Origin of the sequence: Streptomyces sp. NPDC088766 (assembly GCF_044750845.1) — a bacterium.
Taxonomy (GTDB): Bacteria; Actinomycetota; Actinomycetes; order Streptomycetales; family Streptomycetaceae; genus Streptomyces.
This window is the reverse complement of the sequence record NZ_JBIVKQ010000001.1, coordinates 55,470-113,140: the sequence shown is the minus strand read 5'-3', so window position 1 is coordinate 113,140 and position 57,671 is coordinate 55,470. Positions and strand designations below refer to the sequence as shown.

General features: G+C 72.5%; 48 protein-coding genes (2 of these 48 cut by a window edge). 22 read left to right on the top strand and 26 right to left on the bottom strand.

Annotated features, from left to right (window positions below; translation table 11 throughout):
* The 3 genes from ACIP5W_RS00555 to ACIP5W_RS00545 all read left to right on the top strand — a co-directional run.
* On the top strand, positions 1-91 hold the 3' end of the coding sequence (locus ACIP5W_RS00555; RefSeq protein ID WP_401464500.1) for an ATP/GTP-binding protein. Its footprint begins 1,232 nt before the window's first position; only the last 91 of its 1,323 coding nucleotides appear in the window; its start codon lies off the left edge, out of view; the stop codon is at positions 89-91.
* Positions 45-677 (top strand): RloB family protein, encoded by a 633-nt coding sequence (locus ACIP5W_RS00550; protein WP_401464497.1) that lies wholly within the window; start codon positions 45-47, stop codon positions 675-677. The genes ACIP5W_RS00555 and ACIP5W_RS00550 overlap by 47 nt, the downstream gene beginning before the upstream one ends.
* A gap of 88 nt (positions 678-765) precedes the next feature.
* On the top strand, positions 766-1,173 hold the full coding sequence (locus tag ACIP5W_RS00545) for a hypothetical protein (RefSeq protein WP_401464494.1): 408 nt from the start codon (positions 766-768) through the stop codon (positions 1,171-1,173).
* 169 nt (positions 1,174-1,342) lie between these two features.
* On the opposite strand, the gene ACIP5W_RS00540 is transcribed toward ACIP5W_RS00545, so the two are convergent.
* The 3 genes from ACIP5W_RS00540 to ACIP5W_RS00530 form a co-directional block, all read right to left on the bottom strand.
* A complete protein-coding gene (locus ACIP5W_RS00540) occupies positions 1,343-1,945 on the bottom strand; it encodes a hypothetical protein (RefSeq protein WP_401464491.1) in 603 nt (200 codons plus the stop codon).
* 55 nt (positions 1,946-2,000) lie between these two features.
* Positions 2,001-4,868, bottom strand: a complete 2,868-nt coding sequence (locus ACIP5W_RS00535; RefSeq protein WP_401464488.1) for a putative dsRNA-binding protein — start codon at positions 4,866-4,868, stop codon at positions 2,001-2,003.
* A gap of 661 nt (positions 4,869-5,529) precedes the next feature.
* Entirely contained in the window at positions 5,530-5,736 is a 207-nt protein-coding gene (locus ACIP5W_RS00530; RefSeq protein ID WP_401464485.1) for a hypothetical protein, read from the bottom strand.
* A 135-nt stretch (positions 5,737-5,871) separates the two neighbouring features.
* On the opposite strand from ACIP5W_RS00530, the gene ACIP5W_RS00525 reads away from it, so the two are divergent.
* The 4 genes from ACIP5W_RS00525 (at position 5,872) to ACIP5W_RS00510 (ending at position 8,245) form a co-directional block, all read left to right on the top strand.
* The gene (locus tag ACIP5W_RS00525) at positions 5,872-6,210 is read left to right on the top strand and encodes a PadR family transcriptional regulator (RefSeq protein WP_401464482.1); all 339 of its coding nucleotides are present in this window, start codon (positions 5,872-5,874) and stop codon (positions 6,208-6,210) included.
* A 15-nt stretch (positions 6,211-6,225) separates the two neighbouring features.
* Positions 6,226-6,648: a hypothetical protein gene (locus tag ACIP5W_RS00520; protein WP_401464479.1), complete on the top strand. Its 423-nt coding sequence runs from the start codon at positions 6,226-6,228 to the stop codon at positions 6,646-6,648.
* A 250-nt stretch (positions 6,649-6,898) separates the two neighbouring features.
* Positions 6,899-7,759, top strand: coding sequence for a helix-turn-helix domain-containing protein (locus ACIP5W_RS00515; RefSeq protein ID WP_401464476.1), 861 nt, complete (start codon positions 6,899-6,901; stop codon positions 7,757-7,759).
* Between the two features lie 45 nt (positions 7,760-7,804).
* Positions 7,805-8,245, top strand: coding sequence for a hypothetical protein (locus ACIP5W_RS00510; protein ID WP_401464473.1), 441 nt, complete (start codon positions 7,805-7,807; stop codon positions 8,243-8,245).
* 267 nt (positions 8,246-8,512) lie between these two features.
* Here the strand turns inward: ACIP5W_RS00510 and ACIP5W_RS00505 are convergent, their stop codons facing one another.
* The gene (locus ACIP5W_RS00505; RefSeq protein ID WP_401464470.1) at positions 8,513-8,713 is read right to left on the bottom strand and encodes a DUF397 domain-containing protein; all 201 of its coding nucleotides are present in this window, start codon (positions 8,711-8,713) and stop codon (positions 8,513-8,515) included.
* A 456-nt stretch (positions 8,714-9,169) separates the two neighbouring features.
* On the opposite strand from ACIP5W_RS00505, the gene pglX reads away from it, so the two are divergent.
* Complete coding sequence (gene pglX / locus ACIP5W_RS00500; RefSeq protein ID WP_401464467.1) at positions 9,170-12,952, top strand: BREX-2 system adenine-specific DNA-methyltransferase PglX; 3,783 nt, start codon at positions 9,170-9,172, stop codon at positions 12,950-12,952.
* Between the two features lie 63 nt (positions 12,953-13,015).
* On the opposite strand, the gene ACIP5W_RS00495 is transcribed toward pglX, so the two are convergent.
* A complete protein-coding gene (locus tag ACIP5W_RS00495; RefSeq protein WP_401464464.1) occupies positions 13,016-13,222 on the bottom strand; it encodes a DUF397 domain-containing protein in 207 nt (68 codons plus the stop codon).
* On the bottom strand, positions 13,219-14,067 hold the full coding sequence (locus ACIP5W_RS00490) for a helix-turn-helix domain-containing protein (RefSeq protein WP_401464461.1): 849 nt from the start codon (positions 14,065-14,067) through the stop codon (positions 13,219-13,221). Before ACIP5W_RS00490 ends, ACIP5W_RS00495 begins: the two co-directional genes overlap by 4 nt.
* Positions 14,068-14,305: 238 nt before the next feature.
* On the opposite strand from ACIP5W_RS00490, the gene ACIP5W_RS00485 reads away from it, so the two are divergent.
* The 8 genes from ACIP5W_RS00485 to ACIP5W_RS00450 all read left to right on the top strand — a co-directional run bounded on the left by ACIP5W_RS00485 (position 14,306) and on the right by ACIP5W_RS00450 (position 28,847).
* Positions 14,306-15,376: a hypothetical protein gene (locus ACIP5W_RS00485; RefSeq protein ID WP_401464458.1), complete on the top strand. Its 1,071-nt coding sequence runs from the start codon at positions 14,306-14,308 to the stop codon at positions 15,374-15,376.
* Positions 15,377-15,672: 296 nt separating this feature from the next.
* Entirely contained in the window at positions 15,673-16,245 is a 573-nt protein-coding gene (locus ACIP5W_RS00480; RefSeq protein WP_401464455.1) for an ATP-binding protein, read from the top strand.
* Between the two features lie 189 nt (positions 16,246-16,434).
* Complete coding sequence (locus ACIP5W_RS00475; RefSeq protein WP_401464452.1) at positions 16,435-17,859, top strand: AAA family ATPase; 1,425 nt, start codon at positions 16,435-16,437, stop codon at positions 17,857-17,859.
* Entirely contained in the window at positions 17,856-18,482 is a 627-nt protein-coding gene (locus ACIP5W_RS00470; RefSeq protein ID WP_401464449.1) for a hypothetical protein, read from the top strand. Before ACIP5W_RS00475 ends, ACIP5W_RS00470 begins: the two co-directional genes overlap by 4 nt.
* Positions 18,483-18,737: 255 nt before the next feature.
* Positions 18,738-22,625, top strand: coding sequence for a hypothetical protein (locus ACIP5W_RS00465; RefSeq protein ID WP_401464446.1), 3,888 nt, complete (start codon positions 18,738-18,740; stop codon positions 22,623-22,625).
* Positions 22,625-25,360 (top strand): BREX-2 system phosphatase PglZ, encoded by a 2,736-nt coding sequence (pglZ, locus tag ACIP5W_RS00460; RefSeq protein ID WP_401464443.1) that lies wholly within the window; start codon positions 22,625-22,627, stop codon positions 25,358-25,360. The genes ACIP5W_RS00465 and pglZ overlap by 1 nt, the downstream gene beginning before the upstream one ends.
* Positions 25,357-26,700 carry a BREX system ATP-binding protein BrxD gene (gene brxD / locus ACIP5W_RS00455; RefSeq protein WP_401464440.1) on the top strand — a complete coding sequence of 448 codons (1,344 nt, stop codon included), beginning with the start codon at positions 25,357-25,359 and terminating at the stop codon, positions 26,698-26,700. Before pglZ ends, brxD begins: the two co-directional genes overlap by 4 nt.
* Positions 26,697-28,847 carry a DEAD/DEAH box helicase gene (locus ACIP5W_RS00450; protein ID WP_401464437.1) on the top strand — a complete coding sequence of 717 codons (2,151 nt, stop codon included), beginning with the start codon at positions 26,697-26,699 and terminating at the stop codon, positions 28,845-28,847. Before brxD ends, ACIP5W_RS00450 begins: the two co-directional genes overlap by 4 nt.
* 91 nt (positions 28,848-28,938) lie before the next feature.
* On the opposite strand, the gene groL is transcribed toward ACIP5W_RS00450, so the two are convergent.
* From groL to ACIP5W_RS00430, 4 genes are all read right to left on the bottom strand, one after another.
* Entirely contained in the window at positions 28,939-30,564 is a 1,626-nt protein-coding gene (groL, locus tag ACIP5W_RS00445) for a chaperonin GroEL (protein WP_401464434.1), read from the bottom strand.
* 112 nt (positions 30,565-30,676) lie between these two features.
* A complete protein-coding gene (gene groES / locus ACIP5W_RS00440) occupies positions 30,677-30,985 on the bottom strand; it encodes a co-chaperone GroES (protein ID WP_020132158.1) in 309 nt (102 codons plus the stop codon).
* 270 nt (positions 30,986-31,255) lie between these two features.
* Positions 31,256-32,083: a polysaccharide deacetylase family protein gene (locus ACIP5W_RS00435; protein ID WP_401464431.1), complete on the bottom strand. Its 828-nt coding sequence runs from the start codon at positions 32,081-32,083 to the stop codon at positions 31,256-31,258.
* 236 nt (positions 32,084-32,319) lie between these two features.
* On the bottom strand, positions 32,320-33,216 hold the full coding sequence (locus ACIP5W_RS00430; RefSeq protein ID WP_401464428.1) for a polysaccharide deacetylase family protein: 897 nt from the start codon (positions 33,214-33,216) through the stop codon (positions 32,320-32,322).
* 129 nt (positions 33,217-33,345) lie between these two features.
* Here ACIP5W_RS00430 and ACIP5W_RS00425 point away from each other — a divergent pair, with 129 nt between their 5' ends.
* Positions 33,346-34,524 carry a methyltransferase domain-containing protein gene (locus ACIP5W_RS00425; protein ID WP_401464425.1) on the top strand — a complete coding sequence of 393 codons (1,179 nt, stop codon included), beginning with the start codon at positions 33,346-33,348 and terminating at the stop codon, positions 34,522-34,524.
* Here ACIP5W_RS00425 and ACIP5W_RS00420 read toward each other — a convergent pair.
* The 5 genes from ACIP5W_RS00420 to ACIP5W_RS00400 form a co-directional block, all read right to left on the bottom strand.
* Positions 34,512-35,780, bottom strand: a complete 1,269-nt coding sequence (locus ACIP5W_RS00420; RefSeq protein WP_401464422.1) for an RNA polymerase sigma factor — start codon at positions 35,778-35,780, stop codon at positions 34,512-34,514. The genes ACIP5W_RS00425 and ACIP5W_RS00420 overlap by 13 nt on opposite strands.
* Positions 35,781-35,965: 185 nt before the next feature.
* Positions 35,966-36,322 carry a YciI family protein gene (locus ACIP5W_RS00415; RefSeq protein WP_401464419.1) on the bottom strand — a complete coding sequence of 119 codons (357 nt, stop codon included), beginning with the start codon at positions 36,320-36,322 and terminating at the stop codon, positions 35,966-35,968.
* A gap of 140 nt (positions 36,323-36,462) precedes the next feature.
* Positions 36,463-37,437, bottom strand: coding sequence for an LCP family protein (locus ACIP5W_RS00410; RefSeq protein WP_401465597.1), 975 nt, complete (start codon positions 37,435-37,437; stop codon positions 36,463-36,465).
* 231 nt (positions 37,438-37,668) lie between these two features.
* Entirely contained in the window at positions 37,669-39,066 is a 1,398-nt protein-coding gene (locus ACIP5W_RS00405) for an endo-1,4-beta-xylanase (RefSeq protein WP_401464416.1), read from the bottom strand.
* Positions 39,067-39,169: 103 nt separating this feature from the next.
* On the bottom strand, positions 39,170-40,243 hold the full coding sequence (locus ACIP5W_RS00400; protein ID WP_401464413.1) for a LacI family DNA-binding transcriptional regulator: 1,074 nt from the start codon (positions 40,241-40,243) through the stop codon (positions 39,170-39,172).
* Positions 40,244-40,383: 140 nt separating this feature from the next.
* Here ACIP5W_RS00400 and ACIP5W_RS00395 point away from each other — a divergent pair, with 140 nt between their 5' ends.
* On the top strand, positions 40,384-42,708 hold the full coding sequence (locus ACIP5W_RS00395) for a glycoside hydrolase family 3 N-terminal domain-containing protein (protein ID WP_401464410.1): 2,325 nt from the start codon (positions 40,384-40,386) through the stop codon (positions 42,706-42,708).
* 21 nt (positions 42,709-42,729) lie between these two features.
* On the opposite strand, the gene ACIP5W_RS00390 is transcribed toward ACIP5W_RS00395, so the two are convergent.
* Genes ACIP5W_RS00390 through tsaB form a run of 4 tightly spaced genes read right to left on the bottom strand, consistent with a single transcriptional unit; the run spans position 42,730 to position 45,254 of the window.
* Positions 42,730-42,987: a hypothetical protein gene (locus tag ACIP5W_RS00390; protein WP_382786754.1), complete on the bottom strand. Its 258-nt coding sequence runs from the start codon at positions 42,985-42,987 to the stop codon at positions 42,730-42,732.
* Positions 42,984-44,081: a tRNA (adenosine(37)-N6)-threonylcarbamoyltransferase complex transferase subunit TsaD gene (tsaD, locus tag ACIP5W_RS00385; protein ID WP_401464405.1), complete on the bottom strand. Its 1,098-nt coding sequence runs from the start codon at positions 44,079-44,081 to the stop codon at positions 42,984-42,986. The genes ACIP5W_RS00390 and tsaD overlap by 4 nt, the downstream gene beginning before the upstream one ends.
* The gene (gene rimI / locus ACIP5W_RS00380; RefSeq protein WP_401464402.1) at positions 44,074-44,604 is read right to left on the bottom strand and encodes a ribosomal protein S18-alanine N-acetyltransferase; all 531 of its coding nucleotides are present in this window, start codon (positions 44,602-44,604) and stop codon (positions 44,074-44,076) included. Before rimI ends, tsaD begins: the two co-directional genes overlap by 8 nt.
* Complete coding sequence (gene tsaB, locus ACIP5W_RS00375; RefSeq protein WP_401464399.1) at positions 44,601-45,254, bottom strand: tRNA (adenosine(37)-N6)-threonylcarbamoyltransferase complex dimerization subunit type 1 TsaB; 654 nt, start codon at positions 45,252-45,254, stop codon at positions 44,601-44,603. Before tsaB ends, rimI begins: the two co-directional genes overlap by 4 nt.
* A 109-nt stretch (positions 45,255-45,363) precedes the next feature.
* Between tsaB and ACIP5W_RS00370 the strand changes: the two genes are divergently transcribed.
* Positions 45,364-45,912 carry a hypothetical protein gene (locus tag ACIP5W_RS00370; protein WP_401464396.1) on the top strand — a complete coding sequence of 183 codons (549 nt, stop codon included), beginning with the start codon at positions 45,364-45,366 and terminating at the stop codon, positions 45,910-45,912.
* A gap of 35 nt (positions 45,913-45,947) precedes the next feature.
* On the opposite strand, the gene ACIP5W_RS00365 is transcribed toward ACIP5W_RS00370, so the two are convergent.
* The 6 genes from ACIP5W_RS00365 to ACIP5W_RS00340 form a co-directional block, all read right to left on the bottom strand.
* Positions 45,948-46,136, bottom strand: coding sequence for a hypothetical protein (locus ACIP5W_RS00365; protein WP_401464393.1), 189 nt, complete (start codon positions 46,134-46,136; stop codon positions 45,948-45,950).
* Between the two features lie 310 nt (positions 46,137-46,446).
* Positions 46,447-46,959 carry a tRNA (adenosine(37)-N6)-threonylcarbamoyltransferase complex ATPase subunit type 1 TsaE gene (tsaE, locus tag ACIP5W_RS00360; protein WP_401464390.1) on the bottom strand — a complete coding sequence of 171 codons (513 nt, stop codon included), beginning with the start codon at positions 46,957-46,959 and terminating at the stop codon, positions 46,447-46,449.
* Positions 46,925-48,178 (bottom strand): alpha/beta fold hydrolase, encoded by a 1,254-nt coding sequence (locus ACIP5W_RS00355; RefSeq protein WP_401464387.1) that lies wholly within the window; start codon positions 48,176-48,178, stop codon positions 46,925-46,927. The genes tsaE and ACIP5W_RS00355 overlap by 35 nt, the downstream gene beginning before the upstream one ends.
* Before the next feature lie 181 nt (positions 48,179-48,359).
* Complete coding sequence (gene alr / locus ACIP5W_RS00350; RefSeq protein WP_401464384.1) at positions 48,360-49,538, bottom strand: alanine racemase; 1,179 nt, start codon at positions 49,536-49,538, stop codon at positions 48,360-48,362.
* A 230-nt stretch (positions 49,539-49,768) separates the two neighbouring features.
* The gene (locus ACIP5W_RS00345) at positions 49,769-51,205 is read right to left on the bottom strand and encodes an NAD(P)H-hydrate dehydratase (protein ID WP_401464381.1); all 1,437 of its coding nucleotides are present in this window, start codon (positions 51,203-51,205) and stop codon (positions 49,769-49,771) included.
* 66 nt (positions 51,206-51,271) lie between these two features.
* On the bottom strand, positions 51,272-51,643 hold the full coding sequence (locus tag ACIP5W_RS00340) for a holo-ACP synthase (RefSeq protein WP_401464378.1): 372 nt from the start codon (positions 51,641-51,643) through the stop codon (positions 51,272-51,274).
* A gap of 202 nt (positions 51,644-51,845) precedes the next feature.
* Here ACIP5W_RS00340 and ACIP5W_RS00335 point away from each other — a divergent pair, with 202 nt between their 5' ends.
* Together ACIP5W_RS00335 and ACIP5W_RS00330 are read left to right on the top strand one after the other, a co-directional pair.
* Positions 51,846-52,805: a hypothetical protein gene (locus tag ACIP5W_RS00335; protein ID WP_401464375.1), complete on the top strand. Its 960-nt coding sequence runs from the start codon at positions 51,846-51,848 to the stop codon at positions 52,803-52,805.
* A 14-nt stretch (positions 52,806-52,819) separates the two neighbouring features.
* The gene (locus tag ACIP5W_RS00330; RefSeq protein WP_401464372.1) at positions 52,820-54,583 is read left to right on the top strand and encodes a M16 family metallopeptidase; all 1,764 of its coding nucleotides are present in this window, start codon (positions 52,820-52,822) and stop codon (positions 54,581-54,583) included.
* Positions 54,584-54,750: 167 nt separating this feature from the next.
* On the opposite strand, the gene glmS is transcribed toward ACIP5W_RS00330, so the two are convergent.
* Positions 54,751-56,598, bottom strand: a complete 1,848-nt coding sequence (gene glmS / locus ACIP5W_RS00325) for a glutamine--fructose-6-phosphate transaminase (isomerizing) (RefSeq protein WP_401464369.1) — start codon at positions 56,596-56,598, stop codon at positions 54,751-54,753.
* Between the two features lie 166 nt (positions 56,599-56,764).
* Between glmS and coaA the strand changes: the two genes are divergently transcribed.
* Positions 56,765-57,671, top strand: the 5' portion of a protein-coding gene (coaA, locus tag ACIP5W_RS00320; RefSeq protein ID WP_401464366.1) for a type I pantothenate kinase. 83 nt of this gene lie beyond the right edge of the window; 907 of the gene's 990 nt are visible here — the first part of the coding sequence; it begins with the start codon at positions 56,765-56,767; its stop codon lies off the right edge, out of view.

Sequence of the window (57,671 nt, the reverse complement as noted above, 5' to 3'; positions counted from 1 at the left end):
CGACGACGCGTTCACTCTGGCGATCGTCAGGCGGGGGGAGACGGGTGGCGAGGGATCCGAAGCAGGACGGCCGGAGGAGTCCACGGCGTGAGTCCACGCTGCGTCGCAGACCGGCGTACCGGGACGCACTGCCGACGATCCTGGTGGTATGCGGGGCTAGGAACACCGAACCGATGTACGTCAAGGGGCTTTTGAGGGCGATCGACAACCGTGCCGTCGATGTACGGGTCAAGGTCTGTCCGCAGGACCCGGTGTCCGTGGTCCGGCACGCGACCGGTGAACGCGCCCGGGCCCGTGATCATTACGACCACACGTGGTGCGTCCTCGACGTGGACGATTTCGCTCACCTGGACGAGGCGCTGCGGCTGGCCCGTGCCGAGCACGTCGACATCGCCCTGTCGAACCCGTGCTTCGAGCTGTGGCTGCTGCTCCACTTCCGTACCCACAGCGCCCCCGTCGACGGCTTCCGGCAGGCCGAGCGGCACCTCCTCCCCCACCACCACGGTTACAGCAAGGCCGCGGGCAGGTTCACCTTCGACCTCTACCGGGAGACGTGGCCGCAGGCCGTGGAACGGGCACGGGCACTGGCGAAGCCGGGCGAGGAGCACAAGAGGAACCCGTCGAGCGGGATGTGGCGACTGGTCCGTGAGATCGTCCCGGCACATCTGCAGAACTGACTTCCGCGCGAACGCGTCCGTTCTGGTGATCGCTCGTCGATCCATGGTCGGCCGAAGGGGGACAACAGTGATTGATCACAAAGATTTCATGCACGGCGCCGCACTGGTGGCGATCGCCGATTCCGAGAAGTTCACCGCGCTCAACCGTGCCAGCGTGAAGTACGGCCACTACGTGGTGAACCACGACCGGCACCTGTTCATCAAGTACAACGACGGCAACGGCCCCGGGGACTACTTCTTCACCTTCTCCGGCGAGGACAAGAGGAGAATCGGCTCCGAACCGGCGCCCCTGGTCTTCGCCGTTCTGGTCTGCGGCACCGAAGTAGTCACGGGGATCACCCGGGACGAGCTGTCACAGCTCATTTCCCTCACCGCTTCCACCTCCTCGACCGTGAAGGTCGCGGCTCACCAGGGCAGGCAGCTCAGGATCTCCGGGCCGAAGGGGCAGCTGCCGTTGATCTCCCGCGGGTCCTTCCCGGCTCGCATCCTGGCCTAGGCGTGGACGTTGTGCGGAGGAAACGTCACGCCGACAATCGAATGTTCGCTTGGCATGAGCGAATCACATGTCAGCATCTTGGTCCGAGGAGGTCTGGTCGGAGTCGAGGAATCACTCGTGCCCACGGCGTGCCGGTTGTGGAATCGGTCCGGCGCGGGCCGGTGGTGGTTCAGCCCACGGGTTCCAGCTTGTCGGGCCAGCCGGTGAGGGCGCCGGTGTCGCGGAGTCGGTACAGGTCGGCCATCAGCCGCCCCGGCGCGCTGCCGCTCCTCGGGGACCAGCCGAAGAAGACGGCTGCCTCGGCAACGGCCTGCTCGGCGCTGAGGGCACGCGGCCGGTCCTCGACGAGTCCCAGGAGTGCTCGCCGTCGCTCGGCCGGGGCGACGTGCTCGACCGGACGGCGGGCGAGACCGGGCAGTGGCCGGCGTGCCTGCGTGCAGGGCCGGTCGGGAACGTCGAGGAAGTCGTTCGCCTCCACGATGTCTCCGTCGTCGGTCAGCACGGCCTCGGCCGCGTCGACGAGGCGCTTCTTCGCCGCGGTCAGCCTGGGCTGGTAGAGCACCTCGCCGAGGTGGAGGCGGAGCACTTCCCGGTGGATCGGCCCCTCCCCCCGGACCAGCCTGCGTACGGCGTCCACCAGGGCGGGGTCCGGTGTCTTCCCCCGCCATGTCACGGACGCCGGGTCGAAGTCGGTGAAGTCGGCGGGCTGGTACGGGACCGCCCAGTCGCCGGGGTCGGAGTCGGTGGAGGGAGAGGGGGGACGAGGGGACATGGAGGATCGGTTCTCTCTTCCTTGTTCGGTCGGAGTTCGGTCGGACGGATCCGGGTCAGGCGGTTTCGGTCGGCCGTCCCGCGTCCCCCTCTCCGAGGTAGGCGTCGAGCCCCGCCGCTGCCAGAGCGGAAAGACCGCGCGGGTCAGGTCGACCGTGCAGCCGGAGCAGTACGTGGTCGTCGTCGACGAGGCAGTCGGTGTACGGCAGGGTGCGGGACAGGAGTTGGGCGAGGTCGTCGCAGGCGGCCCTGACGTCGACGCTGTGCAGTCCGATCCAGACGTGCAGCGTGCCGTCCTGGACGGTGAGTTCGACGTCGACCGGGGTACCGGCCGCTTCGGCCGCCTCGCCGCACCACTTCAGCGTCTCGTGCAGTGCGCCGAGCTGTACGCGCAGCGGCGTGAAGGCCTCCCGGCGCATCAGGTCGCGGACGGTGACGCCGGTGTCGGGTGCCTGGTCACGCCACCAGTCCTGGACGATGTCGCGGACGGACTTCTGCCAGGGCCCGGTGTCCAGGGCACGCCGCACGGCGCCGGCGGCGTGCCGCCGGAGGACGCTCGCGGTGTCCGTGCCCTGGTCGGCGGCCATGCGGCGGAGGAGGGAGCGAGGGCCGCGGCGGGTGTCGGCAACGGTCTGCCGGTACAGGTCGCGCAGGGGGTCGGGCACGGTCTCGCCGTCCGGGCCGAGCAGGGTGCGGACGCGTTCGGCCCAGGCCTGGAAGGCCTCGGTGTCCCCGGTGGCGAGGAGGTCCGTGCCGAGATCGCCCCTGCCGAGCATGCGGGCGCGCTGCCGTTCGTTCGTCTGCCCGAGGCCGTCGATCTGGGCGCGGAGGAGGTGACTCAGCAGGTCGCGTTCCTCGCCGGTGAGGGTGTCGAGGAGGTCGTCGGCCGGCGCGGTGAGGAGGTCCAGGACGTCCCGGGCGGTCGCGCGGTCGGCCTCGGTCTTGGAACAGGGCCCGTCCGGGGGCACGGCCCACCGGTGGACGCGGCCTCGCGCGTCGCGCAGCACGAGGGTCGACGTGTAGGTCTGGAGGTGGTCGGGGCCGGAGCGCTCGTGCTCGAAGGAAAGGGTCATCCCGAACGTGCTCGCCGTGTACGTCAGCACGGTGATCGGGTCGTGGTGGTGCTGGAGCCCGGTGAGCCAGTCGTCGAGGGCGGCGGGCCTGCGGTGCAGCAGCCGTGCCCCGTGGATGCGCCAGGCGACGGCCGTGACGGCCTGGGCGGCGTCGGCGACCATGGTCTCCCGTTGGAGGCCCGCCCCTCGGCCCGCCATGAGGCCTTGTGCGAGGGCGAGTTCGTCGCCGAGCCGGGCGGTGTCCTCGTTGGCGGGGGTGTGGACGCGGGAGTCGTCCTCGTCCGGTACGAGTCCGTGGGCCAGGACGCGACGGACTCGGGCGTGTGTGGCCAGGTGGTCGAGGATCACGGAGCCGTGGTGTGCGAGGAGCTGGTTGTCACGCTGGTGGACGGCGGCCGCGGCGGCCCGGTTCTCGTAGACGTGGGAGGAGTGGGTGAGGGCCTGGGCGAGCAGCCCGTCGACCCGGCCGCCGCCCAGGTCGAACATGGTCTTCAGATCGGCGAGGGCGTCCTTGTGCCGCAAGGACGGGGTCAGGTACGGCTGCGGCGCCGGGGCGGGCCGCGCGACGGCCATGTCCGCGGCCCGTCCGCCGCCGGACTTCCCGGCGCTCCGCGCGTGGGCGGTCAGCAGGGCACGGGCGGCGGCAGCCCGTGCCACCTTCTTGTTCGGGCCGGTTCCCCGGGCGGTGCGGCCGGTGCGGGTGCGGGCCGTGGCCAGGAAGGTCTTGCCGTGTTCGGGGCCCTCCTCGGTGAAGTCGTAGGTCAGGTCGTCCTTGGCGAAGACGATCTGTGCCTCGGTGGTGGGGTCCGCGCCGCCGATGTCGTCGGCGGGCCGGTCCAGGTCGGTGCAGACGGCCTCGACCAGCCGCTTCGCGATGTCGTGGGCGTCGAGGAGGCTCAGCACGCCGAGGATCTGGAAGGCGACGGCCTCCGCGACCGAGGGCGCGGGCCGCTGCGCCTCGCCCGCCCCCATGCGGACGAGACCGTGCTCGGCCGCCCACCGGCCGAGCGCGTGCCGGGAGGCCGTCCGGCGCCGGTTGTGTTCGGTGGACTGGACGCCGACCTTCTCGGGCCGGTGCGCCTCGGTGTACGCGTCGAGGAGGATCACGCCGGCCGTGCTGCGGCCCAGCCGGTCGAGCATGCCCAGCACGAAGGGGGTGACGGTCGTCTCGGCGAGTCCGCTCTCGTAGAGGTGGCTGCGGTGCGAGGCGGCGAGCCCGAGCCACGCGGTGGTCCCGGGTCCCGCGTCCCACCCTCCGACGGCCTGCGCCACCGCGGTGCGGACCGTGTCGCCGAAGGTGCCGACCAGCAGGGCGGGCGGCTCCGGCAGTGCCGGGTGGGTGACGTCCCGGCGTTCGAGTCGCCGGACGACGCGGACGTACGGCTCGACGGGCGCGGGCTGCGGCCGGGGGCTCGCGTGGGACCTGCGGGGCGGGGCCGGCCGGGCGGGTGCGGCCTTCCGGTGCGCCGGTCGGTGCGGTCGGCTGCCGGAGCGGGCGGCCTCCGGCTTCCGCCTGCGGGCGCGCCTGCCGTCGGGGGCCGTCCTGTCGTGGTCGAGCGTGACGCGGAGGTCGTCGGTGAGCCAGCGGGGCAGCCCGCCCAACGGCTCACCGCCGTCGAAGAACTCTCCGGCCAGGTCGACGCAGTACGACCACCGGTCCCACTCGGAGCGGGCCGCGTACCCCTGGCCGATCCTGCGCAGGGCGGCCCGCATCCGGGCGTAGGACACCTTCTGTCCGCCCAGGCTGTACGACGTGCGCTTGCGCGCGGCCTCGATGGCGAGCGCGATCCTGTGCACGGGTGTCGGCGGCGCGGTGTCCCGCAGCGCCACGATGCCGACCCAGCGGTTCATGTCCCTCCCCCGGCCGGGTGCGACGCGGCCCGGACCGCCGCGCGCGGCGTCAACGCGCTCCCCGGCGCGTCCGGGCGGGCCCTGCCCGGCCTTCTCCGTTCCCCTCCTCGTTCCCCCGCACCCCACCGGGCTCGGTGATCACGGCGGAACCCCCGGGCGAGCGTACGTCTCCATCGATCGGCTCGGGAGGGTTTCCGAGTGGTTTCCCGTCGGCCTCCTCCAAGACGGGGGGCCAACCCCGCACGGCACCGCATTGCTGACCATCACCGTCGTGACGGCCTGAGTCGACGGCCCGGCCCAGGCCTTCACCGCACAGGAGGCGGCGGGCCCGCACGGCCGAGCTCGTCCACCGGCGGACAGGACCGCGCCCGGTGTCCTGCATCCGCTGGACGGGCGGGCGGTGGAGGTGGTGGACCGGGCGACGGAGTGGGAGGTGCTGGACGGGTTGTTCGTGAAGGGGTTGCGGTCGGAGCCCGCGGCTGACTGAACCGAGGTCCTCCACCGACCGCGAGACACCCGCCGTTCCCGACGGCCTGCGGGAAGCGATCGAACCGGAGCAGCGTCATCGGCCCTTCGCCGGCCGTGTGCAGACGTGTGAGGGACCCCCGCTTTCGGCGGGGGTCCCTCACACGTTCGCGTCATGGGTGTCGCTGCGGCAGGTCTACAGCACGGGAGGCCATCCCCCCTGGGAGACTCCCAGACCGGCTACGACCGCGATCAGCCACAGCAGCAGCGCCAGGGAGACGTGGAGCTGCAGGTGCCGCCCCGCCTTGACGACCAGTCCGGAGCGGTCGAGCCGGAAGTCCCAGGCCGGCGGCTCTTCACCGGACCCACCGCCGCTGTCGTCGTGCAGCTCCTGTGCAGCCATGTCGCAGTCCTCTCCTCGTGTTCCCCACCACACGGTACATCACTACCTAGGTAGAGAAAAATCTAAGTAGATCTAGTCTCGCCGAAGGGAGTGCCCTCTATCTAACTATTGGACGAGTTAGGTAGAGTTAGCGGTATGAGTGGACTCCGCATGACCATGCAGACCCAGCAGGTCCTCAAGGAGCTGCTCCAGAACCCGACCCAGCCGCAGTACGGGCTGACAGTCGGCCAGGCGGTGGGACTGAGAAGTGGAACCATCCATCCCATCCTGGCCCGGTTGGAGCGAGCGGGAATACTGGAGAGCTCCTGGGAGGACCCCGACAAGCACGCCGCCGCCGACCCCCCACGCCCTCGGCGTCGGTACTACACCTTCACCAAGGACGGAGCCGAGCAGGCCCGACTGGCGCTGGCCCGCGCCTACAGCAGCAACAGCTCGACAGCGACCACCACCGCGGCCCATCCCGTCACGGACTGATCGGACTCCACATCCATGATCACCGCTCTCGCCGTCGTCCTCCTGTCGGCCTCGGCGACACTGCTCGCACTACTGGCGCTGCTCCTGAAGCGCGGGGGAAAGGCGTCGTCGGACATGGCGGACAAGCTGATCGGTTCACTGCCCTCGCCCTTGAGCGGCTTCTTCACCCGCGTGGGCAAACTGTTCGTCGGCCTTTCGGCGCTGCGCCGCACCGCCGCCCCCGGCCGGAGGGAGAACAGGGTCGGGGCCAGGATGCGTCTCGTCGGGGTGCTCCTGCCCAAGGACGACGCATGGCGCCTGGAAGAGATGATGGACCACCGGAACGCGCTGCGACGACAGAACGGGCGCGTGCCGGTGTTCCACCACCTGCGCCTCCTCCTGGGGGTGTGCACGATCCGATGGGAGACGTGGAGGGAACCCAAGCGTCGGATCGACTGACATCGAGGAGGACGGCAGGACGGCCGCACGGAACAGGGCCCCCACGGCGTGGGGGCCCTGTCTTTTCCGGCCGCCGACACGTCCGCCGGAGGAACCGGCGACAGTTCGGCTCCCGCTCCCCCGCCATTTCATGCTCATGTCATTCAGACAGTAGCTGATTGCGCTTGCCGTAATGAACGGAGCAGACTGCACTAGGCTGTCCGGGCATATCAGGTGAAGTCCGGGGTACGTGCACGCGGAAGGAGCGGCGATGACACCCTCTGTTGATCCCAGTCTCAATCGACGCAAGCTGCGCATCGCGCTGCGCAAGGCGCGGGAGGAAGCCGGCCTCACCCAGCGTGAGGCCGCCGAGCAAGTGGAGTGGTCCCTGTCCAAACTGATCCGGGTCGAGTCCGGCTCGGTCAGCATCTCGGTCAGCGACCTGCGCGCCCTGGCGCAGGTCTACGGGATCACCGGCCATGCGGTGATGGCGGAGCTGGAGGAGGCCGCGCGGGGCAGCAAGGGCCACAGTTGGTGGTCCAGCTACCACGACGCCCTCAACCCGCAGTTCGCGCAGTATCTGGGGTACGAGACCGCGGCGTCCCGTCTGCACACGTACCACCCCATCGTCGTGCCCGGCCATCTGCAGACCCGCGCCTACGCGGAGGCGCTGCTTGCGCCCCGCGGCCTGAGCGCCGACCAGATCAGGCGTGTGGTCGATCTCAGGATGGAGCGGCAGTCCCGGATGTTCGAGGGCACGGGGCGGCTCGACTCGGTGTTCGTCCTCGACGAGGCAGCGGTACGGCGGGAGATCGGCGGAAAGGAGGTCCTGGCGGAGCAGCTCCAGCAGTTGACGGACTTCGGCGCCCGGAGCGATGTGACCATCCGGGTGCTGCCTTTCACCGCCGGGGCCCACTACAGCACCTTCGGCAGCTTCGTCCTGCTCGGTTTCACCGACGACAAGGATCTGCTCTACCTGGAATACGCCACCGGCAGCATGACGGGCGGCGAGGACGAGACGCTGCTCCAGCAGTACCAGAGGTGCTACCAGGACCTCACACAGCTGGCACTCGACGAGTCCGAGTCGCTCGACATGATCGACCGCATCAAGCAGGACCTCGGCGTGGGCTGAGCCGTGGCGCCAACCGCCGGTGATGGTAACCAGGGGGAGGATCGAGTGGCCAGGTCAGCGTGGCAGCGCCTGCGCGAGCTGACGCGCACTTACGGACAGAGGACGGACCGGACCGGTCCCACCGGCGACGAACCCGAAGGCCGCGCCTCTCAGGAGACCGAGCCGGTGGGGAACGGCGCCGGGACGGGGGACCCCGACGAACGGCAGAAGTCCAACGGCGTCACCCTGGTGGGCATCGCCGTGGTGTTGGCGGCGCTCTTCATATCGAGCTTCCTGATGCTCGTGGGCCAGACCCGTCATGGCGAACTGCAACTTCCGTGGGGTGACATCCTCACCCTGGCTCTCGGCCTGGTGATTGCCATAGGTCTGGCCGCCCTCACCTGGTGGGTCGTCGGAGCACTGCGGCGGCGCAGGGCCGGCACTACCGGTGAGAGCCCGCGCGTGGGACGTACGGAAGACGATCAGAACTCGGTGGGGACGCCGTAAAGGGCTGGGTCCCGCGCCACAGTCCCGCGCTCATCGAGACGGCCACGAGGACGACCGCCCACAGGACTCTTTTGGCCAGCAGGCTGTCCACCAGGAGTGACGCCGCGGCAGCGGCCGTGGTCGCCACTGTTCCGACGACGAGCAGGAAGACCGCGGCACCGCCCGCACCGGTGGACCGGGAACGGCCCCCGCGCTCCCGACGCTGCTCTGCAGAACTCTCGGTGTCCATGACGGCCCCACACCTCCTGCCGACGGTCTGTAAGAAGGTCATGAGTCTCTCAGCTCCCCCTGTGACAGAGCCTGGAGAAAGCCCGCCCAGGTGACGGCGGCGAAGTGCACCACGGTTGTGACGGGCGTTTTGGAGTCGCGCACACGAACGTGCCCCGCTTGCACGGCTATCTCCACGCATTCCGTCTCGTTGCCGCAAGCGCTGCTCCTGCGCCATAAGGGTTCCCCCTCATGAACCACCGCAGTCCCCCCAGATCCCCGAGCTGCTCCAACAAACCCTTCGAGCGTAGTGGACGGTTGTGCACCGCTGCAGGCGAGTACCGATATCCACCGGACGAATCTTCGCGATACGTGTCCGGAAGGCTACGAAGAGCTACAACCTCTCCAGGTTAGAGGAACCTTCCCTCACCGGCCATACGAAATCCGGCCCCGTCACGGCACGGTCACCGGCGCGCCGACGCTCCGGGACGCGGAACGCGAGGATCTGCGGCAGGACGCGGGCGCCGAGCGCGGGATGTAGCGGCACCGCCGGCCCGCCCGCCGAGCGGGCCGGAACCGACGGCTTCCCGGTCGGGCGACGCCTGCGGCCGGTGGGGCCGGGCTGGCAGGATGGGACGGCGGGCCTTGGGGGGTTCGCCGGAAATGTGTGCGTCCGCGGTGATCGCGGGGCCGGCTAGTGGGATGTGAGGTGCGGCTGTGACCGTGACGGCTGAGGAGACGCAGGGGGCGGGGGCCTCGCTGGACCGGGCGCGGCTGCTGAAGGACCTCCAGGCGCAGGCGCGCCTGCTGGAGGACGATCTGCGGGAGCGGACCGAGGCCGAGCCGGAGTTCCGGGACGCACTGCGGGCCGAGTACGAGAAGGCCGTCGCGGCGGAGCGTACGGCGGCCATGTACGAGACCTGGCGTGACGAGCGGGTCGTGCAGATCGCCGCCGCGTGGGTGCTGGCGTGCGTGTTCGTGCGGTTCAGCGAGGACAACGGGCTGATCCCCGACGCGTGGCTGTCCGGGCCGGGCGAGCGGCTCGCGGAGGCGCAGGACCGGCACGACGCGTACTTCCGGGACAACCCGTCGAGGAACGACCGGGACTGGCTGGAGGAGTCGTTCACGGCGCTGGCCAAGTCCCATCGGACGGTGGAGGGGCTGTTCGACCGCGCGCACAACCCGCTGTACGAGGTGACGCCGTCCTACGAGGCCGCCACCGCGCTGCTCGCGTTCTGGCGGCGGCGGGGCGCGGACGGCGAGATCGTGCACGACTTCACGGACGAGGAGCTGGACACGCGTTTCCTGGGTGACCTGTACCAGGACCTGTCCGAGCACGCCCGCAAGACGTACGCGCTGCTCCAGACGCCGGTGTTCGTGGAGGAGTTCGTCCTCGACCTGACGCTGGAACCGGCGGTGGAGGAGTTCGGGCTGACGCCGGCGTGGAAGCACCGGCCCGCCGGGTGGGACGGCGAGGTGTTCCCCGACGGTCCCGGGGGCGCGGACGTGGTGCGGGGGCTGCGGTGCATCGACCCCGCGTGCGGCTCCGGGCACTTCCTGCTGGGCATGTTCGAACGGCTCCTGGAGAAGTGGCGGGCCGGCGAGCCGGGGACCGAGGCGTGGGTACTGGTGCGGCGGGCGCTGGAGTCGGTGCACGGGGCGGACAAGAACCCGTTCGCGGTGGCCATTGCTCGGTTCCGGTTGCTGGTGGCTGCGTTGAAGGCTTGCGGGGTGCGGGAGTTCAGGGCGGCGCCTGAGCTTCCTATTCGGGTAGCGGTGGCGGACTCGTTGCTGCACGGGCGGAACCGTGAGTCGGTGACGGAGACCCTCGACACCCTGTTCGCCGAGAATGAGCCCTTCTACTACCGGACGGAGGACGTGGAGGGGTACACCCACGAGGTGGACCTGCTCGGGCGCGGGACCTATCACGTGGTGGTGGGGAATCCGCCGTACATCACGGTCAAGGACAGCCAAGAGAGCCAGAACTACCGGAAAGCGTACTTCTCCTGTGCGGGAAAGTACGCCCTGTCGGTGCCGTTCGCGCAGCGGATCTTCGAACTTGCGGTCCGCGCCGAAGGGGACCGGAAGGACGGGGGGTTCACCGGGCAGATCACGTCGAACTCTTTCATGAAGCGGGAGTTCGGCAAGGTACTCATCGAGGCCTACTTCCACGGCGGCAGGGAGTTCAAGGATCCGGCTACGGGCCGGAAGCGGGACTTCGCGGGTGTCGCACTCACCCACGTCATCGACACGTCCGGCGCGTTCATTCCCGGACACGGGACACCGACGGTGATTCTCGCCGGGCGCAACCACCAGGCCCGACAGGCCGATCCGATCCGGGCCGTGCTCGGTGTTCGGGGCGAGCCGAACCAGCCGGAGGATGCGGCGAAGGGGCTGGTATGGGGGGCGATCACGGGGCAGGTGACTCGGCCGGGGAGTGAGTCGGAGTGGGTGACGTCCACCGATGCCGCACGGTCGACGTTCGCCGATTTTCCGTGGAGCCTGTCCGGCGGTGGAGCCTCGGAGGTCATGGCAGCATTGGGGGGTGGCACGTCTCCTTTGGGCAACCTACTCGACCGCGCCATCGGCTTCGCCAGTTTCCCGGGGCAGGACGAGGTGTTCTTCCTCTCCGAATCGTGGTTCAGGCAACGTCCGGATTCCGAACCGCTGAAACGTACCCTAGTCACTGGCGATGTCGTGCGTGACTGGGATATTGCCGCAAACGATCCGGCTCTAGTGCCGTACGACGCCTCTCAGAAACCTATTCCTTACGAGGTCGAATCCGGATGGGGGCGCCATCTGTGGACCATGCGAACGACTCTCGGTTCGACTACAGGCTTTGGCGGTCAGACCCGCGCCGAGTCGGATGAACCGTGGTGGACGTGGTACCGGTGGGTAACCGAACGGTACAGGACGCCGCTATCGATCACCTTCGGCGAGGTGGCCACGCACAACCACTTCGTGCTGGACCGGGGCGAGAAGGTCTTCAAGCAGACCGCACCAGTCATCAAGCTGCCCGCAGGGGCTAGCGAAGAGAAACACCTTGAACTGCTGGGTCTGTTGAACTCCTCAGCTGCTTGCTTCTGGATGAAGCAAGTGAGCCATGTCAAGGGCGGAAGTGGTATTGGGCGCGGTGTGCAGGACGAGGCGTGGGAGAACCGATACGCCTTTAACGGAACACGGCTCCAAGAACTCCCCCTCCCAAACCAGCTTCCCCTCGCCCTCGGCCGTGAACTCGACGCTCTCGCTCAAGAGTCGGCCAAGCACGTCCCTTCCGCCCTCATCAACAACGTCGTACCCACCCGCGAAGCCCTGGATGACTCTCGCCGTAGCCAGGAGCAGACCCGCGCCCGGATGATCGCCCTTCAGGAGGAGCTGGACTGGATCGTCTACGGCGCCTATGGACTGCTCACCACCGAGGAGGTCGCGCGGACCACCACCAACGAGGTGCCGAAAGTCGCCCTCGGACAAAGGGCCTTCGAGATCGTGCTCGCCCGAAAGGTAGCCGCCGGTGAGGCCGAGACCGCCTGGTTCGAGCGGCACGGGTCCACCCCCGTCACCGAGATCCCCAACCACTGGCCCGAGACCTACCGCAAGGTCATGCAGGCCCGCATCGATCTCATCGAGGCCAACAAGGACATCCGCCTCATCGAGCGCCCCGAGTACAAGCGCCGCTGGTCCACCGAGCCCTGGGAGAAGCGGGAGGCTGCCGCTCTCCGCGCCTGGCTGCTCGATGCCGCCGAGCGTGAGGACCTCTGGTTCGAGGAGCGGGACGGGTTCACCGTGCCCCGGCCGCTCACCGTCAACCAGCTTGCCGACGAGCTGCGGCATGACAAGGACGTCCAGGCCGTCGCCGAGCTGTACGGCGCCGATCACCTCGGCAAGCGGGACGCCTCCCTCGCCACCGTTCTCGCCGCCGTCATCGAGGCCGAGCACGTGCCCTACCTCGCCGCCCTCCGCTACAAGGACACCGGGATGCGCAAGCGGGCCCAGTGGGAGCAGGTCTGGGAGCAGCAGCGGGAAGAGGACCGGACCGGGCAGCGGCTCGACATCAAGGTGCCGCCGAAGTACACCAGCACGGACTTCCTCAAGAACTCCTACTGGTCGAACCGCGGCAAGCTCGACGTGCCCAAGGAGCGGTTCATCTCCTACCCCGGCGCCTCCCTGGAGTCCGACCCCTCCCTCCTTCTCGGCTGGGCCGGCTGGAACCACCGGGACCAGGCCGACGCCCTCGTCGGTCTCGTCCGCACCCGCGTGGAGGACGGCGGCTGGGACAAGAAGGACCCCTGGCTCGTACCGCTCCTCGCCGGGCTGCGCGAAGTGCTGCCCTGGGTGCACCAGTGGTACGGCGAGTACGACGAGGAGTGGGAGGGCAACCCCGCCGAGGAGTTCCAGGCCGCGCTCGAATCGGGCCGCGCGGACGCGGAGTTGTCCGAGACCGACCTCGTCAACTGGCGTCCCGAGAAGAAGACGCGCGGTCGGCAGAAGAAGAGTGAGTGACCCTGCCGAGCAGGCATGAGGGAGGGGCGGCCGGTTTCCGGCCGCCCCTCCCTCGCGTTCACCTCAGCCGCGCGCGGCCATCCGTACGAACGCGGCCCACTGGTCGGCGTCCACCGTGAGGAACCCGTCCCCAGGCCGCTTGGAGTCTCGGACGAGTACGGCCGTACCGGCGTCCGCGATCTCGACGCAGTCGCCACCGTTGCCCGCGCTGTAGCTGCTCTTGAACCAGCGCCGTTCAGCAGCGGCAGGCGCGGAACTGCCTGTGTTCATAGCTCTCCCAACAGCTTCTCGATGAAGGTCAGCGATTCCCGGGGAGTCAACGCGTCTGCCCGGAGGGCCCCGTACGTCGCTTCCAGCGGACTGACCTTCTTCGGCTCCGCGTACAGGGCGCTCACGTCCTGTACTTCCATGTAAGCCATCCTGCGCTGATTCTTCGAGTGGATCAATGTGAACGGCCCTGCAAGACCGGCGTGTTCCTCTCGTTCCATCGGCATGATCTGCATCGCGACGTTGCGCTGGTAGCCGTAGAGCAGAAGCTGTTCCAGCTGGCCGCGCCAGACCTCACGCCCACCAAGCGGCCGCCGTAACACATGCTCGTCGATGACGAAGCTCAGCAGTGGAGCCGGACGACGTCCGAACAGCTTCTGCCGTTCCATGCGTGCGGAAACGCCTTGCTCGATCGCCTCCTCGTCCAACAGCGGACGCCACATGCGGAACACCGCCCGTGCGTACTCCTCCGTCTGCAAGAGCCCCTTGATGGCCTGGTTGATGTAGGCGTGCAGCTCAACCGCCTCCGCCTCCAGTTCCGCGTACCGCCGGAAGAACCCCGGATACCGAGCCTTCGCCACCTCCTCCTTCATCGCCACCAGCACCCCCCGCGCCCCCACCGCCCGGTCCACCGCGTCGATCAGCTCCGGCTTCGGGATCCGCCGCCCCTGCTCCACCGCCGCGATCTGCGCCTCGCCGTACCCGACCCGCTCCCCCACCTGCGCCTGGGTGAGGCCCGCCGCCTCCCGCAGCAGCTTCATCTGGCGGCCGAAGCAGCGCAGGAACCCCACGTCCGCGTCCGACTCCGCGCCACCCGTTCCCGCGCCCGCGTCCGCGCCCCTGTCCATCCCGCCCTCGCTCCCTCGCGACTCCGGTGTCCGTGATCGCAGAGTAGGAGCCGCCCAGGTCAACGGGGCTTCGAACAAACAAAGTTGGTTCGTGTGGGTGAACGTCCCGCGAAAGCTTTCTTCACGCAACGCGTCCGCGCGCACACTTTCCGTGCGGTACCGTCAGCACAAATACGGCCCCCGCAACGGCTGCAACCGTTCGCGAGGGCCTGAACCACCAGTGGACAGGACCTCCACCGTGATTTACCGGCACCATATCGCGCCCCCGCGCGCCTTCACCCAGTTCTCCCACGACCTCATCCGGCATCCCCGGCTGTCGTCCGACGCCGTTCGACTCCTCACCTGGCAGCTCTCCCTCCCCGAGGGGGCGCGCGAGTCCCTCTCGCGCACCGCCGAACGCGCCAACATCGGCGCCTGCGCCTTCACCCGCGCCAAACGGCAGCTCAAGGACGAGGGCTTCGTGCACGAACGCCGCGTCCAGGGCCCCGGCGGCCACTGGGCCACCCAACAACTCGTGTCCAACGTCCCGTTGAGCCCCGCCGAAGCCGCCAAGCTCCTCGCCCGGATGCCCGTACCGCCGCCCTCCGCACCCGTGTCGCCGCAGGTCGATCCGAGTCCCCGTATTCCGACGGCCGGTGAGCGGACAGGTCGGCTCACCGACGGTCTTCCCTACGGCGACACTCATGTGGACACCCACAACCAGCCCCCCGAACCCCCCGAGGACGGACCCGATGCCCCCGCACCCGCCCAAGCCCCCGAAGCCGCGCAGGCCCCGCAAGCCGCGCAGGCCCCGCAGGCCCCGGTAGACGACGGGAACCACCGGCCCGCCACTCCCCCGGTCCCCCACCTCGAAGAGGCCCGCGCCCTCGTCTCCTCCTACCGCGGCCTCGACCCGGCCCTGCGCGGCATCCCCCGCGCCATGGACGCCGAGCTGACGGACCTCACCGCCCGCTGGCTCGCCGCCGGGCACCTGTCGACCGCCGTCCGCACGCACATCCTGCGCAACCTCCCCGACGGCGGCGCCCCCGTCCACCGCCCCGGCGGACTCCTGCGCTACCTGCTCGGCGAGATCCCACCCGTGGCCGGACCGGGCAACGCGCCCACCGCTCCGAGCCCCGCCGCCCCTCCCCCGACCGCCGAACAGCCCCGCCCCGACCGCCTGTCCGCCCGGCTGGCCGTCCTCCGGGAGTGCGAGGGCGACCACGTCCAGGCGACGCTGTTCCGGCCCACCGGCGACGAGACACGGTGCCGCCGCTGCCTCGGCTCCCCGGCCCCCGCGCGGATCCCGGCGTCCCGTCCCCGTCCCTGACCCGCGGTGCGCAGGACGGGACACCTGCGTGCCCGAGGGTCCTCGTGCGTGCTCCCGCACGATCCTTGGCGTGGAACCCGGCCCGAGGCCGCGGGACCGGTCCGGCCAGGCCCGACGGCCGGGCCGCCGCGCGAGCCACCGCCCACCGGTGGAACGGCTCCGACCACGCGGTACCGGGAAGACGGCCGACGCCCGCCCCGACAGACCCGACAGCGCCGCCCCGGCACCCCGACAGAGCACCACCGTGGGGGTGTCGTAGCTGGTGAACGGCGGTCGCGGCACGGGATCTTCGGGGCATGACCACATCCCCCCGCCGGGAGCGACCGGCCGCTCCCGCGCCTCCCCTCCTCACCGACCGGCCGGTCCTCGCCGACCAGTCGGTCCTCGCCCTCCGCTTCACCGCCTCACCGCGCGGCGCCCGGCTCGCCCGCAGGCTCGCCTCGCACCAGATGGACACCTGGGGGTGGAGCTACGGCACACCGGCCAACGACGCCGTCGAACTGGTCGTCGCCGAGCTGGCCGCCAACGCCGTCACCCACGGGCTGGTCCCCGGCCGGGACGCCGAGCTGCGGCTGAGCAGGGAGGACGGCGGAGGCGTACGCGTGGAGGTGAGCGACGCCCGGGGCGAGCGGCTGCCCGAGACGCGGAACGCCGGAACCGGGGAGGACGGCGGCCGAGGGCTCCTCCTCGTCGCCGCCCTCGCCGAGAAGTGGGGCACGGCCCCGCGGCCCGGCGCCGTCGGCAAGACGGTCTGGGCCGTGGTGCCCACCGAGCGCGGGACGAGAACGCACCCGTGGCCGGACGACCGTCGACGGCATGCCGCGGCAGACGAGCCGACCGCCATGGAGCAGGAACGGGGACCGATCTGACCCACGGCGCTCCCCGGAAGGACGACGCGACCCCTGATCACCCCCGAAAGGGACACCCGCCCCCCCCGGAGGACGCCGTCCTCACCACGGCAGGCACACGGCACCCGTGCGGCCCCCTCGGGGAACATATGCTGCTGAGGACCCTGATCCCACCGGGCCAGGGACCGGCCGCACCACCTGGGAGGACGGATGCTCACACGGCTCGAGGTCGACGGATTCAAGAACCTTCTGGGGCTGGCGGTCGAACTCGGTCCGTTCACCTGCATCGCGGGGGAGAACGGAACCGGCAAGTCCAACGTCTTCGACGCGATCCAGTTCCTGAGCCTGCTCGCCGACCGCTCGCTGATGGAGGCCACACAGGAGGTCCGGGGCACCCACGGCGAGCGGCACGGCGACGCACGCGACCTGTTCTGGAACGGTTACGACCACGGCACGCACCGCATGCGGTTCGCGGCGGAGATGCTGGTACCGCCGCAGCCGGTCGAGGACGACTTCGGGCGGCCGGCCGTACCGACGACGTCCTTCCTGCGCTACGAGCTGGAACTCGGCTACCAGCCACCCACCGGAGCCGAGAAGATCGGCAGGCTGTCACTGCTGCACGAGAGCCTGCGGCACATCAAGCAGGGTGACGCGCGGGCGCGGCTCCGTTTCCCGCACTCCAAGGCGCGGTTCCGTGACGCGGTGGTCACCGGACGGCGTTCCGGCGTCTCCTACATCTCCACCACGGTGGAGGGAACCGAATCCGTGATCCGCATCCACCAGGACGGGGGAAGCCGCGGCCAGCCGCGGCCCGCGGCGGCATCGCGAGCGCGGGCCACCGTCGTGTCGACGGTCAACACCAGTGACGATCCCACCATCCTGGCGGTACGCCGCGAGATGCAGTCCTGGCGGCGGCTCGCCCTCGAACCGTCCGCGCTGCGCAGCTCCGACAGCTACACCGGTTCCCGGTCGATGGGCCCCGACGGGCTGCATCTGCCCGGCGCGCTGTTCCGGATCGCCCTGCACACCTCACCGGACGACCCCGCCCAGGTCTACTCACGCGTGGCCGGCCGGCTGTCCGACCTGTCGGGCCTCCAGGTGCGCACACTCGACGTGCAGGAAGACGACGTACGAGAACTGCTCACCATCAGGCTGCACGAGATCAGCGGCATGGTGCTGCCCGCCCGCAGCCTCTCCGAGGGAACGCTGCGGTTCCTGGCCCTGTGCGTACTGCTGGAAGACCCCGAGATCCAGGGACTGGTGTGCATGGAGGAACCGGAGAACGGAATCCATCCGGCCAACCTCTCGGCGATGGTGGACCTGGTGCGGGATCTGGCGGTCGATCCGCAGGAGGCTCCGGGAGACGACAACCCGTTCCGCCAGGTCCTCATCAACACGCACTCCCCGGGAGTCGTCCAACTCGTCGACTCCCAGGACCTGCTGTTCGCCGACACCTCCGCCTTCCGGGCGGACACCGGACAGGTGACCCGGAGACTGAGACTGCGCCCGCTGGCCGGAACCTGGCGGACGGCCGACAGGACGGACGAATTCGTCACCAAGCTCGACATCCTGCCCTATCTGGAATCGCCACCGGACGCGCAGCTCACCCTCGACCTGGACGGACATGCCGCATGACCGCACGCGTCCTGTTCCTGAGCGAGGGCAGCAGCGACCAGGGCCTGGTGGCCCACGTGGAAGGGATCGCGGCGGACCTGGGAACGCAGGTGACGGTCAGTGCACCGGACCTGCGGTGGCTGCGGTCCTCGGTGGGGCACTCCGTCGCGGACAAACTGCGAACCGCCAGGGAACTCGGAGCCACCTACGATCTCGCGGTGGTCCAGCGCGACGCGGACCGTGGATCACCGGACATCCGCAAGGCGGAGATCGCGGAAGCCGTCAGCGAGACCTGGCCGGATCTCAGACACGTTCCCGTCGTACCGGTCCGCATGCTCGAAGCCTGGCTCCTCCTCGACGAGCAGGCCCTCCGCGAAGTGGCCGGCAACCCACGGGGACGGATACCGCTGGAGCTGCCGAAAGCGGCGGCCGTGGAACGCATCGCCGATCCGAAACAACGCCTCAAGGACACCCTGGCGAAGGCCAGCGGCTGCAAGGGCCGGCGTCTCGCGGAGTTGCAGCAGCGCTTCCCGCGGAACCGGCACAGACTGCTCGACCTGCTCGACCGCCACGGTTCGGTGAGCGAGGTCCCCTCGTGGCAGGCTTTCGTGGCGGATCTGTCCGCCGCGCTGCGCGGCCTGTGACCCGGGCCGCGTCCCGCCACCGCACACCGTGCCGGCGGGTCCGGCGGAAGCCCGGCCCCTCGCCGTCCCCCACGGCCCGCCTCCGGAAGGACCGGGCACGCTCCATGACCGGCCGGTGACTCCCCGGTCCCCGGACCCGCCCGAGCTGGCAGGATAAAGAGGAGTTGCACGGGGCACGGATCTCACCGTCGCGGGCCCCGAGGAAGTCGGCCGCGGGGACGGCCGGACGTGTGCTGTGGGGAGCGGGAGCATCTGATGGCAAGAGGCGGCGACACCGTCGTACTGAGGGACGTCCTCGACATCAAGGAGGACGTCTACGCCGGCGACTTCAAGGTCGAGCTGTCCCAGGGATTCAAGGGCGACTCGGCCGGGCGGGTCGAGGAGTACGTCGTCACGCCGCAGCTCCAGGAACAGTTCGACAAGGCGCTGAGACTGGTGCGCGGCGCGGTGCGCAAGAACGCCTCGTACGCCGCCTACCTCCACGGCTCCTTCGGCGCCGGCAAGAGCCACTTCCTGACCGTGCTGCACGCCGTCCTCAACGGGGACGCCTCCGCGCGGGCCAAGCCCCGGCTGCGGGAGGTCGTCGCCGAGCACGACGAGTGGCTGCGCGGGAAGCGGTTCCTGATGGTGCCCTACCACCTGGTGGGGGCGGCCAACCTGGACGAGGCGCTGCTCGGCGGGTACGTGCGGGCCATCCGGGACCAGCACCCCGAGGCGCCCACCCCGAGCGTCTTCCGGTCCGACGCGATGCTCGCCGACGCCCGGCGGATGCGGGACCAGCTCGGCGACGACGCGTTCGTCCGGCTGCTGCCCGCCGACGGCGCCGTCGAGGACGACGACGAGGACGACGAGCTGCGGGTGATCGGCGCCGGCGGAACGTGGACACCCGGCGAGCTGGACGCCGCCTTCACCGCGCAGGCCGGGGACGAACGCCGCGAACGGCTGGTGTCCGCGCTGCTCAGCGGACCCCTGCAGTCCTACGCGGAGAGCGCGCGCGGGGACGCCGCCAAGTACGTGCCGCTGGAGAACGGACTGGCCGCGATCAGCCGGCACGCGCGCACGCTGGGGTACGACGGCGTCGTGCTGTTCCTCGACGAGCTGGTGCTGTGGCTCCAGGCCCACATGCGGGACCGCACCTTCGTCAACAGCGAGATCCAGAAACTCGTGAAGCTGATCGAGTCGGGCGACGCGGACCGGCCGGTGCCGATCGTGTCGTTCATCTCCCGCCAGCGCGACCTGTCCCAGCTGGTCGGCTCCGACGTGCTGGGCGCCGACGTCAAGGCGATGGAACAGGCGCTGGAATACCTCAACGAGCGGTTCGACACGGTCGACCTGGAGGACCGCAACCTGCCGGAGATCATCAAGGAGCGGGTGCTGAAGCCGCTGCCCGGCAAGGACATGGTGTTGGAGAACGCCTTCGGCGGGATCGACCGGTCCAACCAGCAGGTCAAGGACATCCTGCTGGACGGCGGCGGCGCCACCCAGGCCGACTGGAGCGACTTCCGCGCCGTGTACCCGCTGTCCCCGGCCCTGCTGAACGTCCTCGTCGCCCTCTCCGGCGCCCTCCAGCGCGAACGCACCGGACTCAAGCTCGTCCAGCAGCTCCTGCAACGGCACGCCGACGCCGCCGTGGGACAGCTCATCCCGCTCGGCGACCTGTGGGACGTCCTCGTCGACGGGACCGGCGCCGCCTTCACCGACAAGCTGAAGCGCGAGTCGGAGGCCGCCGTGAAGTTCTACGCCAAGGCGCGCACCCACCTTCAGGAGAAGTACGGCTCGGACACCCATGCCGACTTCCGGGCCGACGACCGGTTCGTGAAGAGCCTGCTGCTGAGCGCGCTCGCCCCCGACGTGCCCGCGCTGCGGCGGCTCACCGGAGCGCGGCTCGCCGCGCTCAACCACGGCTCGGTGCGCTCCCGTACCGTGCCCGCCGGCGACGTGGTCGTACGGCGGATGCGCGACCTGCAGGCCGCGTTCCCGTCCGAGGTGCGGTCCGACGGCGAGGCCGACCCCGTGTTCTCGCTGCACCTGTCCGACCTCGACATCGAGCCCCTGCTCGACGCCGTCGCCGAGGAGGACAAGGCGGGCGTGCGGCGGGTGTGGCTGCGCGACCGGCTGTGGGAGGCGATCGGCGTGCGGGACGGGCAGTTCGTCGCCGAGAAGGAGATCGTCTGGCGGGGCACCCGGCGCGTCGCCGAGTTCGTCTTCGGCAACGTCCGCGACCGCGGTGACCTGCCCGACGAGCAGTTCACCCCCGCGACCGCCGGCAACGTGCGGTTCGTCATCGACTACCCCTTCGACGACGGCGACCACTACCCCAGCGACGACTTCCACCGCGTCGAACAACTCAAGAGGGACGGGGTGACCGCCCCGACCCTGGTGTGGCTCACCGACTTCTTCTCCGACCAGCGCAAGGCCCAGCTCGGCCGGCTGATGCGGATCGGCTTCCTGCTGGAACGCGACCGGCTCGCCGACTACACCGGCACCTTCCCGCCCGATGACCGGGCCAAGGTCCGGCGGCAGCTGGAGGTCGCCCGCGACACCCTCACCGACCAGCTCACCGCGGCACTCGCCGAGGTGTACGGGCTGGCCCGGCCGACCGACTCCAACCCCGGCCCCGAGGTGCCGGACGGGCGGCACGTCCTGTCGCTCCAGCCGGAGTTCGCGCAGCCCCGCGAGGAGGGCGGCAAGGGCTTCGAGGCGAACGTGCAGCACCTCGCCGACGGCATGTTCTCCGCCCTGTACCCCAAGCACCCCGACTTCGGGCCGGACGGCAAGGGGCAGCGCAAGGCGGTCACGCCCGCCGAGCTGCGCACCGCCCTGGAGTGGATCACCCGGGCCATGGACGAGGGTGGTCGCGCCCAGAACGTCGACAGCCACCACCTGAAGACCGTCAAGCGGATCGTGGAGCCGCTGGAACTCGGCACCGTCCACGACGGGCCGCTGGTCATGCGGCAGGACTGGCGCACCCGCGTCAACCAGGCGGCGGCCGCGCACAAGCAGCGCGGCGACCTCGCCGTCGAGGACATCCGCGGCTGGATCACGAAGGACCTCGGCCACGGCGGGCTCGACAAGCTCACCGGCAACCTCCTCATCGCCGCCTACGCCCTGCTCGACGACCGCGCCTGGGCCTACCAGGGGGGGCCGGAGAGGGAGGCGCCCGCCCTGCACGAGATCGGACCGGGCTGGTCGCTGCGGGCGCAGCCGCTGCCGAGTGAGGAGCAGTACGCGGCGGCCCGCGACCGGGCGGCCCGGCTGTTCGGCGTCTCCGCCAAGCCGAACATGTACGCCCGCAACGTCAACCGGCTCGCCGACGACATCCGCGCCAAGGCGGAGACCTGGGAGAAGGACGTGGCGGGAGTGCGGGCCTCGCTGGACCGGCACGCCGCGCTGCTCGGACTCGACACACCGGGCGGGACCGCTCCCCGCACCGCGATGCTGCGCGAGGCGGCGGCCCTGCTCGCCCGGCTGACCCGGCACGGCAGTGACGCCACCGCGCTGGTGTGCGAACTGGCCGCCGCCTCCTACACCTCGACCGAGCGTGACCTGAACACCGCCATGGGCAGCGCGGGCGAGGTGCTGCGGGCCCTGGACGACGCCGCCTGGCCGGCGCTGGGCAACGTCCGGGGGCTGACAGCCCGCGAGGACGGAGTGGGCGACCGGGCCCGACGGCTCTTCGACGAGATCGCACTGGCCGCACGGTCCTCCGAGTTCGAACGGTCCCTGGTCCCGGTGCTCGGCGACGCGGGCGAGAAGGCCAACGCGATCATCAACGCCGCGCTCAAGGTGGAGACCGTCTTCACCCCCCGGCAGGAACCCGCCCCCGGGGCGCAGGACGTACGCGTCACCGAGCCCGAGGTCGCCACCCGTCACCCCCGGCCCGCAGCCGATGCCGTACCTCCGCAGGCACAGACCCCCTCCGGTGCCGGAACGGACGGTCCGGCCCGCGGACCGCGAGCCGGACGCCGGATCGTCGCCGCCGTCGGCCCGACCCCGCTGGAGAAGCAGCTGGCCGACGAGCTGGGAGGCGTCCGGGACGACATCCGCGCCTTCCTCGCCGCCCATCCGGACGCCACGGTGGAGATCAGCTGGAAGCCGGTCGAGCCCGCCGGATCCGTCGACGGCACCGCGGACGCCCGCTGATGGCGGCCCCCCGACCGGCCGCCGGACGGCGTGCCATCGAGGTGCTCCTGGAAGCGGAACTGCCCGGCGCCGAAGGCCGTCGGCTGGTCCTGGTCGACGCCGTGTGGGCGGGCGGCGACGAGGAACGGGAGTTCACCGTCCAGGTCGACGGCGCCCCCCGGCGCGTCCACATCACCGACCAGGACTCACCGCTCGGCATCGCCGACGCCTGGCGGCGCCACACCCACGACACCGACCCCGACGGGGACAGCGTCCTCGTCGTCACCGGCAAGGTCCCCGCCGACCAGCTCGGCTGGGACCTGCGCGGACACGCGGTGCGCCGCCGCCCCCTGGCCGTCGAACGCACCGACGTCGTCAAGCAGCTGTTCGGGGCCGGGGACCTGGACACCCGCATGGTGCGCGAGACCTGGCTGCTGGACGCCCTCCTGGAAGCCGAGCCGTCGGACGGCTGGCCGCGGGCCGGCTCCGTCCTCACCCGGGACCGGGCCCTGCGGGCCCTGCTCGCCGCCCGCGTCGGGCTCGGCGACACGAGCGACGACTCGCTGGACCTGGACGCCGACACCCTCTTCGACTGGAGCCGCAACCCGGTCGGCCCGAAACGGTTCGCCGAACTGCCGGCGCAGGAGCGGGCCGGGCTGACCGCCTGGCTGGAACAGGTGACCGGGCCGGCCGCACCCACACTGCTCGCGCTCGCCGCCGACGGCCGCGGCGCGGACGCCCTGCCCCTGGGCGCCCTCGCCTCGGCCGCCCTGGCCTGCCCGGCCGCCGCCGACGCCGGATTCGCGCTCGGCACCCTCTTCGGCCGGGCACTCGCCTCGTTCGACGCGCTCACCCCCTACGCGACGGCCGCCACCGGCGTCCTCACCCGGTGGATCGCCCAGGCGGAGGGGGGCGGCGGCACCGGTGCGCAGGCGCACACCCGGGTCCTGGCCGTGCTGGAGCGCGCCGACCAGCTCGCCGAGACCGCCCGGCTGACCGGGCTGCTCGCCGGTGACCGGCTGCTGCCCTCCGGGTACCGGTCCCGGCTACGGACCCTCGCCGGCACGCTCGACGGACAGCCCGGCCCCGCGCACGCGGCGCTGCGCGACCTCGCCGACCACCAGCTCGCCGTCCTCCACGCGGAATCCACCGAACGCGCCCGTACCGCCGTACGGCTCGTGCGCTGGCTCGACGCCCCGGCACCCCCCGTGGAATCGGTCGGGCAGGGGGTGCGCCACCACCTGGAGTCGACCGGCTGGGTCGATCTGGCGACCGGCATCCTCGCCGAGGGCGACATCTCCCGGGACGGCGAGGTCGGAGAGGCGTACCACCGGCTGATCGGCCGGGTACGGGACCGCCGACGGCAGCTCGACGAGCGCTTCGCGGCCATCCTGGCCACCTGGACGGAGGGAGCCTCCCCGCAGGCACCGCACGGGGCCCTGCTCATCGAGGACGTGCTGACGGAAGCCGCGGCGCCCCTCGCCCGCGACGGCGGCCGGCCCCTCGTCCTCGTCCTCGACGGGATGAGCGCCGACGTCGCCGTCGACCTCGCCGCCGGACTGGACCGGCGGTCCTGGACCGAGATCGTCCCGGCCGGCACGACGGGCCGCCGCCCCGGACGCCTCGCCGCCGTCGCCATGCTGCCGACCGTCACCCGGATCAGCCGGGCCTCGCTGCTGAGCGGAGCGCCGACCGAGGGCGGGCAGGACGTGGAGCGGGCCGGATTCACGGCCTTCTGGAAGAAACGGCGCCGCGAAGCCCTGCTCTTCCACAAGGGCGGCTACGAGGGAACGGCCGGACACCGGCTCGCGCCGGGGCTCCTCGAAGCGCTCGCCGACGACACGACCGTCGTCGGCGTCATCGTCAACACCATCGACGACGCGCTCTCCGACGGCCGCGAGAACGGGCGGGCCCGGTGGCGCACGGGGGACATCGCCAAACTCGCGGACCTCCTCGACGCCGCCCTCGGAGCGGGCCGGCCGGTCCTCCTCGTCTCCGACCACGGTCACGTCCTGGACCGCAGCCCACGCCAGGCCGGCCCCACGGCGGCGGAGGGCGTCCACGGGGCCCGCTGGCGCACCGGCCCGGCCCAACCCGGCGAAGTGGAACTCACCGGGCCGCGGGTGCGGGCCGCCGGCGGGCGGATCACCGCCGCCTGGCGCGACGACCTGCGCTACACCGCCCGCCAGGCGGGATACCACGGCGGCGCCTCACTCGCCGAAGTCACCGTGCCCGTCCTGGCGTTCGTCCCGTCCGGCAGCGAGATCCCCGCCGGCTGGACCGCGCTGCCCGCGGAGGACACGGCTCCCGCATGGTGGCAGGGCGGCGCCGAAGCCCCGCAGCCCGCGGAGCCCGCGACGGCACCGCGCGGCAAGGGCGCCCGCAAGCAGCAACCTCAGCCCGACGGGCTGTTCCCGCAGCCCGGGCAGCTCACGCCCGGCGAGCGGACGGTGCGCAGCAAGCCGTACGAGAGCCAGCGCGAGTTCGTGCGGAACGCACCGAGCGGCACCGCCGTGGCCGCCGCGCTCGACGCACTGCTCGCGGCGGGCGGCAAGCTCTCGCCGGCCGCCGTCGCCACGGCCGCCCAGGCCGCCACCGGCAAGTCGGAGCGCAACCCGCAGCGGTTCGTCACCATGCTCGAACGGCTCCTCAACATCGACGGTTACCCGGTGCTCCAGCTGGTGGAGTCCGGACGCACCGTCCACCTCGACAGGGAACTGCTGCGGCAGCAGTTCCCGGGAGACACCGCATCATGAACACTCCGGACGGACCCGCACCCGTCGGCGTCAGTCCCGCACGCGCCCAGGACGTCATCGACGCGCTGCGCCGCGGGACCGTGCCCCAGCAAGGGCTCGGGCTGTTCGCCGTCGGCCTGGACCGGTTCGCGGACGCCCTCGACGACGACCTCGCCACGGTCGCCCGCGGCGGATCGGCCTTCCACGCGCTGCGCGGCGAGTACGGCTCCGGCAAGACGTTCTTCGCCCGGTGGCTCGCCGAGCGGGCGAAACGGCGCGGGCTGGCCGTCAGCGAGGTGCAGATCTCCGAGACGGAGACCCCACTGCACCGCCTGGAGACCGTCTACCGGCGGCTCACCGAACGCCTGACCACCTCCACCCACCCGGCCTCCGCGCTCCGTGCCGTGATCGACTCCTGGTTCTACGCGCTGGAGGAGGAGGTCCTCGACGCCGGGGACGCCGACGAGCACGACGAGGCCGGTCTCGCACGTGCCGTGGACACACTGCTGGAACTGCGGCTGACCGACGTGGCCCGCACGACGCCCGCCTTCTCCGCCGCACTGCGCGGTTACCGCGAGGCGGTGGCCGCCGGTGACGGGGCACGTGCCGAGGCGCTCATCGCCTGGCTCGGCGGACAGAAGTCGGTGGCCGCGTCCGCCAAGCGGGCCGCCGGAGTACGCGGCGACCTCGACCACTTCGCGGCCCTCGGTTTCCTCCAAGGGCTGCTGACCGTGCTGCGGGACTGCGGCCACCCCGGGCTCCTCCTCGTCCTCGACGAGGTCGAGACCCTCCAGCGGGTGCGCGGCGACGTCCGGGAGAAGTCGCTGAACGCCCTGCGCCAACTGCTCGACGAGATCGACGCCGGGCGGTTCCCCGGACTGTTCCTCGTCATCACCGGCACCCCCGCCTTCTACGAGGGGCAGCAGGGCGTACAGCGCCTGGCCCCGCTGGCCCAGCGGCTGGCCACCGACTTCACCACCGACCCGCGCTTCGACTCACCGCGCGCCGTCCAGCTGCGCCTCCCCGGCTTCGACCTGGCCTCCCTCGGCGAGCTGGGCCGCAAGGTGCGCGGCGTGTACGAGGCGACCGCACGCAACCCCGAGCGGGTCGCCGCGCGGGCCGACGACCGCTACCTCGACGAGCTGGCGCGCGCCGTGACCGGTTCGCTCGGCGGGAAGGCCGGTATCGCCCCCCGGCTGTACCTGCGCAAGCTGGTCGCCGACGTCCTCGACCGGATCGACACCTTCGACGACTTCGACCCCCGCGTCCACTACACGCTCACGGTGAACAGCGCGGAGCTCGACGAGGTGGAGCGCAACGCCGCCGCGAGCGCCGGCGGCGTGGAGCTGGAGCTGCCGTGAGCGCCGACGCGCTGGACCTGCTCGATCCGATCCTCACCCACCACATCGTCAACTCCCTCGGCTGGCGCTCCCTCAGACCGCTGCAGGAGGAGGCGGTCGAGCCCCTCCTGGCCGGACAGGACGCCGTCCTGCTGGCGCCGACCGCCGGCGGCAAGACCGAGGCAGCCACGTTCCCCCTGCTCACCCGCGCGCAACGGCACGGGTGGAAGGGCACCGGAATCCTGTACGTCACCCCGCTGAAGGCCCTGCTGAACAACCTGCACCCACGGCTGGAGACGTACGCGGGCTGGGTGGGGCGTACCGCACAGCTGTGGCACGGTGACATCGCGAGCAGTCGCCGCCGCCGCATCCTCGCCCAGCGGCCGGACCTGCTGCTCACCACGCCCGAGTCGCTGGAGGCCATGCTGGTCAGCACCCACGTGGACCACCGGACGTTCTTCTCCGGGGTGCACTCCGTGGTGGTCGACGAGGTCCACGCGTTCGCCGGTGACGACCGGGGATGGCACCTGCTGGCCGTGCTGGAACGGCTCCAGAAGGTCGCAGGGCGGCCCGTGCAACGCGTCGGGCTCTCCGCCACCGTCGGCAATCCGCACGAGCTGCTGGACTGGCTGCAGGGCTCGGGCCACGGGCGGCGGCCGGGGCGGGTCGTCGCGCCCGGCGTGGTCCTGCCCGGCACGGCCCCCCTGTCGCCGTCGCCGGCCACGAGTGCGCCGCCGGGAGACGTCGAACTCGACTACGTCGGCTCCGTCGCCAACGCCGCCACCGTCATCGCCGCCCTGCACCGGGGCGAGAAACGGCTGGTGTTCTGTGAGAGCAGACGCACCGTCGAAGAGCTGGGCGAGCAGCTCCGCCTGCGAGGTGTGACCACCTTCCTGTCGCACGCCTCGCTCTCCGCCGACGAACGGCGCCGCGCGGAGGAGGCCTTCGCCGAGGCCCGGGACTGCGTGATCGTCTCGACCAGCACCCTGGAGCTGGGCATCGACGTCGGCGACCTCGACCGGGTGATCCAGCTCGACGCACCTGCCACGGTGGCCTCCTTCCTGCAACGCCTGGGGCGCACGGGGCGCCGCGTCGGCACCCGCCGCAACTGCCTGTTCCTCGCCCTCACCGACGAGGAGCTCCTGTCCGCCGCGGCGCTGCTGCTGGCCTGGTCGCGCGGCTGGGTGGAACCGGTCACCCCGCCGCCCGAGCCGCGGCACCTCGTCGCCCAGCAGCTCCTCGCCCTGTGCCTGCAGGAGCACCGGGTCGGGGAGAATCTATGGCAGGAGTGGTGGGGTGGCCTCGACCCGTTCGCCGGCGCCGCCGAGCCCGTCGTACGGCATCTCGTGGAGCAGGGCTACCTGGAGCGCGACGGCGGCACACTGTTCATCGGGCCCGAGGCCGAACGCCGTTTCGGCCACCGGCACTTCATGAACCTGACGGCGTCGTTCACCGCACCACCGGAATTCACCGTGCTCAGCGGACGGACGGAGATCGGCCGTACCGATCCGGACCTGCTCACGGAAGAGGTCGTCGGGCCGCGCAAGCTGCTCCTGGCCGGCCGCAGCTGGCTGGTGACGTACATCGACTGGCGGCGCAGACGCTGCTTCGTGGAACCCGTGGACGAGGGCGGGCGTGCCAGATGGAACGGGTTCGGGCCGAACCGCGTCCGCTCGTACACGCTGGCCCGCGCCGCCCGTGACGTCCTGCTCGGCGGTGATCCTCCGGTACTCCTGACCCGCCGGGCGCAGGCGAAGCTGGCGGAGGCGCGCGAGACGCATCTGGACGTGGTGCACCCGGCCGGAACCGTCATCACCCGGCGTGGCGACAGTGACGTGCGCTGGTGGACCTGGGCCGGACACCGCGCGAACGCGACCCTGGCCGCGTCCCTGCCGTCCGTCGTCCTGCGGCACCGGCTCGTCGACGATCGCTTCGTCCGACTGCGCGACGACATGACCCCGCAGACCTGGCGGGCGGCGGTGGCGGACACCGACGCGGGCCTGACCCTGCCCGAGGTGGACGCCCACGCCGTGCGCGGCCTGAAGTTCGCGGAGTCGCTGCCTCCACGACTTGCGCAGGCCACCCTCGCCGCGCGACTGGCGGACCACGAAGGAGCGCGGGCGGCGCTCGCGGAGCCCGTCCGGTTCCTGGTGCGGCACGGCGGATGACGGGACCGGTGACTCGGCGGGTGACGGTCGCCGCGGAAACGCCGAGGCCCGGCACCCCTCGCGGGGGCCGGGCCTCGGTGGCTGACGTGCGTCAGTGGGAGTGGCCGTGGCCGTGTCCGGCGGCGGCGGGCTCCTCCTCTTCCTTCTTCTCGACGACCAGGGTCTCGGTCGTGAGCAGGAGGGAGGCGATGGAGGCGGCGTTCTCCAGGGCGGAGCGGGTGACCTTGACCGGGTCGATGACGCCGGCCTTGACCAGGTCGCCGTACTCGCCGGTCGCGGCGTTGAAGCCCTGGCCCTTGTCCAGCTCGGCGACCTTGGAGGTGATGACGTAACCCTCCAGGCCGGCGTTCTCGGCGATCCAGCGCAGCGGCTCGACGGCGGCGCGGCGGACGACGGCGACACCGGTGGCCTCGTCGCCGGTCTTGCCGAGGTTGCCCTCGAGGACCTTCACGGCGTGGACGAGCGCGGAGCCACCACCGGAGACGATGCCCTCCTCGACCGCGGCGCGGGTCGCGGAGATGGCGTCCTCCAGGCGGTGCTTCTTCTCCTTCAGCTCCACCTCGGTGGCGGCGCCGACCTTGATCACGCACACACCGCCGGCCAGCTTCGCGAGGCGCTCCTGGAGCTTCTCGCGGTCCCAGTCGGAGTCCGTGTTGGCGATCTCGGCCTTGATCTGCGCGACGCGGCCGTGGACGTCCTCGGTGTTGCCGGCACCGTCGACGACCGTGGTGTCGTCCTTGGTGACGGTGACGCGGCGGGCGGAACCGAGCACGTCGACGCCGACCTGGTCGAGCTTGAGGCCGACCTCCTCGGAGATGACCGTGGCGCCGGTGAGGACGGCCAGGTCCTGGAGCATCGCCTTGCGGCGGTCACCGAAGCCGGGGGCCTTCACCGCGACGGCGTTGAAGGTGCCACGGATCTTGTTCACGACCAGGGTGGAGAGCGCCTCGCCCTCCAGGTCCTCGGCGATGATCAGCAGCGGGCGGGAGGAGTTGGTCTGGATGACCTTCTCCAACAGCGGCAGCAGATCGGCGATGGAGGAGATCTTGCCCTGGTTGATGAGGATGTACGGGTCCTCGAGGACGGCCTCCATGCGCTCCTGGTCCGTCACGAAGTACGGCGACAGGTAGCCCTTGTCGAAGGCCATGCCCTCGGTGAAGTCCAGCTCCAGGCCGAAGGTGTTGGACTCCTCGACGGTGATGACGCCGTCCTTGCCGACCTTGTCCATGGCCTCGGCGATCAGCTCGCCGACCTGCTGGTCCTGGGCGGACAGCGCGGCGACGGCGGCGATGTCGGACTTCTCGTCGATCGGGCGGGCCGTGGCGAGCAGCTCGTCGGAGACGGCCTTGACCGCGGCGTCGATGCCCTTCTTGAGGAGGGCGGGCGACGCGCCGGCGGCGACGTTCCGCAGGCCCTCGCGGACCAGCGCCTGGGCGAGCACGGTGGCGGTGGTGGTGCCGTCACCCGCGATGTCGTTGGTCTTGGTCGCCACCTCCTTCACCAGCTGCGCGCCGAGGTTCTCGTACGGGTCGTCGAGCTCGACCTCGCGGGCGATCGTGACACCGTCGTTGGTGATGGTGGGGGCGCCGAACTTCTTGTCGATGACGACGTTGCGGCCCTTGGGGCCGATCGTCACCTTGACCGTGTCGGCAAGCTTGTTGACGCCGCGCTCGAGGGCGCGACGGGCGTCCTCGTCGAACTTCAGGATCTTCGCCATGGGAGCGGTTCAGCCCTCTCGGAAAACGTGGGAGAAACGAACCGCGCCCCCAGCGCCCGGCTTCACAAAGACGCGGGGGCCAGGGGCGCAGTTCACTGCAGAACTGGGTGAATTACTTCTCGATGATCGCGAGCACGTCGCGAGCCGAGAGGACGAGGTACTCCTCGCCGTTGTACTTCACCTCGGTGCCGCCGTACTTGCTGTACAGGACGACGTCGCCGACCTTGACGTCGAGCGGCAGGCGCTCGCCGTTCTCGAAGCGGCCCGGGCCCACGGCGAGGACGGCGCCCTCCTGGGGCTTCTCCTTCGCGGTGTCCGGGATGACCAGGCCAGAGGCCGTGGTCTGCTCGGCGTCGAGCGGCTGGACCACAATGCGGTCCTCGAGCGGCTTGATGGCAACCTTGGAGCTGGTGGTCGTCACGATCCGACCTCCCCCTTCGGAGATCTCACGGGGTTAACTGTCTGAGGTGGCGACCAGGTGGATCCGTCGTCGCGGGTGCCGGACCTGCCCGTCGCGTAGTTGGCACTCTCCAGTGGGGAGTGCCAGAGCTGAGACTATGACCGCGATTAGCACTCGGTCAAGCGGAGTGCCAACGCCGTGCGTCGCCCGTGCCGGAATCCGGGTCGGGATCCGGGTCGGGCGGGGGCCGGTGCCCGGGGTCCGGCGCCGGCGTGGCGAGGGGGAGGGCCCTCAGAGGTAGTCCTCCAGGCGGCCCACCGTCAGGCCCTGTTCCTGGATCCGCCGCAGCAGCCTCGTCGTGCGTTCCCGCAGGCCCGGGCCCCTGGTCTCGTCCGGGTCGACGGCGACGACGTCCCCGGGGCGCAGGCGGTGGGAGCCGTGGGTGTAGGTGAGGTCGGTGGGCCCCATGGAGGCCCGCCACAGGACGACGGCCGTGATCCCGCAGTCGGCGGCCGCGCGCAGGGTCACCGTGTCGTACGTGCCGTAGGGCGGGCGGAACAGGCGGGGGCGCAGGCCGAAGCGGGCCTGGAGCTTGTTCTGCTGGCCGCAGATCTCGGCGCGCTGGCCCGCGTAGGGCAGGCCACGCAGGGCGGCGTGGTCGAGGGTGTGGTTCTGGAGGCCGGCGCCGACCGACCGCAGGCGGGCGAAGTGCGCGTAGCCCGGGCCCACCACGCTGTCGGTGAGGAACATGCTGACCGGGAGGCGCAGCTCGCGGACCATGGTGACGAAGCGGGGGTCGCGTTCGGCGCCGTCGTCGTAGGTGAGGAAGACGACCTTGTCGCGGGTCGGGATCCGGTCGACGACCGGCGGGAGCGCGGGGCGGGCCGGGCTGCCCGTGAGAGGGCCGGCCGCCGGTGTGCGGGCGGGAGCGGGGGCTGGGGCGAGCGGGGCGGCCAGACCCCAGCGGCGGTACGGCTGCTCCGCGGCCGGCGCGTGCGGACGTGCGCCCCGCTCGGCACCCGGCCCCGCGGACCGCACCCGCTCCGCCGCCGTGCGGCCCGGCCGTTCGACCGGGTCGGCCGACCGGGCGCAGCCGGTCAGCGTCACCGTGAGGACCATGACGGATGCGAGCAGCGCGGCCGCCGGGCCCCGCCCCCGGCCCGTTTCCGGCCCTGTCGCCAGGTCATGTCTCCGGGCCGCGGCCCGATCCCCTGCCGCCGTCGCCCGGCCGCCGGCCGCCGGCCGCCTCCCGGCCCGGCCGCCCGTGACGGTCGCCTCCGACCGCGCCGTCCCCACCGCCCGGCCGCCGGCCACAGCCGCTCCCGGCCGCGCGGCCGGTCTCGCCCCCCGCCTTCTCACAGGTAGTCCTCCAGCCGGGCCACCGCGTAGCCCTTCTCGGTGACCAGGTTCAGGAAGCGGCGGATCATGTCGGGCATGGTGCCCTTCCAGTCGGCGCGGCCGCGGAAGTGGGTGAGGACGATGTCGCCGGGGTGGAGGTCGCGGTCCCACTCGCGGTAGTCCCAGCGGTCGGTGAAGACCTCCTCGCTCCACAGCGGCGCGTACTTCACGCCGCAGGCCTTCGCGGCGCGCAGGGTGTCGCGGTTGTAGTTGCCGAAGGGCGGGCGGAAGAGGGCGGGGCGTTTGCCGTAGTGCTTCTCGATGACGTCCTGCATGCCGCAGATCTCGCGTTTCTGGCGGCTGTAGGAGAGGGCGGGCAGGTAGGGGTGGTGGAGGGTGTGGTTGTTCAGGGTCACCCCCGCGTCCTGCATCTTCTTGAAGTAGCCGTAGTCCTCCTTGACGAGGTAGTCGCTGAGGAAGGCCGTGTAGGGGATCTTCAGGTCGCTCATCATGCGCAGGAACGCCGGGTCCTTCTCGGCGCCGTCGTCGATGGTGAGGAAGACGACCTTGTCCTTGGTGGGGACGGTGGTGAAGACCGGCGGGAGGTTCAGTTCCTCGTGGTCGTCGACCTCGAAGCCCTGGCGGGTGGTGATCTCCGGCTTCGTCGCGGGCGGGGCGGGGGGTGTCAGCGGGACCTTCTCGAGCCGCCAGCGGGCGGCGGCCGCGGCCCGGGCGGCGTACTCGGCGCGCAGCTTGGCGGCGTAGGTGTGCAGGGCACGGGCGGGCTGTCCCTGGGGCGGCTGCTGGCCGGGGGCGGGGCGGCTGCCGGTGCCCGTGGCGCCGGGGGCGCAGCCGGCGGCGAGGGCGGCCATGGCGAGGACCGCGACGCCGGTCCTGATCCCCACCCGCCGCATCCCCTTTTCATCATTTTGTACGACTGATCCTGATCCCATGGCGCCGGATCCTCGCAGTCACGTCCACGCGATCCCGCCCGACACCGCCGCCGGAGGCGCACCATCCACCGACTGGCCCACAATGACCCGGTGAACGACCTCGCCCCGCTCCTCACCCCCGAGGGCCGCGCCCTCCTCGATGCCGTGCGCGGCACCGCCCCGGCCGACGAACTGGCCGTCGCCACCAGGCTGCGCCGTGAACACCCCGCCGAGCTGGTCTCGGCGGCCCTCGGACAGGCCCGGCTGCGGCAGCGGGCGGCGGCGAAGTTCGGGGCCGAGGACGCGCAGCGGATGTTCTTCACTCCGAACGGGGTCGAGCAGTCGACGCGCGCGAGTGTCGCCGCCCACCGCGCCGGGCGGATGAAGGCGCTCGGCGTGGCCTCGGTCGCCGACCTGTGCTGCGGGATCGGCGGCGACGCGGTCGCGCTCGCCCGCGCCGGGATCAGGGTGCTCGCCGTGGACCGCGACCCGCTGACGGCGGCGGTGGCCCGGGCCAACGCCGAGGCGCTGGGGCTCGCCGATCTGATCGAGGTGCGCGAGGCGGACGTCACGGAGGTCGGCACGGGCGGGTACGACGCCGTGTTCGTCGATCCGGCGCGGCGGGGCGGCCGGGGGCGGATCTTCGACCCGGAGGCCTGCTCCCCGCCGCTGTCATGGGCGGTCGGGGCGGCTCTGAAGGCTCCGCACGGCGCGCTGAAGGTCGCCCCCGGCATCCCGCACGAGATCGTGCCCGCCGGGGCGGAGGCCGAGTGGATCTCCGACGGCGGGGACGTGAAGGAGGCCGTGCTGTGGTTCGGCACCGAGCCGGGCGCGGTGCGCGCCACCCTCCTCCCCGGCCCGCGCACCCTGCTCGGCACCGGTCTGCCCGACCCGCGGGTGCGGCCGGTGGGGCGCTTCCTGTACGAGCCGGACGGCGCCGTCGTCCGGGCCCACCTGGTGGCCGAGGTCGCCCGGGACCTGGACGGCGGCCTGGTCGACGAGACCATCGCCTACGTCACCGCGGACACGCTCCGGCCGACGCCGTACGCCACCGCCTACGAGATCACCGACCGGCTGCCCTTCAACGTCAAGAAGCTGAAGGCGCTGCTGCGGGAGCGCGGGGTGGGGATCCTCACCGTGAAGAAGCGCGGCTCGGCGGTGGAGCCGGAGGAACTGCGCAGGAAGGTCAAGCCGCAGGGGCCGAACTCGGCGACCGTGTTCCTGACCCGGGTCGCGGGGGCGCCGACGATGCTCGTCGGTCACCCGGCGCTCGCCGGTCACCCGGCCTGAGCGGCCCGGCGCAGCAGCAGCTCCCGTTCCCGTTCGTTGCCGGTCAGCCGCGCGGCCCGCTCGAACTCCGCGCTCGCCTCCGCCGTGCGGCCCAGGCGGCGGAGCAGGTCGCCGCGGACGCTGGGGAGCAGGTGGTAGTCGCGCAGGGCCGGTCCGGCGGCGAGGGCGTCGACGATCCGCAGGCCCTGCTCCGGGCCCTCGGCCATCGACACGGCGACCGCGCGGTTGAGTTCGACCACCGGGGACGGGGCGCGGGCCGCGAGGAGGCCGTAGAGGGCGGCGATGGCACGCCAGTCGGTCTCCTCGTAGGAGTACGCGTGCGCGTGGCAGGCGGCGATCGCGGCCTGGAGGACGTACGGGCCGGGCGCACCGGTGGCCGTGGCCTCGGCGCGGCCCAGGGCGGCGATGCCGCGGGCCACGAGCATGCGGTTCCAGCGGCGGCGGTTCTGGTCCGCCAGCAGCACCGGTGTGCCGTCGGGGGCGGTGCGGGCGGCCGTGCGCGAGGACTGGAACTCCAGCAGCGCGGCCAGGCCGTGCACCTCGGGCTCCTTCGGCATCAGGGCGGCCAGCAGGCGGGCCAGCCGCAGGGCGTCCTCGCACAGGCCCGGACGCAGCCAGTCGTCGCCCGCGGTGGCCGCGTACCCCTCGTTGAAGATCAGGTAGATGACGTCGAGGACGGAGCCGAGCCGGGCCTCGCGATCGGGCCCGTACGGCACCTCGAAGGCGACGTTCTTCCTGGCCAGGGTGCGTTTTGCGCGGACGATCCGCTGGGCGACCGTCGGCTCGGGCGCGAGGAAGGCGCGTGCGATCTCGGCCGTGGTGAGACCGCCGAGCAGCCGCAGGGTGAGGGCGGTGCGGGCCTCGGCGGACAGCACGGGGTGGCAGGTGGTGAAGACGAGGCGGAGCAGGTCGTCGTCGATGTCCCCGGGGCCGGAGGGTTCGGGCGCGGGTGCCGTCGTCTCCAGGTCCCGGCCGATCTCGGCGAGCTTGCGGGCGTACGTCTCCCGGCGGCGGACCAGGTCGACGGCGCGGTGCCGGGCGGTGGCGGTGAGCCAGGCGCCGGGGTTGTCGGGGACGCCCTCGCGGGGCCAGCGTTCCAGCGCGGCCACCAGGGCGTCCTGCGTGAGTTCCTCGGCGATGCCGACGTCCCGGACGATCCGGGCGACGGCGGCGACGACGCGGGGCGACTCCAGGCGGAAGACGGTCTCCAGGGCGGCGGTGGCGGTGCGGGGGCCGACGGCGGGCTGTTGGTTCACAGCCCACCATCGAACACCTTCCGGGGGCCGCGGGAAAGCGGCCCCCGGCCCGTCTCGGCCTCACCCCGGGCTCCCGTCTCGGCCTTCCTCCCCTCGGCCTTCCTCCCCTCGGCCTTCCTCCCCTCGGCCTTCCCCCTTTGGCCTTCCTCCCCTCGGCCTTCCCCCTCCGGCCTCCGCGACCGGCCTCAGCCCTCCTCGATCTCCCGGACCTCCAGGGTCAGGTTCCACTCGTCGCCGTGGACCTTCAGGAAGCGCTTGGACCACTCGAGCGCCTCGGCCATGTCCTTGCACTGCATGAGCGCGTAGCCGCCGACGACCTCCTTGGTCTCGGTGAAGGGGCCGTCGGTGACGGAGATCTCGCCGCCGTTCAGATGGACGCGGACGCCCTGCTCGGAGGGCAGCAGGCCGGCCGTGTCGAGCATGACGCCGGCCTTGGTGATCTCCTCGATCAGTTCGCCCATCCGCTGCATCATCTCGGGGCTGGGGCCCTCGGCGGGCCTGGTCGACTCGTCGATCTTCACCAGGGACAGGTAGCGGGGCATGGTGGCTCCTCGGGTGGTGCGGGGCCGGGCTCCTCCCGGCCTCTCACCCGTGCGTCGAACGGGGAACGGCCGGATCGACACCCCCGACGGAAAACTTCGGGATTCTTTTCAGCGGCCCTCCGAGCCGGCCACGCGCGGTTTCAGACCTGTCCGAGCGACTCCCACAGGTCGCCCGCCTCGGGCTCGTCGGGGACGACCCGGTTGGGGTCCGAGGGGGCCGGCAGCACCGGCATGGTGACGGTGGTGACGTTCGCGGCGGACAGGCCCTTCAGGCTCTGGCCGAGTTCCATCAGCTCGGTGAGGGAGTCGAGGCCGGTGTCGGTGGTGAGGCTGCCGGTGGCCGCGTCGGCGACCCGGTAGAGCCGGGCGGGGTCGGCCGCCAGGTCCGTCGTGGACATCTGCTCCAGCAGGGCCTTCACCAGGGTCTGCTGGAGGGCGATGCGACCGAGGTCGCTGCCGTCGCCGATGCCGTGCCGGGTGCGGGCGAGGGCGAGGGCCCGGGTGCCGTCGAGGTGGTGGGTGCCGGCCGCGAGGCTGAGGTGGCTGTCCTCGTCCTCGATGTCCTCGGTGGTGGTGACGGTGACCCCGCCGAGCGCGTCCACGAGCTTCGCGAAGCCGGCGAAGTCGACCTCGACGAAGTGGTCCATGCGGACGTTCGTGAGCGACTCGACGGTCTTGACCGCGCAGACCGGGCCGCCCAGCGCGTAGGCGCTGTTGAACATCGCGCCGTGGGCGACCTCGCTCGAGCCGCCGGAGGGCAGCGGGCAGGAGGGGCGGGTGACGAGGGTGTCGCGCGGGATGCTGACCACGGTGGCGCCGGTGCGGCCGGCGTCGACGTGCACGACCATCGCGGTGTCGGAGCGGGCCCCGGAGCTGTCCCCGCCGCCGAGCTGCCGGTTCTCGTCGCCGCTGCGCGAGTCCGAGCCGAGGACCAGGATGTTGACGGCCCCGGTGGGCGGCGGGGCGGCGGAGGCGGTACCGGACGGGGTGGTGACCGCGCGGGCCGGACGGTTGTCGCCGAGCGCGCTGTCGATGTCGACGCCGCGGATGTTGTCGTTCAGGCGCCAGTAGACCCAGCCCGCCGCTGCCACGCCCAGCACCAGGGCGCCGGCCAGGGTGAGGCCGACGGCCCTGAACGCTCTCGACCGCCGGCCCCGCCGCCTTTCCCCGCTTTCCCCGCGCGCGCCCTCGTGCGTGGCCCCGTACGTGCCGCCGTGCGCGTCTCCGTGCCCGTTCGCGTCATGTCCCGTCACACGGAGAACGTATGTCCGAATGATGAGCGGACTGTGAGGAAAGCCGCCCCGAACGAGATTTCTTCGGAAAATCTTACGGTCGGCGCGTCACGCTCACCCCAGGGTCACCGTGGGCACCGGATTGCTCCCGCTCCACGACCCGTTGAACCCGAAGGTCACCGAACCGCCGTCGGGAACCGTCCCGTTGTACGAGGCGTTGGAACAGGTGACGGCCGCCCCCGACTGCGCGCAGGTCGCGTTCCACGCCTGCGTGATCCCCTGCCCCGCACCGAAGTTCCAGCCGACCTTCCACGACGACAGCGTCGCCCCCGAGCAGGCGATCCTCACCTGCCCTGTGAAGCCGGTGTTCCACTGGCCGGTGACGCTGTAGGCCGCCGTGCAGGCGCCCGTGGGCGGCTCGGTCGTGGTCCCGCCGAGCGCCTCCGCGATCGCGCGGTAGGCGGGTTTCGGCGCGTAGTTCTCGTCGTACAGCGTCGCCGCGCCCTGTCCCGGGAAGGTGTCCGGGATCCAGGAGTCGGAGTCGGCGAAGCCCCACACCGTGACACCGGTGCACCGGGCCACCGCCAGGCAGGCGTTCATGACGGCCTTGTAGTCGGCGGCCTGCCGGGTCAGCTTGGCGCTGTCCGAGGGCAGTTGCATCCGGATGTCCAGCTCGGTGATCGCCACGTCCACGCCGAGGTCGGCGAAGCGCTGGATGTTCTGCTGGAGGGTGGCGGGCACCTGACCGAGGATCAGGTGTGCCTGGAGGCCGACCCCGTCGATCGGTACGCCGCGCTCCTTCAGCGACTTCACCAGGTTGTACAGGGCGGTGGACTTCGCGTTGACGCCCTCGACGTTGTAGTCGTTGATGTACAGCCGGGCGGCCGGGTCGGCGGCCCGCGCCCAGGTGAGGGCGTCGGCGATGTAGTCGGCGCCGAGGCCGTCGTACCAGAGGGTCGAGCGGTAGGTGCCGTCCTCGTCGAAGGGCTCGTTGACGACGTCCCAGGCGGCGACGCGTCCCTTGTAGCGCCCGACCTCGGTGTCGACGTGGTCCCGCAGGAGCGTGCCGAGCTGGGCGGGCGTCCAGCTGCCGTTGGTCAGCCAGCTCGGGTTCTGGCTGTGCCAGACCAGGGTGTGGCCGCGCACGTCCTGGTCGTGGGCCTCGGCGAAGTCCACGATCCGGTCGGCCTCGGCCCAGTCGAAGGTGCCCCGGGCCGGTTCGACCGACCCCCATTTCATGGCGTTGCCCGGCGTGAGCCAGCTGAACTCCCGGCCGGCGATGTCGCCGTAGGTCCCGGTGAGCCTGGAGCCGGTGACCGCCGTGCCCATGACCTTGCCCTTGGCGGCGGCGAGGTCGCGCAGCGGTGTGTCGGCGGCGTGGGCGGTGCCGGCGGTGAGCAGCGCGCCGACGGTGGCCGCCCCGGCGAGCAGGGCGGCCGACCTGGCACGGAGCGACGGGCGGGAGCTTCTCCTCGACGAGGTGAAGGGTGACCTCGACGGCCGGGGGGACATGGCGGAACTGGAGGATCTCATTGCAGGTGCCTCCGAAAGTTTCGGCTGTTCAACCGATTGACTTCGGAGGAGTGTGGGGGTGCCCCTGCTCCCCGTCAACCCGTCACCTTCCGGCCAACGGCGGCGCTCCCGTGCTCGCCCGCACCACCAGACTGGTCGCCAGCTCCACCCGGGTCGCCGCGGGCGCCTCGCCGGAGCGCCCCAGCTCCAGCACCAGCCGGGCGGCCGCCTCGGCCATCTCCGTCAGCGGCTGCCGTACGGTCGTCAGCGGCGGGCCGACCCAGCGGGCCACCGGCAGGTCGTCGAAGCCGACCACGCTGACGTCCTCGGGGATGCGCAGCCCGAGTTCGCGGGCGGCCTCGTAGAGACCGAGCGCCTGCAGGTCGTTGCCCGCGAACACGGCGGTGGGCCGGTCGGGGCGGGCGAGCAGCTCGCGGCCGAGCCGGTAGCCGGTCTCGTGGTGGAAGTCACCGGTCTTGACCATCTCCGGGTCGACCGGCAGCCCGGCCGTCTCCAGGGCCGCGCGGTAACCGTCGAGCCGGGCCCGGCTGCACATGATCTGCGGGGGTCCGCTGATCGCCCCGATCCGCCGGTGGCCCAGTTCGACCAGGTGCCGGGTGGCGGCGAGGCCGCCCTGCCAGTTGGTGGCGCCGATGGACGGCACGTCGGCGCCGGGGTCGCCCGCCGGGTCCATCACCACGAACGGGATGGACCGGCTGGTGAGCAGCGCCCGCTGGGACACGTCGAGCCCGGACAGCACGAGCACCACGCCGTGCGGACGGCGCGCGGCCACCTGGTCGGCCCAGCTCCGCCCGGGGGTGAGCCGCCCGGCGCTCTCGCTGAGCACCACGCTCAGCCCGGCGTCCCGGGCCACGTTCTCCACGCCCCGGATGACCTCCATCGCCCAGGCGCTCTCCAGCTCGTGGAAGACCAGGTCGATCAGGGGCGAGCGGGTCGCCTCGGCCCGCCGCCGCCGGTAGCCGTGGGCGCGCAGCAGTTCCTCGACGCGGGTCCGGGTGGCGGGGGCGACGTCGGCGCGGCCGTTGAGGACCTTCGAAACAGTCGGCGCCGAGACGCCGGCTTCGCGCGCGATCTCCGCGAGGGTGGCGGTCTGCGCCGCGGGTCGCCGTGTGGGCCGGTCTTCCGTCCGTGTCTCAGTGGGCTCCGAGGGTGTCATGGCGGCGATCGTATCCCCGCACTCCCTCTTGACGAACCCATGGGGACGCCATAGGTTCCCGGAACATTCGAAGTAAAGCTCGAAACATTCGTACCGTTGATTCCCGCTCTGGTGGCTCACCGACCTCTGACAGGAGCTTCATGACCACCGCCCCCTGGCGTGACCCCGCCCTGCCCGCGGCCGCCCGCGTCGACGACCTCCTCTCCCGGATGACCCTCGAGGAGAAGACCGCCCAGCTGTACGGCGTGTGGGTCGGCGCCGCGACGGACGGCGACGGAGTCGCCCCGCACCAGCACGACATGACCGCGGGCTCCGCCGCCGACACCGCCGACGGTTGGGACGAGCTGATCACCAAGGGCCTCGGCCAGCTGACCCGCCCCTTCGGCACGGCCCCCGTGGACCCGGCGCTCGGCGCCCGCGCGCTCGCCGGTGCCCAGCGCCGGATCGCCGCCGCCGGCCGCTTCGGCATCCCCGCGGTGGCGCACGAGGAGTGCCTGGCCGGGTTCACCGCCTGGCGCGCCACCGCCTACCCGGTCCCGCTCGCCTGGGGCGCCGCCTTCGACCCGCCGCTGGTCGAGGAGATGGCCCGGCACATCGGCCGCGACCTGCGCGCGGTCGGCGTCCACCAGGGCCTCGCCCCGGTCCTGGACGTCGTACGCGATCCGCGCTGGGGCCGGGTCGAGGAGACCATCGGCGAGGACCCGTACCTGGTCGGCACGGTCGGCGCGGCCTATGTGCGCGGCCTGGAGTCGGCGGGCATCGTCGCCACCCTCAAGCACTTCGCCGGGTACGCCTCCTCCGCCGGCGCCCGCAACCTGGCCCCGGTGCGGGCGGGCACCCGCGAGTTCGCGGACGTCACCCTGCCGCCGTTCGAGATGGCGCTGCGCGAGGGCGGCGCCCGCTCCGTCATGGCGGCCTACACCGAACGCGACGGCGTCCCGGCCTCCGCCGACCCGGAGCTGCTCACCCGGCTCCTGCGCGAGGAGTGGGGCTTCACGGGCACCGTGGTCGCCGACTACTTCGGCATCGGGTTCCTCCAGACCCTGCACCGGGTGGCGGGCACGCCCGTGCAGGCCGCCCGGCTGGCGCTGGAGGCCGGCATCGACGTCGAGCTGCCGACGGTGAAGTACTACGGCGACGCGCTGATCGCGGCCGTCCGTGCGGGCGAGGTCCCCGAGGACCTGATCGACCGGTCGGCGCGCCGGGTCCTGCTGCAGAAGTGCGAACTGGGCCTCCTGGACGAGGACTGGCAGCCCGAGGTCCCGGAGCGGGTCGACCTCGACCCGCCGGCCAACCGTGCGGTGGCACGCCGGCTGGCCGAGGAGTCCGTGGTCCTGCTGGACAACCCGGACGGTCTGCTCCCGCTGGCCCCCGACACCCGGATCGCGGTCGTCGGCCCGAGGGCGGCGGACGCCCTGGCGATGCTCGGCTGCTACTCCTTCCCCTCCCACGTCCTCCCCCACCACCCCGGGACCGAGCCGGGCATCGAGATCCCCACGGTGCTGGAGTCGCTGCGCGCCGAACTCCCCGACGCCAAGGTGGCGTTCGCCGAGGGCTGCCCGGTCTCCGACCCGGACACCACCGGCATCGAGGAGGCCGTGGCCAGGGCCGCGGAGGCGGACGTGTGCGTGGCGGTCCTGGGCGACCGGGCGGGCCTGTTCGGCCGGGGCACCTCGGGCGAGGGCTGCGACGTGGCGGACCTGCGGCTGCCCGGCGTGCAGGGCGCGTTGCTGGACGCGCTGGTCGCCACCGGGGTGCCGGTGGTGCTGGTCCTGCTCACCGGCCGCCCCTACGCACTCGGCCGCTGGCACGGCCGCCTGGGCGCCGTCGTCCAGGCCTTCTTCCCCGGCGAGGAGGGCGGCCCGGCGGTGGCGGGAGTGCTGTCGGGCCGCGTCAACCCCTCGGGCAGGCTGCCCGTGAGCGTGCCCCGGGTGACGGGCGGCCAGCCGTGGACCTACCTCCAGCCGCCCCTGGGCCTGGCCGGGGAGGTCAGCAACCTGGACCCGACCCCGCTGTACCCCTTCGGGCACGGCCGCTCGTACACCACGTTCGCCTGGGAGGACATCGACGGACCGGCGACCACCCTCGGCACGGACGGCTCCTGCGACCTCTCGCTGACCGTCCGCAACACCGGCGACCGCGCAGGCGCCGACGTCGTACAGCTCTACCTGCACGACCCGGTGGCCGGCGTGACCCGCCCCGACGTACGGCTGATCGGCTACCAGCGGCTGGAACTGCCCGCGGGCGGGTCGGCGCGCGTGACCTTCCGCTTCCACACCGACCTGTCGGCCTTCACCGACCGCGCCGGGCGGCGCGTGGTGGAGCCGGGCGACCTGGAGCTGCGACTGGGGACGTCCAGCGCGGACGTCCGGCACACGGCGCGGCTCAGCCTCACGGGACCGGTGCGGGAACCGGGGCCGGACCGGCGGCTGCGCTGCGAGACGCGGGTGTCGGAGCAGGAGTAGGGATACGGGCGAAGGCCCGGCTCAGTCCGGGTCCACCGCCTCGAACCGCCACCGGTGCACGGCCCGTGTGACCAGCCCCCCGTCGGGATCGGGCAGTTCCGGGAGGTCCGCGTCGAACTCCGCGTCCCACCACGTGATGACGAGGACCCGGTCCTGCGGGGCACGGAAGGTCTCACGGCGCACGGGAGGACGCGGGAGCCGCTGCTCCCGCGCCCACGCCAGCAGTTCCGCGCCCCGGCCGTCCGCGGCCCGGGCCTCCCACATCAGCGCGACGGTCATGAGTACAGGTTGTCCTCACCGACCGCGTGCACGTGGTCGTGGTCGTGGGCCCGGCCCGGCACGTGCGGGTCGGTCACCGGCAGGGACGAGTCAGCCGACAGGTCCCAGTCGGAGGCGGACCGGCCCCGGGCCACCATCTCCGCGCCGAGCGCCGCGACCATCGCGCCGTTGTCCGTGCACAGCTTGGGCCGGGGCACCCGCAGCCGGATGCCGGCCGCCTCGCAGCGCTCCTGGGCCAGGACGCGCAGCCGGGAGTTGGCCGCGACGCCGCCGCCGATCATCAGGTGGTCGACGCCCTCGTCGCGGCAGGCGCGGACGGCCTTGCGGGTGAGCACGTCCACCACCGCCTCCTGGAAGGAGGCCGCCACGTCCCGCACCGGCACCTCCTCGCCGGCGGCCCGCTTCGCCTCGATCCAGCGGGCGACCGCCGTCTTGAGGCCGGAGAAGGAGAAGTCGTACGCCGGGTCGCGCGGTCCGGTCAGGCCGCGCGGGAAGGCGATCGCGGACGGGTCGCCCTCGCGCGCGTACCGGTCGATGACCGGGCCGCCGGGGAAGCCCAGGTCCAGTACGCGGGCGATCTTGTCGAAGGCCTCGCCCGCCGCGTCGTCGATCGTCGCGCCCATCGGGCGGACGTCGGAGGTGATGTCCGAGGAGAGCAGCAGGGAGGAGTGGCCGCCGCTCACCAGCAGGGCCATCGTCGGCTCCGGCAGCGGGCCGTGCTCCAGCTGGTCCACGCAGATGTGCGAGGCGAGGTGGTTCACGCCGTACAGCGGCTTGCCGAGGGCGTAGGCGTACGCCTTCGCCGCCGACACGCCGACCAGCAGCGCGCCCGCCAGGCCCGGGCCCGCGGTCACGGCGATGCCGTCGAGGTCCTTCGCGGACACGCCGGCCTCCTTCAGCGCCCGGTCGATGGTCGGGACCATCGCCTCCAGGTGCGCCCGGCTCGCCACCTCCGGCACCACCCCGCCGAAGCGGGCGTGCTCGTCGACGCTGGAGGCGACGGCGTCCGCCAGCAGGGTGGTGCCGCGGACGATGCCGACGCCGGTCTCGTCACAGGAGGTCTCGATGCCGAGGACGAGCGGTTCGTCAGTCATTGATCTCGGTTCCTTGTACTGATGTCGGTTCCGTGGCGGGGCCACTGTCGGATGCCGTGGTCAGGCGCATGACCAGGGCGTCCACGTTCCCCGGCTGGTAGTAGCCGCGCCGGAAGCCGATGGGCTGGAAGCCGAAGCGCTCGTACAGCTTCTGCGCGCGGACGTTGTCGACGCGGCACTCCAGCATGACCTCGGCGCACTCGAAGGCGGTCGCGGCCCGCAGCAGCTCGGCCAGCAGCCGGCCGCCCAGTCCGGTGCCCCAGTGGTCCTGGGCGACGGCGATGGTCTGGACGTCGGCAAGGTCGCCGGAGGAGGCGAGGCCCGCGTAGCCGACGATGCGGTCGCCGTTCTCGGCGACCACGTACCGGCGGGTCGCCTCGGGGCCGCGGGAGTGCGCCAGCTCGGACCAGAACATGCCGCGCGACCAGGCGTCCTCGGGGAAGAGGGCCTTCTCGAGTTCCAGGACGGGATCGATGTCCCACCAGCGCATCTCGCGCAGCGCGGGGGTTACGGGTTCGGTCACTTGGGGGTGACCACCTTGTAGTTCTTGGGGACCTGGGCGTCGGGCCGGCGCAGGTAGAGCGGGCGGGGCGCGGGGAGCTCCTCGCCCGCGGCCAGTTTCTCGGCGGCCAGACAGGCGAGCGCTGCGGCGGACACGTGCTCCGGCTCGTGCGCCGCGGGGAAGGTGTCGGGGTAGAGCAGCGCGCCCGCGCCGACCGCGGGCAGCCCCGCCACCTGCTCGGCGATGTCGGCCGGCCGGTCGACGGCGGGCCCGGTGAGGCGGGTGCGGGAGTCGGCGTAGCGCGCCCAGTAGACCTCCTTGCGGCGGGCGTCGGTCGCCACGACGAAGGGGCCTTCGAGGTCGGTGGCGTACGCGAGGCCGTCGAGGGTGCACAGGCCGTACACGGGCACGCCGAGCGCGAGCCCGAAGGTGTCGGCGGTCATCAGGCCGACGCGCAGCCCGGTGTACGGGCCGGGGCCGGTGCCCACGACGATCCCGGTGACGGCGTCGAGCCGGTGCCCCGTGGCGGCGAGGAGACGGTCGACGGCCGGCAGCAGCAGCTCACCGTGCCGGCGCGCGTCCACCTGGCCGGCGGAGGCGAGGACGTCCGTCCCGTCGTGCAGGGCGACGGTGACGGCGGGGGTGGCGGTATCCAGAGCGAGCAAGAGCACGCAAACAGCGTACGGCTCGCGGGGCCCGGGCACGGCCGCCCGGGCACGGAGACCAACGGCTGCTAACGTCGCGGCGAGGCACGGACGTACGACGAAAGAGGTGGTCGCGGTGGCAGGCAGCAGCTCGACTTTCGTGGCCGCGCTCACCGCGGCGGCCGTCACGACCGTCGGGTTCCTCGCCTACCAGGCCTCGGCGAGCGTGCCGGCCGGCCTCGCCGCACCGCGGGCGAGCGCCCCCGCCGCGACGACAAAGGCGCCGCGCGACACCAGGAACCCCACCGCGCTGCCGGCCCGCTCCGGCACGGGCGCGCGGGTGGTGTACTCGCTGGCCGACGACCGGGTGTGGCTGGTGACCGCGGACGGCAGGGCCGAGCGCACCTTCCAGGTCACCCCCGGCAGCGTCGACCCGCTCCCCGGCACCTATGCCGTCACCTCCCGCTCGGGTGCCGTCACCGGCACCGACGGCACCCCCATCGAGCACGTGGTGCGCTTCACCGACGTCAAGGAGGTGTCGATCGGCTTCAGCGCGGCGGTCGACGGCTCGACACCGGCCCCCGACCCGGCCGTGAAGACGGGCGGCATCCGCGCCTCACGGGCGGACGGGAACGCCGTCTGGAAGTTCGCGACGATCGGCCAGCGGGTCGTCGTGATCCGTTAGACGCCGTGGTGGCCCCCGGCGACGGGGACGGGCGGTCAGGCGGCTTCGCGGTGCGGCTTCGCGGCGTGGGCGGGCCGCTCCTCCGGGTGCGCGGGCTCGGGTCCGGGCTCGCGCGGTGGCCGGGAGACGGCCTCGGCGGCGGCGCAGGACGCCAGCAGGTCGCGCATGGACACCCCGGCGAGGGCGGACGGCCGCCGCGGGGCCTCGGGCTCGGTGGCCGGCATGGACGCCTCCTGGGGGCCGGGCGGACCTAGTTAGGTAGACCTAACCAAGGGCGGGATACCATGTGACCACGCCCGGCACACCGAACGCAACATCTTGCCGACGTCCTGTCGGAACCTTCGTCCCCCTCGTCCGGGGCACGGCCCGCCCGCGACGCGCGCCCGGGCGGCGAGCCCGCCGAGCCGCGAGCGGCTCCGGAGCCGGCACGTCCGGCCGGGCGACACGTCCGGCCGGTCGACACGCCCGGGCCATCGGATCCGCCCGGACCGCGGGCACGCTCCCGCGGCCGCCCCGCTCAGGCCGCCAGCACGCTCAGGCCGCCAGCACGCTCAGGTCCGCCGACGCCCACCGGTCGCCCAGACCGGTGACCGTCACCTGCCGCACCTCGTCCGTCGTGTCGCCCACGGCCCGGTGGATGCGCACCTGGAGCCGCTCCTCGGTCAGCTCCTCGACCTTGCCCTCGCCCCACTCCACGACGACCACGGACTCGGGCAGGGACACGTCGAGGTCCAGGTCCTCCATCTCGTCGAGCCCGCCGCCCAGGCGGTACGCGTCGACGTGGACGAGCGGCGGACCGCCCCTCAGGGACGGGTGGACCCGGGCGATCACGAAGGTGGGCGAGGTGACCGCGCCCCGCACGCCGAGTCCCTCGCCGAGGCCGCGCGTCAGTGTCGTCTTGCCCGCGCCCAGCTCCCCGCTGAGCATCACGAGATCGCCCGCGCGCAGCAGTTCGGCCAGGCGCCGGCCCAGGTCCCGCATCTGCTCGGGGGAGGTGACGGTCAGCTCGGTCTCAGCCGGGTTGCGCGCTGCTGCTGGTGCTTCCATAGCCACCCACGGTAACGCCTGCCGGTACGGCGCCCGCACGGGTGAGCAGGTCGGCGAGCCGGTCGGTGACGACCTCCGGGTGCTCCAGCATCACGAGGTGACCGGCGTCGGGGACGAGCACCAGTTCGGCGTCCGGCAGCAGGTCGGCGATGGCCTCGCTGTGCTCGCTCGGCGTCACCAGGTCCCCGATGCCGGCCAGCACCAGTACCGGCATGTCGCTGAAGCAGGCGAGCGCCTCGGTCTTGTCGTGGTCGGTGAAGGCCGGGTAGAACTCGGCGACCACGTCGATCGGCGTGCCCTCGATCATCCGCTCGGCGAACCGGGCGACGGCCGGATCCACGTCCCGGGAGGCGAACGAGTACCGCTTGATGACCCCGGCGAACAGGTCGGCGGTGGCCCTGCGCCCCTTCTCCACCAGCGCGGCCTGCTGGCCCAGCGCCTTCAGCACGCCCGGCAGCACCCGGCGCACGGCGTTCACCCCGGCGACCGGCAGGCCGAAGTTCACCTCGCCGAGCCGCCCGGACGACGTACCGACGAAGGCGGTGGCGACGACCCGCTCGAGGATCAGTTCGGGGAACTGCGCGGCCAGCGCCATGACGGTCATGCCGCCCATCGAGTGCCCGACGAGCACGATCGGCCCCTCCGGCACGGCCGCGTCGATGACGGCCTTCAGGTCGCGCCCCAGCTGGTCGATGGTGAGCGGCTCGCCGTCCCGCAGCTGGGCCGCGCCGCGCGCGGACCGGCCGTGGCTGCGCTGGTCCCAGTGCACGGTCCGTACGACGCCCCGCAGGGCCGCCCGCTGGAAGTGCCAGGAGTCCTGGGTGAGGCAGTAGCCGTGGCTGAAGACGACGGTGACGGGGAGCGGGGCCTTGCGGCCGAACAGCCTGCGCCGGCGGTTCGCCGGTCCGCCCTGCGGCTCGACGTCGTCGACCTCGTAGTACAGCTCGGTGCCGTCGTCGGCGAAGGCCTTGCCGGGGGTGCCGCGGAGGGCGCCGTACGGGCCCGTCGAGTCGAGGGCGAGGCGGGCCCTGGCCCGCATGCCCCGCCCGACGGTCATCCGCTCCAGGGCGACTCCGGCGGCGGCGCCCGCGGCGATCACGCCTATCGCGGCCCCCGCGATGCCGGTCGCCCGGCGCCAGCCGCCGGCGCCCGTGGCGGAGGCGGCGTCGACGACCGCCGAGGCGGCACCCGCCAACGCCTCCGCGCTGCTCTCGCTCACGTGCCGCTCCTCTTCGCCGGGTGTCGCAGGGTGTACAGGATGTGCAGGGTGTCGCAGGATGCCGTCGGGTGCCGGGGTGCCGGCGCGCGGACACCCGTTTGGTTCCTCGTTCACATGAACCGCATGCACACGAATCGCAGGTGCATGTACGGGGGACGCGGGTGCGCTCAGAAGAACGCGCTCACGGGGTCCGGTCCGCCTCGTCCGCGTAGACGCGCGGGACGCGTGCTCCGATACGCGTGACGATCTCGTACGCGATGGTGCCCGCGGCCTGCGCCCAGTCCTCGGCGGTGGGCTCGCCCCGGTCGCCGGGGCCGAAGAGCACGGCCTCCTCGCCGGGGGCGGGCTCGTCGCCGCCCAGGTCGACGACGAACTGGTCCATCGCGATCCGCCCGGCGACCGTACGCCACTTGCCGCCGACGAGGACGGGACCGGTGCCGGAGGCGTGCCGGGGGACGCCGTCGGCGTAACCGAGGGGGACCAGGCCGAGGGTGGTCTCGCCGGGGGTCGTGTAGTGGTGGCCGTAGCTGACGCCGTGGCCACCCGGCACGTGCTTGACCAGGGCCAGCGAGGCCGACAGCGTCATCACCGGCCGCAGTCCCAGGTCGGCGGCGGAGCCCAGCTCGGGGCTCGGGGAGACGCCGTACATGGCGATGCCCGGCCGGACCAGGTCGAAGTGGGTCTCGGGGAGGGTCAGCACGGCCGGCGAGTTGGCGATGTGCCGCACCTCGGGCCGCACGCCGTGCTCCTCGGCGTACGCCAGCATCTCGCGGAAGCGGGCGAGCTGGGCGGCGACGGACGGGTGGCCCGGTTCGTCGGCGCAGGCGAAGTGCGACCACAGGCCGGTGATCCGGACGAGGCCCGCGCGCTCGGCGCGCAGCGCCTCGGCGACCAGTTCGGGCCAGTCGGCGGGCTGGCAGCCGTTGCGCCCGAGGCCCGTGTCGGCCTTGAGCTGCACGCGGGCGGCGCGCCCGGCGAGCCGCGCCCCCCGGACGGCCTCGCGCAGCGCCCACACACCGCTCACGGACACGTCCAGGTCCGCCTCGACGGCCTCCCGCCAGGGCCCGCCCGGAGTCCACAGCCAGCACATGATCCGGACGTCCGCCGGCAGGCCCGCCCCGGCGCGCAGCGCGAGGGCCTCCTCCGGGGTGGCGGTGCCGATCCAGGTGGCGCCCGCCTCGACGGCGGCGCGGGCGCACGGAACCGCGCCGTGGCCGTATCCGTCGGCCTTCACCACGGCCATGAACGCCGCGCCGGGCGCCTTCGCGCGCAGCGCGCGCACGTTGGCCCGCAGCGCGGCCAGATCGATCTCGGCCCGGGCGCGCAGCGGGGCGGCGGTCGGCTGTGCAGTCTCACTCATCGTGCCCAGTCTCTCAGAGCCCCCGGACACGCTCGGAGAGCCGGGCCGGACGGCGGGCGGCACGGGGCGTTCCCGCCGTCCGGGGGTGTCTTCTCCGGGGAGGTCCGGGAAAGTCCGGGGACGAGGAAGAGGACGGGGACGGGAGAGGGGCGGGGACGGGGGCGGGGACAGGAACGGGGACGGGGACAGGGGCGGGGGCGGGGACGCACCGGCGGGAACCCTCCCCCGGCTCACTCCCGTACGACATCGCGCCAGGCCCTCGCCACCGCCTCCGCCACCTCGTGCGCCCCCACCGGCGCGCCCGCCGCCGCGAACCGCCCGGCCAGCCCGTGCAGGTACGCCGCCGCGCTGCCGGCGTCCACCGCCGCCAGCCCCGCGGCCAGCAGCGACCCCGCCACCCCCGACAGCACGTCCCCGCTGCCGGCCGTGGCCAGCCACGGCGTCCCCGTCGGGTTCACCCGCACCGCGCCCGCGCCGCCCTGCCCCGCGACCACCGTCGTGGCTCCCTTCAGCAGCACGGCCGCCCCGTACCGCCCCGCCAGCTCCCGCACGGCGGCCAGCCGCCCCGCCTCGACCTCCTCCCGCGACACGCCGAGGAGCGCCGCCGCCTCCCCGGCGTGCGGGGTCATCAGGGTCGGCGCCGTCCGCCCGCGCACCGCGCCCGCGTCGGCGAGCCGCAGCCCGTCCGCGTCGATCAGCACCGGCACGTCACAGGCGAGCACCTCCGCCACGGTGCCGGCGTCGTCCCCGGCACCGGGCCCGACGACCCACGCCTGCACCCGTCCGGCACGCTCGGGCCCCCGGTCGGACACCAGCGTCTCGGGGTAGCGCGCGAGCACGGCCTGTCCGGCGGGCCCGACGTACCGTACGGCCCCCGCTCCGCCGCGCAGCGCGCCGGCGACCGCCAGGACGGCCGCGCCCGGATAGCGCGCGGACCCGGCGGCGATCCCGACCACCCCGCGCCGGTACTTGTCGCTCGCGGCGCCCGGTACGGGCAGCAGCCTGGCCACGTCGGCGTGTTGGAGGGCCTCCAGTTCCGGCTCGCCGGGCAGGTCGAGGCCGATGTCGACGAGCCGCACCGCCCCGGCGTGCTCGCGCGCCGGATCGACCAGCAGGGCCGGCTTGTGCGTCCCGAACGTCACGGTGAGGTCGGCCCGCACGGCGGCGCCCCGCACCTCGCCCGTGTCCGCCTCGACGCCGCTGGGCAGGTCGACGGCGACGACGGCGGCCCGGGACCCGCCGGCCAGCGCGGCGAGCCGTGCCGCGTCCTCGCGCAGTCCGCCGCGCCCGCCGATCCCGACGATGCCGTCGAGGACGAGGTCGGCCCGCCGGATCGGCCCGTCGGCGTCCTGAGGCGCCACGGTGCGCCCACCGGCCCGCAGCAACGCGGCCAGCCCGCCGGCGTGCGCGCGCCCGGGAGCGAGCGGTACGGCCGTCACGCCCGCGCCGCGCCGGGCCAGCCGGGCCCCGGCGTACAGGGCGTCACCCCCGTTGTCGCCGCTCCCGACGAGCAGGACGACCCGGCGTCCGTACACCCGCCCCATCAGATCGGCACAGGCGGCGGCGAGCCCGGCGGCGGCCCGCTGCATCAGGGCGCCCTCCGGGAGCCGCGCCATCAGGTCCCGCTCGGCGGCCCGGACCGTGTCCACGCAATAGGCAGTACGCATGCGCCCAGTCAAACACCGGTCCCCCCGCCACGGGCGGACCCGCCCCGCCCTCCCGGCCCGCCGCGGTCACCCTTCGGCGATCACCACCGCCGAGGCGACACCGGCGTCATGACTGAGCGACACGTGCCAGGCCTGCACGCCCAGTTCGGCGGCCCGGGCGGCGATGCTCCCGCGCACCCGCAGCCGCGGCTGCCCGCTGTCCTCCACGTACACCTCCGCGTCCGTCCACAGCAGACCCGCGGGAGCGCCCAGCGCCTTGGCGAGGGCCTCCTTCGCCGCGAACCGGGCCGCGAGCGAGGCGACACCCCGCCGCTCCCCGCTCGGCAGCAGCAACTCGCTCTCCAGGAAAAGACGTCGGGCCAGCGCAGGCGTACGTTCCAGCGATGCCGCGAACCGGTCGATCTCGGCCACGTCGATACCGACCCCGATGATGCTCATGCCGAGCACCCTACGGCGGGAGGACCGCCCGCCCCGGTCACCCACGCGGCTGTCGGAGGTGGCTGCTAGCCTGCGGCGACTTGATCACACAGTCGCACCGACCACGCACAGACCGATCAACACACGTCACACCATCACTTCACCGCCCGCGCCCTGGGGGGCCAGTCGGCGCGCGCGGACGGCAACGCCAGGGGGCGGGGGCATGAGCAGTACCACCAACGGCGGATCCACGGGCTCTCCGGGACCGACCTTCGATCCGTACGACAACACACCCGGGCTGGTCCCGCTGCGCACGGCCGCGCGGGCCGGCGACTGGCCCGCCGTCCGGGCCTTCGTCAAGGGACTGGACTCGGCCGAGAAGATCTCGATGGTCTCGTCCGTCCTCGCCGAGACCCCCGGCGCCGAGACCTTCCTGGAGCGGGCCGCCGCCGAACTCCCCGCCGATCCCCTGCCGCGCACCCTGCTCGCCGAACGGTACGTCCACATCGGCTGGGACATCCGCAGCGGCGCCCGCGCGCAGGACGTCTCACGCGACCAGTTCGAGCAGTTCCACTCCTGGCTGCGCCGGGCCGAGCAACTGCTGATCGAGGTGTGCGCGGAGCAGCCGGCGTACAGCCCCGCGTGGGTGGTACGGCTGACCACCGCGCGCGGCCTCCAGCTGGGGCAGGCCGAGGCGCGCCGCCGCTACGACCGGCTGTCCGCGCACCACCCGCACCACTACCGCGCGCAGACGCAGCTGCTCCAGCAGATCTGCCCGAAGTGGGGCGGCACCTGGGAGGCGGCGCACGCCTTCGCCCGCGAGTGCGCGACCGCCGCTCCGGACGGCTCGAACTCCGGCGCCGTGGTGGCCCTCGCCCACATCGAGCACTGGCTGGACCTGGACAGCCCCGACGACGCCGCCTACCTGCGCGGGGTGCCGGTCCGCGACGATCTGCGCTTCGCCGCGCAGGTCTCGGTGCTGCACCCGGGCCACCGCCCCGACTGGTACTCCGTGGGCGCGCACAACGCCTTCGCGTTCGCCTTCTCGATGGGCGGCCACCACGCCGACGCGGCCCCGCACTTCGCCTTCCTCGGCGACCGGGCCACGGAGTTCCCGTGGCAGTACACGGGCGACCCGAAGGCGTCGTTCCTGAAGTTCCGCAAGCTCGCGGCACAGGCCTGAGGGGGCACCGGCACATGACCACCGACCTGCACGACCCGAGCGGCCTCGCCGCTCTCGACGGCCTGATCTCCCACACCACCACCCAGGGCGTCCCCACCCTGTACACCGCCGGCTCCGGCAACGAGGTCAGCGCCGGACTGTTCTTCCGGGTGGGCCGCGCCGACGAGACCCTGGCCACCGCCGGGATCACGCACCTCGTCGAGCATCTCGCCCTGCACCGCCTCGGCCTGTCCGACCTGCACCACAACGGCGCGACGGCGAACGCGTACACCCTCTTCCACGTCACCGGCAGCGAGGAGGAGGTCGTCACCCACCTCAACAGCGTGTGCGCGGGCCTGCGGGACCTGCCGATGGACCGGCTGGAGACCGAGAAGGAGATCCTGCGCACGGAGGCGGCGAGCCGCGGCGGCGGCCCCCACTCCCCGCTCGCGCTGTGGCGTTACGGCGCCCGGGGCTACGGCCTGTCCAGCTACAACGAACTGGGCACCTGGAGCCTCACCCCGGACCAGGTCCGGCACTGGGCCGAGACCCGCTTCACCCGGGACAACGCGGTGCTGTGGATCACCAGCGACCACGTCCCGGAGGGCCTCGACCTCGGCCTGCCCGCGGGCACCCGCTCGCCGGCCCCGGCCGCCACCAGCGCGCTGCCCGTCACCCCGGCCTACATCCACGGCGACGACGGCCACGTCGTCCTCACCTCGGTGCTGCGCCGCTCCACCGCGGCCGCCGTCTTCACCGACGTCCTCGGCCGGGCCCTCTTCCACGACCTGCGCCAGCAGGGCGGCTACTCCTACACCGCGGAGGCCGACTACTCCCCGCGCGACGCCGGGTTCGCCACCCTCACCGCCCACGCGGACTCCCTGCCGCAGAAGCAGGACGCGGTCGTCGGCGGCTTCGTCGACACCCTCGCCCGGCTGCGCGCGGGCCGCATCGAGCAGTCCGAACTGGACGCCGTGCGCGGCAAGCTCCTCAAGATGTACGACAGCCCCGGCCTCGGCGCCGCCGGTCTCCCGTCGTACGCGCTGAGCCTGCTGCTCGGGCATCCGCTCCTCTCCCCCGAGCAGCACCGGGCCGAGCTGAACGCGGTCACGGTCGCCGACCTGCACGAGGTGGCCCGGCAGACCTGGGACTCCGCCCTGCTCCAGGTGCCCGGCCGGGGTGTGGACTGGGCCGGCTTCACCCTGGCCCCCCAGTCCTCCCCGGCCGCCGTCACCGGCACCCGGCACCCGTCCCTGGAGGACGACCGGGTCACGCTGGTCATCGGCGCCGAGGGCGTCACCCTGGAGACCCCGAAGGGCCCGGTCACGGTCCGCCACGACGCCTGCGCCGCGATGACCACCCGGCCGGACGGCGCCCGCGCGCTCACCGGCCACGACGGCTTCGCGGTCACCGTCGAACCGACCCTCTTCGAGGGCGTCACCGCCGAACGCGTCGCGGCCCTGGACGCGGCGGTCCCCGCCGAGTGCGTCGTCCCGATGCCGGCCCGCACCCCCGAGCAGATCCCGCAGCCGCGCCGGCAGGCCCCGGAGCCCGTCGTCGGGCGGCGCGGGGCGAGCGGCCGGGGCCGGGCGAGCGGCTGGGGCTGGGCGGCCCTCGTCGTCCTGCTGCCCGTACTGGCCGTGGCCTGGGCCGCACTCGGCGTCTACCTGATCGCCGACCGGATCGACGAGGGCCGCATACCACCCCTCGGGGGCACGCTCGTGATCATCGCCGTGGAACTGGCCCTGCTCCGCTGGACCCGCACGGCGAACCTGCGCCGCAGGCAGGCCCGCGGCTGACCGAAGGCCGCCACACACACGCCCTCCCGCCGGCACCTCGAACGGCGTCCCCGGCGGGAGGACCGCGACCGGGAAGAGGGACGGCAGCCACGCCGGGGGCAGCAGCCCCGCCGAGGGACGGCAGCCCCGCCGAGGGACGGCAGCCCCGCCGAGGGACGGCAGCCCGCCTACTCCACCGTGACCGACTTCGCCAGGTTCCGGGGCTGGTCCACCTCGTTCCCCCGCGCCGTGGCCAGCTCGCAGGCGAACACCTGCAACGGCACCGTCGCCACCAGCGGCTGCAACAGCGTCGGCGTCGCGGGGATCCGTACGAGATGGTCGGCGTACGGCACGACCGCCTCGTCGCCCTCCTCCGCGATCACGATCGTCCGCGCGCCCCGCGCCCGGATCTCCTGGATGTTGGAGACGATCTTGTCGTGCAGCACGGACCGCCCCCGCGGGGACGGCACCACGACGACGACCGGCAGGTCCTCCTCGATGAGCGCGATCGGCCCGTGCTTCAGCTCACCGGCCGCGAAGCCCTCGGCGTGCATGTACGCCAGCTCCTTCAGCTTCAGGGCGCCCTCCAGAGCCACCGGATGACCGACGTGCCGCCCGAGGAACAGCACGGTGTTCTTGCCGGCGAGCGACCGCGCCAGCTCCCGCACCGGCTCCATGGTCTCCAGCACCCGCTCGACCTCCCCGGAGATCCGCGCCAGGTCCCGCACGACGGCCCGGATCTCGTCCCCCCACTGGGTGCCGCGCACCTGGCCGAGGTACAGGGCGACGAGGTAGCAGGCCACCAGCTGCGTCAGGAACGCCTTGGTGGAGGCGACGGCCACCTCGGGCCCGGCATGGGTGTACAGCACCGCGTCCGACTCGCGCGGGATGGTCGACCCGTTGGTGTTGCAGATCGCCAGCACCTTGGAGCCCTGCTCACGGGCGTGCCGCAGCGCCATCAGGGTGTCCATGGTCTCGCCGGACTGCGAGATGGCGATCACGAGCGACCGCGCGCCCAGGATGGGGTCCCGGTACCGGAACTCGCTGGCCAGCTCCACCTCGCAGGGGATCCGCGTCCAGTGCTCGATGGCGTACTTGGCGATCAGTCCCGCGTGGAACGCCGTGCCGCAGGCGACGATGACGACCTTGTCGACCTCGCGCAGCTCCGCGGCCGGGATCCGCACCTCGTCCAGGGTCAGCGCGCCGGAGACGTCGATCCGGCCGAGCAGGGTGTCGGCGACGGCCTTGGGCTGCTCGGCGATCTCCTTGAGCATGAAGTAGTCGTGGCCCCCCTTCTCCGCGGCCGACGCGTCCCAGTCGACGTGGTACGACCGCACCTCGGCCGGACGGCCGTCGAAGCCGGTGACCGTCACCCCGTCCCGGCGCAGCTCCACCACCTGGTCCTGGCCCAGCTCGATCGCCGACCGCGTGTGGGCGATGAACGCGGCGACGTCCGAGGCGAGGAAGGCCTCGCCGTCCCCGACGCCCACCACCAGCGGCGAGTTGCGGCGTGCCCCGACCACCACGTCCGGCTCGTCGGCGTGCACCGCGACGAGCGTGAACGCCCCCTCCAGCCGCCGGCACACCAGCCGCATGGCCTCCGCGAGGTCACCGGTCGCCGAGTGCTCCTCGGCGAGCAGATGGGCCACGGCCTCGGTGTCGGTCTCGGAGCGCAGCTCGTGCCCGCGCTCGGCCAACTCGGCGCGCAGCGCGGCGAAGTTCTCGATGATCCCGTTGTGCACGACGCAGACGCGTCCGGCGTTGTCCAGGTGCGGATGGGCGTTGGCGTCGGTCGGCCCGCCGTGCGTGGCCCACCGTGTGTGCCCGAGGCCGGTCGTACCGGTCGGCAGCGGCCGGGCCCCCAGTTCCTTCTCCAGATTGACGAGTTTGCCCGCCTTCTTGGCGGCGGCGAGCCCTCCGTCCGCCAGGACGGCGACGCCCGCCGAGTCGTATCCCCGGTACTCCAGCCGCTTCAGCCCGGCCATGACGACCTCGAGAGCCGGCTGAGACCCCACGTATCCCACGATTCCACACATGACCGGCAGCGTACGGCGGGACGAGACCCCGAAAGGGCCTCCACGTGCCCGAATTCGGAAATTCCCACGGGGGTATGCACGCCACGGGGCGGCACCTCGCGTCCATCGGCGGCCGGGGTGACGGATCCCACCTGCCATCCCGTTCGAACTCCGTTAACAATGGACTGTGATCTCTCCGGTCTCCTCGACACCGCGGAGCGCCCACCGGCACCGGCCGGAGGCGACTCCCTACGTCGACCTCACCCGTTCCGAGTGGAGCGCGCTGCGCAACAAGACGCCGCAGCCCCTCACGGCCGAGGAGGTCGAGCAGCTGCGCGGCCTCGGTGACGTCATCGATCTCGACGAGGTCCGTGACATCTACCTCCCGCTGTCCCGGCTGCTGAACCTGTACGTGGGCGCCACCGACGGCCTGCGCTCGGCCCTGAACACCTTCCTCGGCGAACAGGGCTCCCAGTCCGGCACCCCGTTCGTCATAGGAGTGGCCGGCTCGGTGGCGGTGGGCAAGTCCACGGTCGCCCGCCTCCTCCAGGCCCTCCTCTCACGCTGGCCGGAACACCCCCGCGTCGAGCTGGTCACCACCGACGGCTTCCTGCTCCCCACCAAGGAGCTGGAGGCCCGCGGCCTGATGTCGCGGAAAGGTTTCCCCGAGTCGTACGACCGCCGCGCCCTCACCCGGTTCGTCGCCGACATCAAGGCCGGGAAGGACGAGGTCACCGCACCCGTCTACTCCCACCTGATCTACGACATCGTGCCCGACCGGCGCCTCACGGTCCGCCGCCCCGACATCCTCATCGTCGAGGGCCTGAACGTCCTCCAGCCCGCGCTCCCCGGCAAGGACGGCCGCACCCGCGTCGGTCTCGCCGACTACTTCGACTTCAGCGTGTACGTCGACGCGCGCGTCGAGGACATCGAGCACTGGTACCTCAACCGCTTCCGCAAGCTGCGCGCGACCGCCTTCCAGGACCCGCACTCGTACTTCCGCAAGTACACCCAGGTCTCCGAGGACGAGGCCCTCGACTACGCCCGCACGATGTGGCGCACCGTCAACAAGCCCAACCTGGTGGAGAACATCG

Coding starts and splice junctions, on each gene's coding strand:
- alr (WP_401464384.1), bottom strand. CDS start 49,538: ATGAGTGAGACTGCACAGCCGACCGCCGCCCCGCTGCGCGCCCGGGCC.
- ACIP5W_RS00495 (WP_401464464.1), bottom strand. CDS start 13,222: ATGAACACAGGCAGTTCCGCGCCTGCCGCTGCTGAACGGCGCTGGTTC.
- tsaE (WP_401464390.1), bottom strand. CDS start 46,959: ATGGAAGCACCAGCAGCAGCGCGCAACCCGGCTGAGACCGAGCTGACC.
- ACIP5W_RS00435 (WP_401464431.1), bottom strand. CDS start 32,083: ATGGTCCTCACGGTGACGCTGACCGGCTGCGCCCGGTCGGCCGACCCG.
- ACIP5W_RS00335 (WP_401464375.1), top strand. CDS start 51,846: ATGAGCAGTACCACCAACGGCGGATCCACGGGCTCTCCGGGACCGACC.
- ACIP5W_RS00465 (WP_401464446.1), top strand. CDS start 18,738: ATGGCAAGAGGCGGCGACACCGTCGTACTGAGGGACGTCCTCGACATC.
- ACIP5W_RS00490 (WP_401464461.1), bottom strand. CDS start 14,067: ATGGACAGGGGCGCGGACGCGGGCGCGGGAACGGGTGGCGCGGAGTCG.
- glmS (WP_401464369.1), bottom strand. CDS start 56,598: ATGTGTGGAATCGTGGGATACGTGGGGTCTCAGCCGGCTCTCGAGGTC.
- ACIP5W_RS00395 (WP_401464410.1), top strand. CDS start 40,384: ATGACCACCGCCCCCTGGCGTGACCCCGCCCTGCCCGCGGCCGCCCGC.
- ACIP5W_RS00330 (WP_401464372.1), top strand. CDS start 52,820: ATGACCACCGACCTGCACGACCCGAGCGGCCTCGCCGCTCTCGACGGC.
- ACIP5W_RS00470 (WP_401464449.1), top strand. CDS start 17,856: ATGACCGCACGCGTCCTGTTCCTGAGCGAGGGCAGCAGCGACCAGGGC.
- ACIP5W_RS00540 (WP_401464491.1), bottom strand. CDS start 1,945: ATGTCCCCTCGTCCCCCCTCTCCCTCCACCGACTCCGACCCCGGCGAC.
- ACIP5W_RS00545 (WP_401464494.1), top strand. CDS start 766: ATGCACGGCGCCGCACTGGTGGCGATCGCCGATTCCGAGAAGTTCACC.
- tsaD (WP_401464405.1), bottom strand. CDS start 44,081: ATGACTGACGAACCGCTCGTCCTCGGCATCGAGACCTCCTGTGACGAG.
- brxD (WP_401464440.1), top strand. CDS start 25,357: ATGAACACTCCGGACGGACCCGCACCCGTCGGCGTCAGTCCCGCACGC.
- ACIP5W_RS00525 (WP_401464482.1), top strand. CDS start 5,872: ATGAGTGGACTCCGCATGACCATGCAGACCCAGCAGGTCCTCAAGGAG.
- ACIP5W_RS00365 (WP_401464393.1), bottom strand. CDS start 46,136: ATGCCGGCCACCGAGCCCGAGGCCCCGCGGCGGCCGTCCGCCCTCGCC.
- ACIP5W_RS00520 (WP_401464479.1), top strand. CDS start 6,226: ATGATCACCGCTCTCGCCGTCGTCCTCCTGTCGGCCTCGGCGACACTG.
- ACIP5W_RS00345 (WP_401464381.1), bottom strand. CDS start 51,205: ATGCGTACTGCCTATTGCGTGGACACGGTCCGGGCCGCCGAGCGGGAC.
- ACIP5W_RS00480 (WP_401464455.1), top strand. CDS start 15,673: ATGACCACATCCCCCCGCCGGGAGCGACCGGCCGCTCCCGCGCCTCCC.
- ACIP5W_RS00475 (WP_401464452.1), top strand. CDS start 16,435: ATGCTCACACGGCTCGAGGTCGACGGATTCAAGAACCTTCTGGGGCTG.
- ACIP5W_RS00530 (WP_401464485.1), bottom strand. CDS start 5,736: ATGGCTGCACAGGAGCTGCACGACGACAGCGGCGGTGGGTCCGGTGAA.
- ACIP5W_RS00535 (WP_401464488.1), bottom strand. CDS start 4,868: ATGAACCGCTGGGTCGGCATCGTGGCGCTGCGGGACACCGCGCCGCCG.
- pglZ (WP_401464443.1), top strand. CDS start 22,625: ATGGCGGCCCCCCGACCGGCCGCCGGACGGCGTGCCATCGAGGTGCTC.
- groL (WP_401464434.1), bottom strand. CDS start 30,564: ATGGCGAAGATCCTGAAGTTCGACGAGGACGCCCGTCGCGCCCTCGAG.
- ACIP5W_RS00390 (WP_382786754.1), bottom strand. CDS start 42,987: ATGACCGTCGCGCTGATGTGGGAGGCCCGGGCCGCGGACGGCCGGGGC.
- ACIP5W_RS00400 (WP_401464413.1), bottom strand. CDS start 40,243: ATGACACCCTCGGAGCCCACTGAGACACGGACGGAAGACCGGCCCACA.
- ACIP5W_RS00415 (WP_401464419.1), bottom strand. CDS start 36,322: ATGCCCCGCTACCTGTCCCTGGTGAAGATCGACGAGTCGACCAGGCCC.
- ACIP5W_RS00340 (WP_401464378.1), bottom strand. CDS start 51,643: ATGAGCATCATCGGGGTCGGTATCGACGTGGCCGAGATCGACCGGTTC.
- ACIP5W_RS00405 (WP_401464416.1), bottom strand. CDS start 39,066: ATGTCCCCCCGGCCGTCGAGGTCACCCTTCACCTCGTCGAGGAGAAGC.
- ACIP5W_RS00515 (WP_401464476.1), top strand. CDS start 6,899: ATGACACCCTCTGTTGATCCCAGTCTCAATCGACGCAAGCTGCGCATC.
- ACIP5W_RS00430 (WP_401464428.1), bottom strand. CDS start 33,216: ATGCGGCGGGTGGGGATCAGGACCGGCGTCGCGGTCCTCGCCATGGCC.